General features: G+C 65.3%; 40 protein-coding genes and 1 riboswitch (2 of these 41 cut by a window edge). Of the genes, 21 read left to right on the top strand and 19 right to left on the bottom strand.

Annotation, left to right across the window (positions count from 1 at the left end; genetic code table 11):
• Nucleotides 1–545: the 3' portion of an ABC transporter ATP-binding protein gene (locus AC1VVM_RS24885; RefSeq protein WP_482956875.1), read on the top strand. It extends 235 nt beyond the left edge of the window; only the last 545 of its 780 coding nucleotides appear in the window; its start codon lies off the left edge, out of view; it ends in the stop codon at nucleotides 543–545.
• Nucleotide 546: 1 nt separating this feature from the next.
• Here AC1VVM_RS24885 and AC1VVM_RS24880 read toward each other — a convergent pair whose 3' ends face one another.
• A complete protein-coding gene (locus AC1VVM_RS24880; protein ID WP_165912309.1) occupies nucleotides 547–708 on the bottom strand; it encodes a hypothetical protein in 162 nt (53 codons plus the stop codon).
• Nucleotides 709–842: 134 nt separating this feature from the next.
• Entirely contained in the window at nucleotides 843–1,736 is an 894-nt protein-coding gene (locus tag AC1VVM_RS24875; protein WP_482956874.1) for a LysR family transcriptional regulator, read from the bottom strand.
• A gap of 112 nt (nucleotides 1,737–1,848) precedes the next feature.
• Between AC1VVM_RS24875 and AC1VVM_RS24870 the strand changes: the two genes are divergently transcribed.
• The 4 genes from AC1VVM_RS24870 (at nucleotide 1,849) to AC1VVM_RS24855 (ending at nucleotide 9,601) form a co-directional block, all read left to right on the top strand.
• Complete coding sequence (locus tag AC1VVM_RS24870) at nucleotides 1,849–2,646, top strand: SDR family NAD(P)-dependent oxidoreductase (protein ID WP_482906343.1); 798 nt, start codon at nucleotides 1,849–1,851, stop codon at nucleotides 2,644–2,646.
• A 144-nt stretch (nucleotides 2,647–2,790) separates the two neighbouring features.
• Entirely contained in the window at nucleotides 2,791–4,020 is a 1,230-nt protein-coding gene (locus AC1VVM_RS24865) for a phospholipase A (protein WP_482956873.1), read from the top strand.
• Between the two features lie 185 nt (nucleotides 4,021–4,205).
• Nucleotides 4,206–6,485, top strand: coding sequence for a S9 family peptidase (locus tag AC1VVM_RS24860; protein ID WP_482956872.1), 2,280 nt, complete (start codon nucleotides 4,206–4,208; stop codon nucleotides 6,483–6,485).
• A 2-nt stretch (nucleotides 6,486–6,487) separates the two neighbouring features.
• On the top strand, nucleotides 6,488–9,601 hold the full coding sequence (locus AC1VVM_RS24855; RefSeq protein ID WP_482956871.1) for a glycoside hydrolase family 2 TIM barrel-domain containing protein: 3,114 nt from the start codon (nucleotides 6,488–6,490) through the stop codon (nucleotides 9,599–9,601).
• 39 nt (nucleotides 9,602–9,640) lie between these two features.
• On the opposite strand, the gene AC1VVM_RS24850 is transcribed toward AC1VVM_RS24855, so the two are convergent.
• Complete coding sequence (locus AC1VVM_RS24850) at nucleotides 9,641–10,870, bottom strand: NAD(P)/FAD-dependent oxidoreductase (RefSeq protein WP_482956870.1); 1,230 nt, start codon at nucleotides 10,868–10,870, stop codon at nucleotides 9,641–9,643.
• A 254-nt stretch (nucleotides 10,871–11,124) separates the two neighbouring features.
• Here AC1VVM_RS24850 and AC1VVM_RS24845 point away from each other — a divergent pair, with 254 nt between their 5' ends.
• The 5 genes from AC1VVM_RS24845 (at nucleotide 11,125) to AC1VVM_RS24825 (ending at nucleotide 20,199) form a co-directional block, all read left to right on the top strand.
• Nucleotides 11,125–11,781, top strand: a complete 657-nt coding sequence (locus AC1VVM_RS24845; RefSeq protein ID WP_132391356.1) for a GntR family transcriptional regulator — start codon at nucleotides 11,125–11,127, stop codon at nucleotides 11,779–11,781.
• A gap of 22 nt (nucleotides 11,782–11,803) precedes the next feature.
• Nucleotides 11,804–13,222 (top strand): amino acid permease, encoded by a 1,419-nt coding sequence (locus AC1VVM_RS24840; RefSeq protein ID WP_482956869.1) that lies wholly within the window; start codon nucleotides 11,804–11,806, stop codon nucleotides 13,220–13,222.
• An 82-nt stretch (nucleotides 13,223–13,304) separates the two neighbouring features.
• Complete coding sequence (locus tag AC1VVM_RS24835) at nucleotides 13,305–14,831, top strand: glycoside hydrolase family 27 protein (RefSeq protein ID WP_482956868.1); 1,527 nt, start codon at nucleotides 13,305–13,307, stop codon at nucleotides 14,829–14,831.
• An 88-nt stretch (nucleotides 14,832–14,919) separates the two neighbouring features.
• Nucleotides 14,920–17,064: a molybdopterin-containing oxidoreductase family protein gene (locus tag AC1VVM_RS24830; protein ID WP_482956867.1), complete on the top strand. Its 2,145-nt coding sequence runs from the start codon at nucleotides 14,920–14,922 to the stop codon at nucleotides 17,062–17,064.
• Nucleotides 17,065–17,313: 249 nt separating this feature from the next.
• Nucleotides 17,314–20,199: a TonB-dependent receptor domain-containing protein gene (locus tag AC1VVM_RS24825; RefSeq protein WP_482906333.1), complete on the top strand. Its 2,886-nt coding sequence runs from the start codon at nucleotides 17,314–17,316 to the stop codon at nucleotides 20,197–20,199.
• Nucleotides 20,200–20,291: 92 nt separating this feature from the next.
• Here AC1VVM_RS24825 and AC1VVM_RS24820 read toward each other — a convergent pair whose 3' ends face one another.
• From AC1VVM_RS24820 to AC1VVM_RS24780, 9 genes are all read right to left on the bottom strand, one after another.
• Nucleotides 20,292–21,356, bottom strand: a complete 1,065-nt coding sequence (locus tag AC1VVM_RS24820) for a threonine aldolase family protein (RefSeq protein WP_482956866.1) — start codon at nucleotides 21,354–21,356, stop codon at nucleotides 20,292–20,294.
• Nucleotides 21,357–21,411: 55 nt separating this feature from the next.
• A riboswitch (SAM-I-IV-variant riboswitch) is annotated at nucleotides 21,412–21,518 on the bottom strand.
• Between the two features lie 242 nt (nucleotides 21,519–21,760).
• Nucleotides 21,761–22,759 carry a 4-hydroxyproline epimerase gene (locus AC1VVM_RS24815; protein ID WP_482956865.1) on the bottom strand — a complete coding sequence of 333 codons (999 nt, stop codon included), beginning with the start codon at nucleotides 22,757–22,759 and terminating at the stop codon, nucleotides 21,761–21,763.
• 10 nt (nucleotides 22,760–22,769) lie between these two features.
• Nucleotides 22,770–23,684 (bottom strand): dihydrodipicolinate synthase family protein, encoded by a 915-nt coding sequence (locus AC1VVM_RS24810; RefSeq protein WP_482956864.1) that lies wholly within the window; start codon nucleotides 23,682–23,684, stop codon nucleotides 22,770–22,772.
• Between the two features lie 217 nt (nucleotides 23,685–23,901).
• Nucleotides 23,902–26,610: a TonB-dependent receptor gene (locus AC1VVM_RS24805; protein WP_482956863.1), complete on the bottom strand. Its 2,709-nt coding sequence runs from the start codon at nucleotides 26,608–26,610 to the stop codon at nucleotides 23,902–23,904.
• Between the two features lie 227 nt (nucleotides 26,611–26,837).
• Complete coding sequence (locus tag AC1VVM_RS24800; RefSeq protein ID WP_482956862.1) at nucleotides 26,838–28,433, bottom strand: family 43 glycosylhydrolase; 1,596 nt, start codon at nucleotides 28,431–28,433, stop codon at nucleotides 26,838–26,840.
• Nucleotides 28,423–30,210 (bottom strand): DUF885 domain-containing protein, encoded by a 1,788-nt coding sequence (locus AC1VVM_RS24795; RefSeq protein ID WP_482956861.1) that lies wholly within the window; start codon nucleotides 30,208–30,210, stop codon nucleotides 28,423–28,425. Before AC1VVM_RS24795 ends, AC1VVM_RS24800 begins: the two co-directional genes overlap by 11 nt.
• A gap of 1 nt (nucleotide 30,211) precedes the next feature.
• Complete coding sequence (locus AC1VVM_RS24790) at nucleotides 30,212–31,240, bottom strand: Ldh family oxidoreductase (protein ID WP_482956860.1); 1,029 nt, start codon at nucleotides 31,238–31,240, stop codon at nucleotides 30,212–30,214.
• Between the two features lie 11 nt (nucleotides 31,241–31,251).
• A complete protein-coding gene (locus AC1VVM_RS24785; RefSeq protein ID WP_482956859.1) occupies nucleotides 31,252–33,621 on the bottom strand; it encodes a beta-L-arabinofuranosidase domain-containing protein in 2,370 nt (789 codons plus the stop codon).
• Nucleotides 33,622–33,704: 83 nt separating this feature from the next.
• Nucleotides 33,705–34,436, bottom strand: coding sequence for a FadR/GntR family transcriptional regulator (locus tag AC1VVM_RS24780; protein WP_482956858.1), 732 nt, complete (start codon nucleotides 34,434–34,436; stop codon nucleotides 33,705–33,707).
• Between the two features lie 137 nt (nucleotides 34,437–34,573).
• Between AC1VVM_RS24780 and AC1VVM_RS24775 the strand changes: the two genes are divergently transcribed.
• Both AC1VVM_RS24775 and AC1VVM_RS24770 read left to right on the top strand, forming a co-directional pair.
• Entirely contained in the window at nucleotides 34,574–36,982 is a 2,409-nt protein-coding gene (locus AC1VVM_RS24775; protein ID WP_482956857.1) for a S9 family peptidase, read from the top strand.
• A 21-nt stretch (nucleotides 36,983–37,003) separates the two neighbouring features.
• Entirely contained in the window at nucleotides 37,004–39,757 is a 2,754-nt protein-coding gene (locus AC1VVM_RS24770; RefSeq protein WP_482956856.1) for a DUF5695 domain-containing protein, read from the top strand.
• A 136-nt stretch (nucleotides 39,758–39,893) separates the two neighbouring features.
• Here the strand turns inward: AC1VVM_RS24770 and AC1VVM_RS24765 are convergent, their stop codons facing one another.
• Nucleotides 39,894–40,781 carry a LysR substrate-binding domain-containing protein gene (locus tag AC1VVM_RS24765; RefSeq protein ID WP_482956855.1) on the bottom strand — a complete coding sequence of 296 codons (888 nt, stop codon included), beginning with the start codon at nucleotides 40,779–40,781 and terminating at the stop codon, nucleotides 39,894–39,896.
• A 150-nt stretch (nucleotides 40,782–40,931) separates the two neighbouring features.
• Between AC1VVM_RS24765 and AC1VVM_RS24760 the strand changes: the two genes are divergently transcribed.
• Nucleotides 40,932–42,203, top strand: coding sequence for an MFS transporter (locus tag AC1VVM_RS24760; RefSeq protein ID WP_482956854.1), 1,272 nt, complete (start codon nucleotides 40,932–40,934; stop codon nucleotides 42,201–42,203).
• Between the two features lie 13 nt (nucleotides 42,204–42,216).
• On the opposite strand, the gene AC1VVM_RS24755 is transcribed toward AC1VVM_RS24760, so the two are convergent.
• The 3 genes from AC1VVM_RS24755 to AC1VVM_RS24745 are packed head-to-tail and all read right to left on the bottom strand — an operon-like array spanning nucleotide 42,217 to nucleotide 46,396.
• Nucleotides 42,217–43,659, bottom strand: coding sequence for an efflux transporter outer membrane subunit (locus tag AC1VVM_RS24755; RefSeq protein WP_482956853.1), 1,443 nt, complete (start codon nucleotides 43,657–43,659; stop codon nucleotides 42,217–42,219).
• An 8-nt stretch (nucleotides 43,660–43,667) separates the two neighbouring features.
• Entirely contained in the window at nucleotides 43,668–45,227 is a 1,560-nt protein-coding gene (locus AC1VVM_RS24750) for an MDR family MFS transporter (RefSeq protein WP_482956852.1), read from the bottom strand.
• Nucleotides 45,224–46,396, bottom strand: a complete 1,173-nt coding sequence (locus AC1VVM_RS24745) for an HlyD family secretion protein (RefSeq protein ID WP_482906317.1) — start codon at nucleotides 46,394–46,396, stop codon at nucleotides 45,224–45,226. The genes AC1VVM_RS24750 and AC1VVM_RS24745 overlap by 4 nt, the downstream gene beginning before the upstream one ends.
• A gap of 143 nt (nucleotides 46,397–46,539) precedes the next feature.
• On the opposite strand from AC1VVM_RS24745, the gene AC1VVM_RS24740 reads away from it, so the two are divergent.
• Nucleotides 46,540–47,004: a MarR family winged helix-turn-helix transcriptional regulator gene (locus tag AC1VVM_RS24740; protein ID WP_132391392.1), complete on the top strand. Its 465-nt coding sequence runs from the start codon at nucleotides 46,540–46,542 to the stop codon at nucleotides 47,002–47,004.
• Between the two features lie 480 nt (nucleotides 47,005–47,484).
• Here the strand turns inward: AC1VVM_RS24740 and AC1VVM_RS24735 are convergent, their stop codons facing one another.
• Complete coding sequence (locus AC1VVM_RS24735; protein ID WP_482956851.1) at nucleotides 47,485–48,246, bottom strand: FadR/GntR family transcriptional regulator; 762 nt, start codon at nucleotides 48,244–48,246, stop codon at nucleotides 47,485–47,487.
• A 163-nt stretch (nucleotides 48,247–48,409) separates the two neighbouring features.
• Entirely contained in the window at nucleotides 48,410–51,226 is a 2,817-nt protein-coding gene (locus AC1VVM_RS24730) for a TonB-dependent receptor (protein ID WP_482956850.1), read from the bottom strand.
• 202 nt (nucleotides 51,227–51,428) lie between these two features.
• Here AC1VVM_RS24730 and AC1VVM_RS24725 point away from each other — a divergent pair, with 202 nt between their 5' ends.
• Complete coding sequence (locus AC1VVM_RS24725) at nucleotides 51,429–52,127, top strand: response regulator transcription factor (protein WP_482906314.1); 699 nt, start codon at nucleotides 51,429–51,431, stop codon at nucleotides 52,125–52,127.
• A complete protein-coding gene (locus AC1VVM_RS24720; protein ID WP_482956849.1) occupies nucleotides 52,124–53,488 on the top strand; it encodes a HAMP domain-containing sensor histidine kinase in 1,365 nt (454 codons plus the stop codon). The genes AC1VVM_RS24725 and AC1VVM_RS24720 overlap by 4 nt, the downstream gene beginning before the upstream one ends.
• Here the strand turns inward: AC1VVM_RS24720 and AC1VVM_RS24715 are convergent.
• Complete coding sequence (locus AC1VVM_RS24715) at nucleotides 53,451–54,521, bottom strand: YeiH family protein (RefSeq protein ID WP_482956848.1); 1,071 nt, start codon at nucleotides 54,519–54,521, stop codon at nucleotides 53,451–53,453. The genes AC1VVM_RS24720 and AC1VVM_RS24715 overlap by 38 nt on opposite strands.
• Nucleotides 54,522–54,631: 110 nt before the next feature.
• Here AC1VVM_RS24715 and AC1VVM_RS24710 point away from each other — a divergent pair, with 110 nt between their 5' ends.
• From AC1VVM_RS24710 to AC1VVM_RS24690, 5 genes are all read left to right on the top strand, one after another.
• Nucleotides 54,632–55,507: a LysR substrate-binding domain-containing protein gene (locus AC1VVM_RS24710; RefSeq protein ID WP_482956847.1), complete on the top strand. Its 876-nt coding sequence runs from the start codon at nucleotides 54,632–54,634 to the stop codon at nucleotides 55,505–55,507.
• A gap of 43 nt (nucleotides 55,508–55,550) precedes the next feature.
• A complete protein-coding gene (locus AC1VVM_RS24705; RefSeq protein ID WP_482956846.1) occupies nucleotides 55,551–56,066 on the top strand; it encodes a GNAT family N-acetyltransferase in 516 nt (171 codons plus the stop codon).
• Nucleotides 56,067–56,251: 185 nt separating this feature from the next.
• Nucleotides 56,252–56,950: a CDP-alcohol phosphatidyltransferase family protein gene (locus tag AC1VVM_RS24700; RefSeq protein WP_132391408.1), complete on the top strand. Its 699-nt coding sequence runs from the start codon at nucleotides 56,252–56,254 to the stop codon at nucleotides 56,948–56,950.
• An 89-nt stretch (nucleotides 56,951–57,039) separates the two neighbouring features.
• Nucleotides 57,040–57,492: a carboxymuconolactone decarboxylase family protein gene (locus AC1VVM_RS24695; protein WP_132391410.1), complete on the top strand. Its 453-nt coding sequence runs from the start codon at nucleotides 57,040–57,042 to the stop codon at nucleotides 57,490–57,492.
• Nucleotides 57,489–57,671, top strand: partial view of a sigma-70 family RNA polymerase sigma factor gene (locus AC1VVM_RS24690; protein WP_482956845.1) — the 5' end (the start) only. Its footprint extends 699 nt past the window's final position; the window shows 183 of its 882 coding nt (coding positions 1–183); it begins with the start codon at nucleotides 57,489–57,491; the stop codon falls past the right edge of the window. The genes AC1VVM_RS24695 and AC1VVM_RS24690 overlap by 4 nt, the downstream gene beginning before the upstream one ends.

Here is a 57,671-nt window from a genome sequence, read left to right as displayed (position 1 = left end):
TGGCCTATCTGCCGCAGGGCCAGACGCTCCATTGGCCGCTGACGGTGGAGCGGCTGGTCGCGCTGGGCCGCCTGCCGCATCTGGGGCCGATCTCGCGCATCGCGCAGGAGGATCAGGCCGCCATCGAAGAGGCCATGGCCCGCGCGGACGTTACCCATCTGGCCGAACGGGTCGCCACCGAACTTTCGGGCGGCGAGCGGGCGCGGGCACTGCTCGCCCGCGCGCTGGCAGTGGGGGCAAAGGCGCTGGTGGTGGACGAACCGCTGGCCTCGCTGGACCCCGGCCATCAGATCGACGTGATGGAAATGCTGGTGCGCGAAGCGCAAGGCGGGGCGATGGTGCTGGCCGTGCTGCACGACCTCAATCTCGCCGCGCGGCACTGCGACCGGCTCTTGGTAATCGATAACGGCCGGCTGGTTGCCGATGGGCCGCCTGCCGAAGTCCTCACCGAGGAAACCTTGCGGACCGTCTACGGCGTGACCGGTTACAGCCGCATGCTGGACGATGTACCGCTGGTCGTGCCGCTCACGCGCTGGCGCGGATAGGTCAGGAGGCCCTGTGGCGGCGCAGGGCGCGATCCGCGATCAGGCCGATCGCCGCCATGGTGCCGCCGGTCAGTCCGGCGGTGCCGATCGCGACGATAACAGGCTGCGCCATGTTGGCGAAGGGCTGCGCGCGCTGGTTCAAGGTTTCGATCATCCGGGTCACGCCGCTGCTCCTGCAAGGATTGCCGGTCACTTCGGAAAAGCCGCGGACCGGCGGTGTGAGAGCGTGAATGCGCCTTTTCCGATCTTCGGAAAACCACAATAATCTTGCGCCAAACGTTCGATATTTCCGAACAGTCAGGGCAGGCGCAAATCCGCTTCCAGAAAATCGAGGAAAGCCCGGATGCGCGATGCCAGCCGTTGATGGCCGACATAGAGGGCATGGATATCCTCGTGATCGCCGGGGTTGTAGTCTTCAAGAACCTCCACCAGTCGCCCGGCGGCAAGATCGGCGGCGACATGGAAGCGGCCAAGCCGGGCGATGCCGCCGCCCGCCACCGCCATCAGCCGCACGACTTCGCCCGAGTTGCCGAGAAAAGCCCCCTCGACCGGACGCTGGACCAGCGCGCCGTCGATCCGGAACGGCCAGGTGTCCATCGCCCGGCGAAAGCTGAATTGCAGGCAGGTATGACGGATGAGATCGCGCGGATGCGCGGGCGTGCCGCGCTCGGAAAGGTACGCCGGGCTCGCCACGAGCGCCATCCCGCTGCGCCCCAGCTTCTTGGCCTTGAGCCCGGTATCGCGCAGCGGACCAATGCGGATGGCGATGTCCGCGCGCGCTTCCACAAGGTCCACGAGTTCGTCGGCGAGCGCCAGATTCACGCGCACGGCGGGATGCCGCATGAGGAACCGGGGAAGGATCGGCAGCAGACACTGGGTGCCGAACGGCACCGAACTGTTCACCCGCAAGGGCCCGCGCGGCACGTCTGACTCACCGCCGAACCCCCGCTCCACCTCGTCCACTTCGGCAATGAGCCCGGCGACGCGGGCACGGTAGATCTCTCCTTCCGCCGTCAGCGACAGCGCGCGGGTGGTGCGGGCGATCAACTGAACGCCAAGCCGCGCCTCCAGCCGGGCAAGTGCGCGGCTCACTGCGGAGGGTGTCAGCCGCAGCGCTCTGGCCGCTCCGGCAAGGCTGCCGCTCTGCGATACCGCAAGGAAGATCTGCATTTCACCGAAGCGGTTGTCCATCGATCCGTGAATCCAATGCAATTCTGAGATGCCAAGTCTCTATCTAATCAATAAACGCCGGCCCGCCTATCTTCGAGTTTCCTAACCCCTCTCCCCCCAAAGGAAATTTCGCATGGATCTGAAACTCGCCGGAAAGAGCGCTCTCGTCACCGGTTCCACCGCCGGGATCGGCCTTGCCATTGCCGAGCGACTGGCCGCCGAAGGCGTCGATGTCGTCATCTCGGGCCGTAACCAGCAGAAGCTGGACGCCGCCGCCGCGCAAGTCGCCGCAAGCAGCGCGAATGGCGGCAAGGTCCGCTCGGTGCTGGCCGATCCGGCTACCGCAGAAGGTGCCGAAGCACTGATCGCCGCCGCGCCCGAAGTCGACATCCTCGTCAACAATCTCGGCATTTACGAGGCCAAGCCCTTCACCGAGATTACCGATGCCGACTGGCACCACTTCTTCGAAGTCAATGTCGTCAGCGGCGCGCGCCTCGCCCGTCACTACTTCCCCAAGATGCTCGCCAAGAACTGGGGCCGGGTGATCTTCATCGCCAGCGAAAGCGCGCTCGTGATCCCGGGCGAGATGATCCACTACGGCATGACCAAGACCGCCCAGCTCGCCATCGCGCGCGGCCTCGCCGAGCAGACGCGCGGGACCGGCGTCACCGTCAACTCGGTCATGCCCGGACCCACGCGCTCGGAAGGGATCGTCGAGTTCATCCGCTCGGTGGTCGATAACAAGGACGCGCCCGAGGCCGAGCGCGAGGCCGAATTCTTCACCAAGATGCGCCCGCTCTCGCTGATCCGCCGCCTGATCGAAGCCGACGAGATCGCTGCGCAAGTGGCCCTGCTGGCCAGCCCGCTCGGCGCGATCACTAATGGCGCGGCCATTCGCGTCGAAGGTGGTATCGTCCCCACCATCGCCTGACCCGACGCCCGCCCGGCGCGCCCAGTCGCGCGCCGGGCACACGTTGCCGAAAGCGCAAACATCCATAACTTCAAGGCGTTTGTGTTTGGTCGCGGCGGCCGATATCCTCCTGCCCGTATGAAATGGCGCGACAGGGGATTGCCAATGACCGATCGTCTTGCCACGCGCCGGATACTTGCCAGGTGCCTTCCCGGCGCGGTCCTGTTGATGCCGCTCTCGGCCCATGCCGAGGAGCCCGTGGAAACGCTGATCGGCAGCGTGTCGAGCGCAGAGGCCGACGGCACGGTGCCTGTCGAACTACGCTTCCTCAATCCCGGCGCTGCTCCGGCCACCGTGGCACTTCCCGACCGGGTCGCCGCGAATATCGAAAGCGCCGGGCGGCAGGATACTGTCTGGCTGGAACGCGCGCGCGGCACTCCGGCATCGCTGAGCCTTGTCCCCGGCGGCTTCGCGAAAGCGCGCTATCGGCTGGCGGCAGGCACCCTTGCCGATGGTGCCCTGCTATCGATCCCGCAGTGGCGCACGGCCGAAGTCGCCTTGCACAGCCCTTCCGCTGTCCGGGTGGCCGAGGCATCGCCGCCACCCTCCCCGCATACCGCCTCCCTTCCGCCTGCTCCGACACCCACGGCGCCCGCCGATCGCAGTTACGGAAACGCCTTCATCGACAACCTTGGCCCTTACGAGCCGATCTACGCGGTTTTCGGCCCCGGCACCGATACCGAGGCGCGCCTTCAGATCAGTTTCGATTACCACCTGTTCGGCTCGCACGAGCGCAAGGACCTGCCCACCTCGTGGCGCGGCGGGCTTCACTTCACGTACACCCAGCGCATGTTCTGGGATTTGCGCGCGCAATCGATGCCGTTCCACAATATCGATTACCAACCTGAACTCATCTACGTCTCCCCCGCCAAGGTGCTGGACAATGGCATGTCGCTGGCGTTGCAGGGCGGGCTTCGACACGAATCCAACGGCCGCGACGGCGAGGATTCGCGCAGCGTGAATACCTTCTACGTGGCCCCCATGGCCGCCATCCCGCTGGGCGGCGACTGGCGGCTGCTGGTGGCACCGAAGCTCGCCTTCTATCTGGGCGACACGTCCGACAATCCCGACATCATCCGTTATCGCGGCCATACCGGGCTGTTCCTGCAAATCGGCGATCCGGACGGACTGCGGATCGCGACGAACACGCGCTTCAATTTCGGGTCCGGCAAGGGGGCGATCAATACCGAGGTCTCCTACCCGCTTCCCCGGTTGCTGGGCGGCGGGCCGGACTTCTACCTCTTCGCACAGGCTTTCGCGGGCTATGGCGAGAACCTGCTCGATTACAACAAGTCGATCACGCGCCTGCGCGTAGGCTTCGCGTTGGTCCGATAGTGCCGGGGAGCGAGGCACTTGCCTGTTGCTGCTTCCGAAATATAGTATACGATACTAGCCGTAACATACCCCAAGGCCATCCCGCCAGCCTCCATTGATTCCCCTCGGCCGCCGCTCCCACGCGGGCGGCCGCGCGGCCTCGGCACGAACGGGATGGGCCCCGTAGAAGCCGAGGATCGCGCCCGATGAACTCCCCCGCCCGTCGCCCCCGTCTCGCGGCCCTGCTGCTGGCGTGCACCGCCACGCTGCTTCCGGCAATGGCCATGGCCGCACCCAGCGAGGCGGAAATCGCGCGCTCGGTCGCGCTGCGGGAAGACTGGCAATATCTGACGCGCGAGATCGCCTGGCCCGCGACATGGACGCCGGATGGCAGCGCCTTCTCCTATCGCAAGACCGTCGAAGGCGGTTTCGCATTCGAAACGTTCGACGTTCATACGCAGGCCAAGTCCGCCGCGTTCGACCAGCAGCGGCTCGCCAAGGCGCTCGGCGAGGCGATGGGCAAGCCCGTCCAGCCGCTGCGCCTGCCGTTCGAGCAGTTCTCCTATGCGGGCAACCGCGAGACCATCGCGTTCGAAATCGACTACGCGGGCTGGCACTGCACGCTCACCGACTATCGCTGCGAGGCCGAGAAAGACCCGCGCCGCCCGCGCGGTTTCGGCGTGGTGCGCGATCTGTCGGTGCCCGCCGACAACCACCCGCGCCTCTCGCCCGACGGCAAGTGGGAAGCCGTAGTGGAGGACAACAACCTTGTCGTGCGTCCTGCTGGTTCGAAAGATCTGACGCGCCTCAGCAGCGACGGCACCGAAGGCAATTTCTACGATCCCGAAACCATCGAATGGTCGCCCGACAGCCGCCATGTGATGATCTACCGCGTGCGCCCGGGCTTTGCCCGCCACGTCCTGCGCGTGGAAGCCGCCCCCGATGGCCAGCTTCAGCCCGCGCTGCGCAGCCAGCTCTACCCCAAGCCGGGCGATGCGGTCGATCAGGAGCAGCCGGTGCTGTTCGACGTCGCAACGCGGCGGCAGACGGTGGTCGATCCCAGCTTGTTCCCCAATCCCTACCAGCTTTCCGAGGCTCGCTGGCGCGCCGATAGCAAGAGCGTGGAATTCGACTACGACAAGCGCGGTTTCGGGCAGGCTCTGATTATCGCCGTCGATGCCGAGACCGGCACCGCCCATGCCGCCGTTACCGAAGATGCCAAGACCTTCTTCTACGCCGACCGCCGCTTCGCGCATGACGTGAACGGGCTTGGGGGCGAAATCGTCTGGGCATCCGAACGCGATGGCTGGAATCATCTCTACCTGATGGACGGCAAGACCGGGAAGGTGAAGAACCGCATCACCACCGGCGCGTGGGTCGTGCGCGAAGTGGTCAAGGTGGACGACAAGAAGCGCCAGATCTGGTTCGCCGCCAGCGGCATGAACGCGGGTGAGGATCCCTATTTCCGCCACTACTACCGCATCGATTTCGACGGCCGCAACCTGACGCCGCTCACCCCCGAGCGCGCCGATCACACCGCCCGCTTCTCGCCCGATATGCAATTCTACGTCGATACGTATTCGCGCGTGGACATGCCCACCGCCAGCGAACTCCACCGCGCCAGCGACGGCACCGTGGTGGCAACGATCACCAAGGGCGATATCAGCCGGCTTACTGCTGCCGGTTTCCACGCCCCCGAAGTGTTCACGGCGAAGGCCCGCGACGGCAAGAGCGATATCTGGGGCCTTGTCGTGCGCCCGCACGACTACGATCCGGCCAAGAAGTACCCGGTGATCGAGAACATCTACGCCGGTCCGCATGACAGTTTCGTGCCCAAGACCTTCTGGCCCTTCGGCTACCATTCGGGCGGCGACAAGGTGATCGGCATGCAGGCGCTGGCCGACCTTGGCTTCATCGTCGTGCAGATCGACGGCATGGGCACGGCCAACCGTTCGAAGGCATTTCAGGACGTTGCCTGGAAGAACCTGCAGGATTCCGGCTTCCCGGATCGCATCCTGTGGCACAAGGCTATGGCCGCAAAGGATCCGTCCTACGACATCAGCCGCGTCGGCATCTATGGCGCCTCGGCGGGCGGGCAATCGACGCTCAACGCGCTGCTGTTTCATGGCGATTTCTACAAAGCCGGCGTCGCCATGGCGGGCTGCTACGACAACCGCATGGACAAGATCAGCTGGAACGAACAGTGGCTCGGCTGGCCGGTCGACAAGAGCTATGCCGATGCCTCGGGCGTGGACAATGCCGCGAAGCTGCAGGGCAAGCTGTTCCTGATCGTGGGCGAGCAGGACAGCAACGTCGACCCCGCCTCCACCATGCAGGTGGTGAATGCGCTGGTGAATGCGGATAAGGATTTCGACCTCCTTGTCGTGCCCGGCGGCGAGCACACCGTGGGCCGCTCTACCGGCCCGATCGACTACGTGACGCGCCGCCTCTCCACGTTCTTCGTCCGCAGCCTTCAGGGTCAGTGATCATGCGATATCTTCTTCAGGGCTGCGCCATCGGCAGCCTCGCGCTTGGCCTTTCGCTGGCTCCGGCTTATGCCGAAACCACCCCGCCTGAATGGGAACAGCCCGAAGTCATCCGTCAGGGCGCGGAGCCCATGCACACGACTTTCGACGGCTTCGAAACCCGCGCCGGCGCACTTTCACGCGATGTGACAAAATCGCGCTATCACCTCTCGCTCGATGGCGACTGGAAGTTCCACCTCTCGCCCAATCCCGAGGCGCGCCCGGCCGACTTCTACAAGCCCGGCTTCGACGTGAGCGGGTGGGAGACGATGAAAGTCCCCGGCATCCTTCAAGCCGAAGGGCACGGCCGCCCGGTCTTCGTCGGCAGCGGCTATCCGTTCCCGCGCAACCAGCCGTGGATCGAACACGACCTCAACGAAGTCGGCTCCTACCGCCGCGAGTTCACGGTTCCGGCCAATTGGTCAGGGCGCAAGCTGCTGCTGACGGTCGGCGCGGCGGGCGCGGCCTATTACATCTGGGTCAATGGCCAGCGCGTCGGCTATTCGGAGGATTCCAAGCTTCCCGCCGAGTTCGATGTGACGCGCTATGCCCATGCCGGCACGAACACCGTCGCCATCGAACTCTACCGCTTTGCGGATGGCAGCTATCTGGAAGATCAGGACTTCTGGCGCGTCAATGGGATCGAGCGCAGCGTCACGCTCTACGCGGCGCCTGCCACGCATATCCGCGACCTCAACGTCGATGCCGGGCTGGAGAACGACTACCGCGACGGCAAGCTGGACCTGAAGGTCGACCTATCCGGACAGCCCGCCGCCATGCGCGTGCGGGCGACCGTGCTCGACGGCAAGCGCGAGATCCTGACGCGTGAGGGCGCTGCGAACGGCGGCACGGTTTCACTGAACGGCACCCTTCCCGCCGTGCACACATGGTCGGCCGAAGATCCGCAGCTCTACACACTGCTGGTCGAACTGCTGGACGCCAACGGCAAACTGGTGGAAGCGACCAGCCGCCGCATCGGCTTCCGCACCGTAGAGATCGCCGGCGGCGAAGTGCGCGTGAACGGCAAGCGGGTGATGATCCGCGGCGTCAACCGCCACGAGCACGATCCCAAGACCTTCCACGTCGTGTCCGAAGCGACGATGCGCCGCGATATCGAGCTGATGAAGGCGGCTAACGTCAACGCCGTGCGCACATCGCACTATCCCAACGATCCGCGCTGGTACGATCTGGCCGACGAATACGGCCTCTACGTCATGGACGAGGCCAATATCGAGAGCCACGGCTACCTCAGCCTCTCGCAGGAACACGGCAACGATCCCAAGTACCTGCTGGCCAACGATCCCAAGTGGCAGGCCGCGCATCTCGACCGCGTGGAGCGCATGGTGCAGCGCGACCGCAACCATCCGTCGATCATCTTCTGGTCGCTCGGCAACGAGAGCGGCGTGGGCGCGAATTTCGAGGCCGCGGGCAAGTGGGTCCGCGCGAACGATCCCACGCGCCTCATAAACTTCCTCGGCTGGAGCATGAGCAACTGGCGCCACCCGACCAACAGCTACGTCGATATCTTCGCGCCGATGTATGACGACGAGCCAAAGCTGATCGACTACGCCAAGGACCCGAACTTCACGCAGCCGCTGATCCTGTGCGAATATGCGCATTCTATGGGTAACAGCCTCGGCGATCTTCAGGGCTATTGGGATACCATGCGCGCCTATCCCAAGTTGCAGGGCGGTTTCATCTGGGACTGGGTGGACCAGACCATGGAGCTGAAGGACAAGGACGGCCGAACCTACTGGGGACAGGGCCTCGACTACGATCCCGATCCCAAAGCGCCCGGCGTCCACGGCGACGACAGCCCGGTGGGCGACGGCGTGATCCAGTCGGACCGCACGCCCGATCCCGAATACTACGAACTGGCCAAAGTGCAGGCGCCGATTGCCTTCACGCATGACGCCAGCGGCTACCGCGTGGTCAACCGCCACGACCATATCGACCTCTCGCGCTTCACGCTCGACTGGACGGTGATGGAGAACGGCAAGGATGTCGCCAGCGGTACATTGGCGACACCTAACGTGACACCGGGCGCCTCCGCCCCGCTCACCGTGCCGATCCCGGCGGCGAAGACCCCCTCGGCCGAACGCATCCTGGTCCTGCGCGCTCGCGCCAAGGCCGGAGCGGTGCCGACGCAGCCGGCTGGCCATGTCGTCGGCTGGGAGCAGTTCGAGCTTTCCGCCCCCGCCGTACTGCCGGTTGCGGCCGGTGCCATCGCGCCCAGCGAGACCGCCTCGCCCCTGCGCCTCGCCTCAGGCGATGCGGTGTTGGAGATCGACAAGGCGACCGGCCTCGTCACCCGTTACGAACGCGGCGGCAAGTTGCTGCTGACCGGCGGCGCGCCGAACTTCTGGCGCTCGCCCACCGACAACGACGTCGGCTCCGGCGTGCCGAAGAGCCATGCCATGTGGCAGTATTTCTCCGAGCATCGCCGCGTCGAGAGCATCGAGCGGGACGGCAATGCCATCGTCGTCCACCACGACATGGGCGTCGGCTCGGTGAAGACCGAGACGCGCTGGACGATGGCCGCCGATGGATCGGTGGGCGTCACCGTCCATTTCGAGCCGCTACGCGATACCCTGCCCGATCCGCTGCGCGTGGGGCTGGCGTTCGAGACGCCTTCCATGCTCGACCACGTCCGCTGGTTCGGGCGCGGGCCGCAGGAGACTTATGCCGATCGCAAGACCGGCGGCCTGATCGCCCAGTGGCAGGGCACCGTGGCCGAGCAGTTCCACGACTACGCCCGCCCGCAGGAATCGGGCAACAAGACCGATGTGCGCTGGATCGAACTGACCGGCGCGAAAACCGGCCTGCGCGTCACCGGCGCGCAGCCGCTTTCGGTCAATGCGCTGGCTTTCCCTTATGCCGATCTGGCGATGAAGCCGCCCTCGCAGGCACATAGCTCGGACATTCGCCCGCACGGCAATGGCACGCTGCTGATCGATGCGGCGCAGGCGGGCGTCGGCGGCGATACCGGCTGGAATCTCGATGGCCGCGCGCACATGCCCTACCGCATCGCGCTGAAGCCGCTGACCTATTCGTTCACCATCGGCGCTTCGCAATAAGGTTCGGGGGGCGGCGGATCCCGCCGCCCCCCGAAAACCTCAGCCGAACCGGCGAATGTCGAACGGTTCGAGCGGCACCGCAGGCTTTTCGCCCGCCATCATCGCCGTGACAAGCTTGCCGGTGATCGGCGCCAGTGTCAGCCCCAGGTGCTGGTGCCCGAACGCATAGTAGAGATTGTCCGCCTTAGCCGAGCGCCCGATGGCCGGCAGATAGTCCGGCAGCGTCGGGCGGCAGCCCATCCAGCGGCGGAACGGCCCGCTGACCGGCAAACCCAGCTCAGCGACATGGCGCTCCAGCCGCTCCCATTTGCGCGGATCGGCAGGCGCATCGACCGTGCCCAGTTCGACGAAACTTGCCGCCTGCAAGCAATCGCGATAGCGCGTGACGATCATCGAGCGCTCCTCGAAGACCACCGGCGGCATGTCCTCCGGCCAACCGGCCGCATCGGCGCGGATGTGATAACCGCGCTCGGCAATCATCGGTGCCTTGTGGTCCAGCGCTTCCATGATCCCGCGCGAACGCACGCCCGCGCAGACCACCACCCGGTCCGCCTCGACGCCCTCGACCGCCACTTTGCCCCCGGCCTGCCGAACCACCGCGCGTCCATCGACGATCGTGCCGCCGCGCGCCGCAAAGGCCGCGCGCAAGGCATCCCGCAAGGCGGTGAGATCGGCGATCTGTCCGCTTCCCGAGAAGCGCACCGCGCCCGCCACCGGAAAGGCGCCAAGCTTGCCCAGTGCCTCGCGCTCGGCCGGAGAGGCAGCTTCCACGCGCGCCGGACCGGTGTCGGCCGATTCCCATGCCGCCTTGCCCGCCTGCGCCCTATGCGGATCGCTCCAGAGCACGAAGTGCCCGTCCTGCCGCAGCAAGTCCGGGGCGCCGATCCGCTCGGCCAGCGCAACCCATGCGGGCATCGCCCCGTCCATCAGCGGCCGCAGCGCCGCGCAGCCCTTCCGGAAACGAGAGGGGGCCGACGCCGCCAGCAGTCGCAGCCCGAACGGCATCCATGCCGCCATCGCTGTGGGCGGGAAGGCCAGCGGCCCGCCGCGCAGGAACAGGCGGCCCGGCAAGGCCCGCACCATCTCCATCGAGGCGAGCGGTTCGACCTGTTCGACCGCGATATGCCCGGCATTGCCCCAGCTTGCCGCCTGCGCCGAATTGCCCGCCGCACCGTCATCGTCGATCAGCGTAACCGCCTCGCCCGCATCGAGTAATTCGATGCCTACCGACAGGCCGACCACGCCTCCACCGACGACTGCTGTGCGCACCACAAAAACTCCATTGCAAAGCTCGAATACAATCGTATACGATATAAGAGTATCGAGAGTTCCACGCAAGGCGGCGTATCACGAATGGGTTCGATTTTCCCCGGTTTGAGCAGGCGAACGGCCACGCCGTCGCCGCGATTCTTCCCAACGTCCGTGTTGGGAATATTGCGGGTCTCCGGGACATCATCTACCGTATACGTCCGCTCCGCGACGGCACCGCGCCGCCCGCGGGCGCCCCATATGGAGACCCTCAGGTGACAATCGTCGTCCGCACGCTTGCCGAACGTATTTTCGACGTGATCCGCGAAAGGATCGTCGAAGGAAAGTTGCCTGTCATGGAGCCGGTCCGGCAGGATGCGCTCGCCGCCGAACTCGGCGTCAGCAAGATCCCGCTGCGCGAGGCCCTTGCCCGGCTCGAACACGAAGGGCTGCTGACCAGCCAGGCCAATCGCGGCTGGTTCGTCCGCCCGATGTCGACCGATCAGGCCGAAGAAATCTATCTGCTGCGCCTTGCAGTGGAACCGGCAGCCGCCGCCTATGCCTGCACCCGCGCCGAAGAGGCCGACAAGCAGGCCGCTATCGCGGCCTTCGAACGGCTCGACGCCGCTGCCAAGGACAACCTCAACGACGTGGCGGTGCGCAACCGCGAATTCCACGTCGCGCTGGTGCGTCCGGCCAAGCGGCTGCTGACCACGCAGCTTGTCGAGCGCCTGGAAGTGCTCGCCGAGCGCTACGTGCTTCGGCACCTCGAACCGGCCGGTCGCGGAGACCGCGCGCATACCGAACACCGTGACCTGCTTGACGCCTGGCTTGCCGCGGATGCGGACCGGGTGAAGGAACTGCTCACCCAGCACATCGCCAGCACGCTGGACGATCTGCGCGCCCATTTCACTGCCGAATTGACCGGCTGAACACGATAAAACAGGGGATTCCATGCTCGGACCGCGTAAATCCATAGAAAAACTGTCGCAGCGCGATTCCGGACACTCCCTGGCCAAGACGCTGAGCTGGCCGCATCTGATCGCCCTGGGTGTCGGCGCCATCGTCGGCACCGGCATCTATACCCTGACCGGGGTCGGCGCCGAGCGCGCTGGGCCCGCCGTGATCCTGGCCTTTGCCGTGGCAGGCGCGGTCTGCGCCTGCGCAGCGCTCGCCTATGCCGAAATGGCCACGATGATCCCGGCCGCAGGCAGCGCCTATACCTTCTCCTATGCGGCGATGGGTGAAACCGTTGCCTGGGTGGTGGGCTGGAGCCTGATCCTCGAATACTCGCTGGCCTGTTCGACCGTGGCGGTCGGCTGGTCCGGCTATCTGGTCGGCTGGATCGAATCTGCGGGCGTTCACTTGCCGCACGCCCTGCTGGTCGGTCCCCATGGCGGCGGCATCGTCAACCTGCCCGCCGTGATGGTGGCACTGGCAGTGATGGGCATGCTGATCGCCGGCACGCGCGAAAGCGCGACGCTGAACATCGTGCTGGTCATCATCAAGCTGGTTGCGCTGTCGATCTTCGTCTTCATGGCAGCGCCCGCCTTCAATGCCGACAACATGCACCCCTTCATGCCCTATGGCTTTGCCAGCACCGAGGTGGGCGGCATGCAGCGCGGCGTGATGGCGGCGGCGGCCATCGTGTTCTTCGCCTTCTATGGCTTCGACGCGGTCGCCACTTCGGCAGAGGAAGCCAAGAACCCCGGTCGCGACCTCACCATCGGCATCGTCGGTTCGATGCTGGTCTGCACCGTGATCTACATGGCCGTTGCCATCACCGCGATCGGCGCGCTGCCCTTCCAGCAGCTTGCCAACTCGCCCGAGCCGCTCGCGCTCGTGCTGCGCCAGCTTGGCCAGCCGGTAGCCGCACACCTGATCGCGCTCGCCGCCGTGCTCGCGCTGCCCTCGGTCATCCTTGTCATGATGTACGGCCAGAGCCGCGTTTTCTTCGTGATGGCGCGTGACGGCCTGCTGCCGCGCAGCCTTGCCAAGATCAGCCCGCGCACCGGCGCGCCCACCCGCATCACCCTGATCACCGGCATTTCGATTGCCCTTGTCGCCGGTATCTTCCGCCTCGACGAGATTGCCGAGCTGGCCAACGCCGGCACGCTGATCGCCTTCATCTCGGTGGGCGCGTGCCTGATGATCCTGCGCCGCCGCGCGCCGCAGCTTCCGCGCCTGTTCAAGTGCCCGCAGCCTTACGTGGTCGGCACGCTGACGATCCTGGGCTGCGCCTACCTGCTGTTCAGCCTGCCTTCGACGACGCTGATCCGCTTCGGCATGTGGAACGTCATCGGCCTCGTTGCCTACAGCCTTTACGGCCGTACCCGCAGCGAAGCCGCCCGCGAAGCCAAGCTCGCGGCCTAAGCCTTTCGGGGAATGCCCGGCCGGGCATTCCCCCCACTCGCTCCCCCCTTTCCCGAATGCGACACGGTCCAAGGAGATCGCGATGAAACACGCCCTGATGACGGCAGCCGCCCTTGCCGGCGCCCTGCTTGCCTCCGCCTCCCCCGCCCTTGCCAAAACGGCCTACGACGGCGTCTGGCTCTTCGACGACACCCCGCCCACGCCGGGCGTGACGATGATGGAAGTCACCTCGAAAGGCGGCAAGATCGCCGGCTCGGTCACCACCCAGTGGTACGGCCCGGTCGAGATGATCAACCCGCATCTCGAAGGCGGCGTGCTGAAGTTCGAGGCGCGCAACCTCAATGACCGCGATCACCTCACCCGCCAGTGGAGCGTCGCGATCGAGGGCGGCCAAGCGCACCTGAAGGGCCAGATCTGGGAATCGGAGATCGACAGCACCGGCCGCCCCGGCACGGCGAAGGACGCCAAAGCCCGCGCTTTCCAGTTCGCATCGCTGCCCGCGCTCGGTGCGCCGATCCCCAGCAAGCTTGCCGCCACGCCGCCGATGGGCTGGAGCAGCTGGAACAAGTTCGCCGACCATATCGACGACAAGACCGTGCGCGCCATGGCCGATGCCATGGTCTCCTCGGGCTTGCGCGATGCGGGCTACATCTACATCAACATCGACGACGGCTGGCAGGGAACGCGTGATGCCAGCGGCGTGCTCCAACCCAATGCCAAGTTCCCCGACATGAAGGCGCTGACCGACTACGTCCATTCCAAGGGGCTGAAGATCGGCATCTACTCCTCGCAGGGCCCCAAGACTTGCGCGGGCTACATCGGCAGCTACGGCCATGTGAAGCAGGACGCCAAGAGCTTCGCGGACTGGGGCTTCGACTACCTGAAGTACGACCTCTGCTCGGGCGAGTGGTTCTACGCCGATGCCGATACCGTGAAGCGCAGCTACTATGAGATGGGCAAGGCGCTTCAGGAAACGGGACGCGATATCGTGTTCTCGCTCTGCGAATATGGCCGCTTCGACGTGGGCGGCTGGGGCCGCGATGTCGGCGGGGTGCTGTGGCGCACGACAGGCGACATTACCGACGACTATCCGACCATGGCCAAGATCGGCTTCGACAAGAACGGCAGCGCCGCATTCGCGGGTCCGCACGGCTGGAACGATCCCGACATGCTGGAAATCGGCAATGGCGGCATGAGCGCGGACGAATACCGCACCCACATGTCGCTCTGGGCAATGTCCGCCGCGCCGCTGATGATGGGTCATGATCTCAGCCAAATGAGCCCGGAAACGCTCGCCATGCTCACCAACCGCCGCGTCATCGCGGTCGATCAGGATGCGCTGGGGGTTCAGGGCAAGGCCCTGCGCAAGGCGGGCGCGCTGGAAGTCTGGAGCAAGCCGCTCGCCGACGGGCGCGTGGCGCTGGCGCTGTTCAACCGGGGCGGCAGCGCCGCCTCGCTTGCCTTGACCGCCGCCGATGCCGGGCTGCGCACTGTCGACGGTGTCGAGGATCTCTGGAGCGGCGCGCGTTCGGGCGCCCTGCCCCCCGCTTACACCGTGCCTGCGCACGGCGTGGTCCTGGTCGCGGTGCACGGTCCCAAGGCGGACTAGCGCCGGGGGCGGCGGACCGGCTTGCCCCTGACGGCAAGACAGCCCGCACGCCCTTTCCTCCCTCGCCGGGCGGTTCCATCGCGGAACGATGGAGACCGCCCGGACCTTCTGCCGCAATTGCAGCGCCGCCTGCTCGATGGAGATCGAGATCGAGCAAGGCTGCCTGATCCGCGCGCGGCCCGATGGCGAGGCTTCCCCTTACGGCGCCTATCTGTGCCCCAAGGGGCTCGCCTCGGTCGAGTTTCACAACGGGGCGGAGAACCGCCTGCTGCATTGCCTCGCGCGCGGGGCAGGCGGCGCATTCGAGCCGATCGCGGCGGAAGCGGCACTCGATGCCATCGGCGCCAAATTGGCCGCGCTGGTGGCAGAACACGGGCCGCGCTCGGTCGCGGTCTATCACGGCACCGGCGCCTATCGGAGCACCTTGGGCGCGCTGATGGAGCGGGCGTGGGTCGCCGCGCTCGGCACGCCCAACTTCTTCTCGACAATGACCATCGACCAGTCCGCCAAGTGGGTGACGATGGCGCGGATGGGCACGTTCGCGAGCGGCCGTCATTCGTTGCGCGACCTCGACGTGGCGCTGCTGGCGGGCGGCAATCCGCTGGTCACCCATCAGGGCGCGCCGTTCGCGCTGGTCGAAAGCGGTGCGCCCGGCCGGGCGCTGGAGGCGGCGCGGGCGCGCGGCATGAAGCTGATCCTCGTCGATCCGCGCAGGACCGAGACCGCCCGCTATGCCGACCTGCTGATTCAGCCGCTGCCGGGCCACGATGCCGCCATCTTCGCGGCCATCGCCAATGTCCTTTTGCGCGACGGCGGGTACGATGCCGCGTTCGTGGAGCGCTGGTGCGCCGGGCTTGGCGAGGTCCGCGCAATAGTGGCGGCCGCGACGCCCGAGTGGGCCGCCGCCCGCGCCGATGTTCCGGCCGAGCAGATCGAACAGGCCGCGCGCTGGCTGGGCGAGGCACGGAACGTGGGTGTCGGCAGCGGCACCGGTCCCTCGTTCTCCGCCCATTCCAACCTTGCCGATCACATGATCGAACTGGTGAATGTGCTGTGCGGCGGCTATCGCCGCGCGGGCGACCGGGTGCGCAATCCGGGCACGCTTCGCCCGCGCGCCTTCTACGAGATGGCCGTCCCGCCCACGCGCGGCTTCGAGCAGGCGCCGCAGTGCGTGAGCGCGCCGACCGGACAGCTTCTGGGCGAATTTCCCAGCGCCCTGCTTCCGGGCGAGATCACGGCGGATTCGCCCGACCGGATCCGCGCGCTGATCGTCTTCGGCGGCGATCCGCTGAAGGCGGTGGGCGATCCGGCGGTCGCCAGCGCCGCTTTCGCGCAGCTCGACCTGCTGGTCTCGCTCGATTCCCGGATGAACGAGACCGGCAAGCGCGCGCACTATGTCGTGGCCGCCAGCCAGCCTTTCGAGCGGCACGACCTGACTATCGCCGCCGATGCGCTGTACCCCGAGCCTTTCGCGCAATATGCGCCGCCCATCGCCGCAAAACCCGAGGGCTGCGTGCACGACTGGGAGTTCTTCTGGGCCCTTTCCGCCCGGATGAACCTGCCGCTCACCTTCAAGTACTGGAGCTACGGCCAGCGTTTCGAGGATATCGCGCGCGGCCTGCCGCTGAGCGTGACCGAAAAGCCCGATCCCGAAGCCCTCTGCCGCTTCCTTTGCGGGGAAAGCGCGGTGGAGTTCGACCAGCTTGTGGCCCATCCCGAGGGGCTGCGGCCAGATACCCCGGCCTCCTTCGTACAGCCCGCCCCGAACGCTGGCGGCAAACTCCAGCTCATGCCCGATGACGTCGCCGCCGAGTTCCGCGCCTATGCAGACGAGCGTGCCGACGAGAGCTATCCGCTCCAGCTCGTCTGCCGCCGCACGCTGCACACGCTCAATGGCGCGTTCCGGGAATCGCGAGGGGCGCGCAAGCGCTATCCGGTCAATCCGGCGTGGATGAACCCGCTCGACATGGCCGCGCTGGGCCTTGCAGAGGACACGCTTGTCGAGATCGCCTCGCCCTACGGCACGATCCGCTCGCTCGCGCGCGGCGAGGACCGGCTGCGGCGCGGGGTCGTCTCGATGTCGCACATGTTCGGCCCGCTGGTCGGTACCGGCGACCCACTGGCCGATGGCGGCGCCAATACCGGCGAACTGACCTCACTTGTCGATGGGCTCGCCTCGGTGAACTACATGCCGCGCTTTTCGGGCATTCCGGTCCGCGTCACGCCCGTCTGAAGGAAGCCCCTTCCGCCCCGGCGACTCGCCCCCGTCGCCTCCCGGCGAGCGGAGAGGCGTGCCATCCTGCCCGAAAACCGTCCGCCGCCCGTACCGCAAACAAGGCGTCATTGCGGCATTTTTACGACAGATAACTTATTTCGTATACTATATTTGACATGCGCCGAAATGTGTCGCAACCTCCCGACATTGAACAAGGGAGTGAAACCCATGAGGGGTCGTAACAGAACACTTTATTGCGCGGCCGCCATGTCCGCGATCATTGCAGGCACGGCCTTCGGCCAGGCCGCGTTCGCTCAGGACGGCGCTTCGGACGCCACGCCGGCCGCCGACATCGTCGTCACCGGCACGCGCATCAAGCGCGCGGATCTCGCCAGCAACAGCCCGCAGACGGTCGTCGGTTCCGACGAATTCAAGTTCCAGGGCGCGACCACCGTGGATCAGGTGCTGAACCGCCTGCCGCAGTTCACCGCCGACGCCAACGAAAACGTGTCGAACGGTTCGGACGGCACCGCCAAGATCAACTTGCGCAACCTCGGCTCGAACCGCGTGCTGGTGCTGATCGACGGCCAGCGCCTGATGCCCTCGCAGGCGATCAACACCAATTTCATTCCCAGCAGCCTGATCGAGCGCGTGGACGTGATGTCCGGCGGCGCCTCGGCGGTCTACGGTTCGGACGCGCTTTCGGGCGTCGTCAACTTCGTGATGAAGAAGGATCTGGACGGTGTCCGCATCGACGCCCAGACCGGCTTCGCGCAGCACACCAACGACGACAGCTCGATCCGCAGCCTCGTCCGCTCGCAGGGCTACGACACCGCGCCCCGGTCGGTGGCCGACGGCGGCAAGCAGGACATCACGATCTCGGCGGGCAAGAACTTTGCCGACGGTCGCGGCAATATCACGGTCTTCGCTGGCTATCGCCATGTCGATCCGGTCAAGCAGTCCAGCCGCGACTATTCGTCCTGCGCGCTGAACGATGACGGCGCCGGTCTCTATTGCGGTGGTTCGAGCAACACGCCCTACGGCTCGTTCGTGCCGCTGGACGATGCCAGCCCCTATCAGGGCCAGACGCTGATCAACAATCGCAACGGCACGCAGACCCTGGTGCCGTACGACAACAGCTACGCCTACAACTACGCGCCCGACAGCTACATCCAACGTTCGGACGAGCGCATCAACGCGGGCGGCTTCGCGCACTTCGACATCAGCCCGGCGGCGCAAGTCTACGGCAGCTTCATGTTCATGCGCGATCACACCTTCTCGCAGGTGGCGCCTTCCGCGATCTTCCTGGGGCAGGCTTTCGCGATCTCGTGCGACAACCCGCTGGCAAGTGCCAGCCAGCTTCAGGCGATCTGCGGCGCCAAGGCCGGAACCGCGACGACGGCGGACTCGCTGGTCGGCTACCGCATGTCGATCGCACCGCGACGCGACGATCTGAACTACAACGACTACCGCTACAGCGCCGGGGTCAAGGGCGACCTTGGCAGCGGTTTCAGCTATGACGTGAACTACAATTACTCGCTGGTCCGCTACAAGGAGACCTACCTCAACAACGTTGACGCCGTGAAGGCCGCCCGCGCGCTCAACGTCGTGGACGTGAACGGCGTGCCGACCTGCCAGTCGGTCATCGACGGAAGCGATCCGAGCTGCATCCCGGCCAATGTGTTCCAGGCCGGCGGCGTCACCGCCGAACAGGGCGCATACCTGTTCACGCCGAGCCACACCTCCTCGCGCAATTCGCTGCGGGTGTTCTCGGGCAACATCAGCGGCGACCTTGGCGAAATGGGCGTGACCCTGCCTTGGGCCAGCCACGGCGTCGGCGTCGCGTTCGGTGCCGAGCAGCGCCGCGAATCGCTGAACTACTTCGCGGACGAGATCGCCCAGCAGGGCGGCGCCACCAATTCGGACGGCGTGATCAGCGTTGTCGAAGGCTACGGCGAAGTCGAAGTGCCGCTGATCGAGGACAAGCCGTTCTTCCGCTCGCTGACCGTCAACGGCGGCTTGCGCTATTCGTCCTACGACAACAAGCAGGACTCGACCGGCATCAAGTCCGGCTACAACGTCTGGACCTACAAGGGCGAGCTGAGCTGGCAGCCGATCGACGATATCCGCATTCGCGCCAGCTACAACCACGCCATCCGCGCGCCTAACGTGGGCGAACTGTTCGCCTCGCAGTCGGTGGGCAACGTGGCGGCACAGGATCCTTGCTCGGGCGCCAGCCCCTCCGCGTCGCTGGAAGCCTGCGAGCTCACCGGCGTAACCGCCGCGCAGTACGGCAAGATCCCCACCTGCCCGGCCGACACCTGCTCCGCACTTGGCGGCGGCAATATCGACCTGAAGCCGGAGACGGCCGACACCTACACGCTGGGCTTCGTGCTGACGCCCAAGGCGCTGCGCCGCTTCTCGCTCTCGGTCGATTACTACACGATCAAGGTGAAGGACTACATCTCCTCGATCGCGCCTTCGCTGAGCATCAGCCAGTGCGCGACCACGGGCGATCCGTACTTCTGCGGCCTGTTCCACCGCGATCCGCGCTCGGGCGCGCTGTTCGGCACGAACGCGGGCTATGTCGTCTCGACCATGCTGAACACCGGCTACCTGAAGACCTCGGGCATCGACGTGAACGCGGACTACACGTTCAACATCGGCAATGCCGGTCAGGTGAATGTCAACATGCTGGGCACCTGGCTGGCCTCGCAGAAGTCCGAGCCGATCTCGGGCCTCGGTTCCTATGACTGCAAGGGCCTGTTCGGCTATACTTGCGGCCAGCCCAACCCGGAATGGCGCCATGTTGCGCGCATGACCTGGATGGCGCCGAGCGATACCACCGTCTCTCTGTCGTGGCGCTATATCGGCGGCACCAAGCTTTCGAGCCTGTCGGACAATCCGTTCCTGGCCGGCACGCCCAGCGTGGTGAATCGCAAGATCGATGCCTACAACTACTTCGATCTCTCGGTCTCGCAGGCCATCGACAAGCAGTTCACCCTTCGCGCAGGCGTGAACAACATGTTCGACAAGAATCCGCCGGCTATCGCTGCGGGCATCCTGTCGGCCTTCGGCAACGGCAATACCTATCCGGGCGTCTACGACGCGCTGGGCCGCACGATCTTCGTGGGCTTCACCGCCAACTTCTGATCCCGCACAGCGGCTCCCCGTCCCCACTCGGAGCCGATGTGAAATCCAAGGCCCGTCCGGTCGCAAGACCGGGCGGGCCTTTTGCGTTTGGGTCAGGCTGCAGGAACGTGCTCGCCAGCGACTTCAGCCGTAATCTCGCGCAAATCGCGGCTCAGTTCCTCGACGCGGGCGAGATCGGTGTCCCACGCGAACATGAAACGGGCGCTGCCGCCGATGAAAGTATAGAACCGCCATCCGCGCCCGCGCAGACGCTCCAGCACTTCGGCCGGAGCCTCCAGGAACACCGAATTGGCCTGCACCGGGAACTTGAAGGAAAGCCCGGGCAAATCGCCCACCAGTTCGGCAAGCCGCCGCGCGCAGGCATTGCCGTGCTCGGCATTGCGTAGCCATGCTCCGGTCTCGATCAACCCGATCCACGGCGCCGAGAGGAAGCGCATTTTCGACGCGAGCTGGCCGGATTGCTTGCAGCGATATTCGAAGTCCGCCGCCAGAGCGCGATCGAAGTAGATGATCGCCTCGCCCACGGCCATGCCGTTCTTGGTGCCGCCGAAGCAGAGCACGTCCACGCCCGCCTCCCACGTGATCGCGGCAGGGGTGCAGCCGAGCGCCGCGCAGGCATGGGCGAAGCGCGCGCCGTCCATATGCAGCTTGAGGCCAAGCTCACGGCAGACCGCCGAGATCGCCTTGATCTCGTCGATGGAATAGACCTGCCCGGTCTCGGTCGGCTGGGTGATCGTCACCACGCGCGGCTTGGGGAAATGGATGTCGGAGCGGCTCGCCGCCAGGGCTCGGATCGCGGCCGGGGTCAGCTTGCCGTCGGCCGAGGGCGCAACCAGCAGTTTCGAACCGTTGGAGAAGAATTCCGGCGCGCCGCATTCGTCGGTCTCGACGTGGGCGGAGGAAGAGCAGATCACGCTGTGGTAGGACTGGCAGAGCGAGGCCAGCGCCAGCGAGTTCGCCGCCGTGCCGTTGAAGACGAAGAACACTTCGCCGTCCGCCTCGAACAGGCTGCGGAACGTGTTGGCGGCGCGCAAGGTCCATTCGTCGTCGCCATAGGCAACGGCCGACCCCTCGTTCGCAGCCAGCATCGCGGCAAGCGCCTCAGGACAGATGCCGGCGTAATTGTCGCTCGCGAACTGCTGAGGTTGGTCTGTCATTGATCGATTCCTTCATGCTTCGATAGACAAGCATCGGATCGACGTAACTGCGGCTGAAGGTCCCGTTTATTGCCGGTCCGGCCACATCCCTCCTTTCTGGAGGCACCACCTTGCTCGGGAGCAGGTTGGTGTCGAACGTCGGTCCGACTCTTGATGCTGTGGCGGCCAATAAACCCCGCAACGCCGCAACGCAAGAGTGTTACGGCTCTGCGCACAAACATTACCGATTTCTGTTACATGCCATTGACGCGAAGCCCCTGACTTACCCGGCCTTTTGGCATCCTCCGAAGTGCCGAAGGCAGCTATTGCGGCCGCACAAAAAAGCCCCCGCCGGATTACGGCGAGGGCCAAAGAGAGATCGGCGGCGAGGGAATGCAGACCCGCCGATCGGGTGGGTACTCTAATCAGGTTACCTGGAAACCGGCCCAGAACGAGTCTTCGCGGTCGATCCAAATGGTGTTGAAACCGGTGGCGATGGCCGAACCTTCGATCGAGGGAATGATCGCCGGCTTGTCGCCCAGCGTGACTTCCTGTTCGACGCGGCCGATGAACCGGCTGCAGATGTAGCTCTCGTGCACAAAGCGCTCGCCCACCTTCAGGCGGCCGGTCGCGTGCAGGTGCGCGATGCGTGCCGAGGTGCCGGTGCCGCAAGGGCTACGGTCGATCGCCTTGTCGCCATAGAACACGGCGTTGCGGCCATCGGCGCCCTCGTGCTTGGGCTTGTCGGCCCAGAGGATGTGGCTGACGCCGCGGATCGTGGAATCGAGCGGGTGGACCGGCTCGTACTTCGCGCGCACGGCTTCGCGGATCCGGCCCGAAAGCTCGATGATGCGCGAGGCACCCAGATCGTCGAGGCCGGTGTAGTTCCCCTGCGGCTCGACGATGGCGTAGTAGTTGCCGCCATAGGACACGTCGATCGAGAGCGGACCGATGCCTTCCACGTCCACCTCGATGCCGCGCTCGGCGACATAGGCGGGGACATTGGTGATGCGGACCGAAGTGACCTTGGAGCCATTGGTCTCGTAGGCGATCTCGATCACGCCCGCCGGAACCTCAACACGCAGCTTGCCCGGCGTCGCCGGCTGGATCAGCCCGTGCTCAAGCCCGAAAGTGACCATGCCGATGGTGCCGTGGCCGCACATGGGCAGGCAGCCGCTGGTCTCGATGAACAGGATGCCGATGTCGTTCGCCGGATCGCAAGGCGGATAGAGGAAGCCGCCTGACATCATGTCATGCCCGCGCGGCTCGAAGCAGAGCCCCGTGCGCATCCAGTCGAACCGCGACAGGAAGTCCTGCCGGCGCTCGGACATCGAGGCGCCCTTCAACAGCGGAGCCCCGCCCGCCACAAGGCGAACGGGGTTACCGGCTGTGTGGCCGTCGATGCAGAAGAAAGTGTGCCGCATCGACGCTCCCTTATGCTGCTGCCGCGACCGTCAGGTCGGGACGGGTGGCGGCGGCCTTTTCGACCATCGCGATCACTTCCGCGCGGCGCTCGCCCTCAAGGACGTAGCGCGGAGGCAGAACGCGCTCCGAACCGCGACCCATGACCTGCTCAGCCAGCTTGATCGACTGGACAAGGTCATGCTCGGCATCGAGGTGGAGGAGCGGCATGAACCAGCGGTAGATTTCCATCGCCTTGGCATGGTCGCCGCGCTCGAACGCCTTGACCAGCTCGACCGATTCCTTCGGGAAGGCGTTGGTGAGGCCCGAAACCCAGCCCTGCGCGCCGAGGTAGAGACCTTCCAGAGCCACGTCGTCGAGGCCCGCGAACAGCGTGTAGCGATCGCCGAACGTGTTGCGGAAATCGGTGAAGCGGCGGGTGTCCGGCGCGGATTCCTTGACGGCGACGATGTTCTTCACATCGATCAGCGCGGTCAGCACGTCCTTGTCGATCACCGTGCGGTAGGCCGGCGGGTTGTTGTAGAGCATGATCGGCAGAACGGTCTGGTCGGCCACGCCCTTGAAGTGCGCGACGAGTTCCTTGGCCTTGGGCACATAGACCATCGGCGGCAGCAGCATGAGGCCATCGGCGCCGGCCTTTTCAGCGGCCTGTGCATAGCGCACCGCGCGGCGGGTATCGAATTCCGAAACGCCGGTGACAACCGGAACGCGGCCGTTCACGGCTTCGACGATCGCGGTGAGAACCTGGACCTTCTCGTCGTATTCGAGCGAGTTGTTCTCGCCCACGGTGCCAAGCGCGATCACGCCGGTCACGCCGTCGTTGATCAGATCGTCGACGACGCGCTGCGTGTCAGCGAGATCAAGCGACAGATCCTCGCGGATCTGCGTGGTGACGGCCGGGAACACACCCTTCCAAGCAATTGCCATAACTATCTCGTTCCTGCGCTTCTTGTTAATGCAGATATCGTATACGATATTACAAATGAGTGTGCAATTGCATTCTTTGCACCACTGCATGCACCGCAAGTCAAACAAATCCCGGCGAAAATGGGCAATTGCACGCTCCGAAAACTGCCGCTGCCCAAAAAAAGGGGGCGCGGACATCAATGCCCACGCCCCCTTTCAACCGTTCCGGAACGCCGGTTCAGAAGCGGAAGCGCACGCCCGCCTGAATGGTGCGCGCCTGCAGGCGCACGCCATAGGGAAGCAGGCGATCCTTGCCCCACCACATCTGGGCATTGTTCTTCAGCAGGTTCGTCGCCTCTACGCTGAACGTAATATGCTCCCACGGCGTGAAGTTGAGCGCCGCGTCCAGACGCGACGTCGCGTCCATGTAGGGCGAGTAGTCGGGGAAGTCCGACATCACCGACGTGCGATAGCGCGAGCGATAGTTCCAGGCGACACGGCCGCTGAACTCCGGCGTGTCGTAGTAGAGCGCCGCATTGTAGGTCAGCTTCGACATGCCGATGGCATTGTTGTCCGAACCGTCGGGGTAATTGATGTTGCCCTTGCGCAGCCAGGTCAGGTTGCCCTGAACACCGAAGTTCTTCCAGAAGCCGGGCAGGAAGTCGAAGAATGTCTGCCCGGCGATCTCGAAGCCTTGGAACGTGCCGCCGCCTGCATTGCGGTTCGTCCAGACCTGGCCGATCCCGCCGAATTCCGGAACGTACTCGTCCGCGACCGAATAGTAGATATAGCCCTTTGGCTTCTTGAGGTATGACGCGAACGACACCGACCCTGCGCGTCCGAAGTAATATTCGAGCGAAGCGTCGAAGCTGTTTTCGCTATAGGCCTTGAGATCCGGATTGCCGGACGTGACCGTATTGTTCTGGAAGTTCACGATCCGGAACGGGCTGAGCGCATCGAAACCAACCCGCTGGACATTCTTCGTCCAGGCCAGGCGCAATTGCAGCTTCGAGGTGAAGTGGGCAATCGCATTGAAGCTTGGCAGGACATCGAGGAAATTGCCCTTGCCGGCGGCGTCGGTGATGACCTGGTTATTCTGCTTGTCGATATTGTAGGAGGCGCTGTCCGATGTTCCCCACGTGTTGACCACGCGGGCGCCGAACACGCCCTCCACCGGCACACCTGCGTCGAAGGCATAATTGAACTGCCCGTAGACCGCGAAAGTCTTCTCACGCGAGGCATAGCCGCTGCCGAGATTGAGGCTCGGATTCTCGGTCGACCAGTCCTGACCGGTCGTGCTCACGCCCTGCAACCACTGACGGACGCTATCCATGTTGTTCATGAGATACTTGCCGTCGAGATGATACCAGGTCGGCGCGTCGAAGCCCGAAACATCGGTCGTCGATGTCTCGTAGGGATAGCCGACGTCGTCGAGCGCAATGGTCGCTCCGTTATTGCGCGGGAAGCTGTCGCGATAACCGTAACGGAAGCTGATTTTCCGATCGGTGAAGCGCGCGCCCATCTGGAACGAGCGCAGCAGGCCGGTATCGGAAAGATCCTGCGTCAAATCGACTTGCGATGCGAAATTGCGGCTGCGCTCGACGCCGCGTTCGTCATGCAGATTGTCGAGATAATACTCGCCGGGGTTGGACATATCGACGCCGTTGAACGAGACGAAGGGACCACGGCCGGCGCCGACGTCTTCATTGAAGTTCACCGTCGCGCTGTCGATCGTCGAGAAGCGGTAGGTGCTCAGGACACCGTAGTAGACGCGCTTCGACTCATTGTACTGGGCGCTGAAATTGATCTTGGTGTGATCGTTGTGCCAGTGGGTCTCGAAGTTGCCGCCGTAGTTGTTCGAGGTCTGGCGCTCGTAATAGGATTCCGGTCCACCGGCGATGATGCCGGAGGCGGGCGCCACCGTCATGCCGTCGATGGTCTGGAAATCGGTATTGCCGTTATCCGCATACGAGATGTTCGACAGGTTGTAGTTGCCATTGCGCAGCACGAGATGCAGGCGATCGCGTGAACGCAGCTCACGGCTGCCGAAGTAATTGCCCTCAACCACGAAATCGAGCTGGTCGCTGGCCTGCCATTGCCACACGGCGTTGAGCGCAGGGCGCGAGATCCGGCCGTTTTCCGTGCCGTAATTCACCGCATAGGGCGTGATCGTCGTCTGCTGCTGATCGGCGGGAAGCGAGTTCAGATCGGTGCCGAAGAAAGTGCCCGGCGTCTCGCTTTCAAGGAACGTCTCGTTGTAGTTGTTGCGCGTGTAGGATGCGTTGATCAGGAAGCCCATCTCGCCGATCCCGGTGTCGAACCTGTCGCCGACCAGGAGGCTGCCATAGGGGCTTTTGGTGTTGCCGATGCTGGAGAACACCTCGCGGAAGCTGCCCGCCAGAGTCAGGCCCTTGTTGAGGTCGAGCGGGCGGCGCAGCTCGACGTTCACGGTGCCGGCGATGCCGCCTTCCACCTGATCGGGCGTGCGGGTCTTGTAGACGTCGACGGCCTTGAGCAGTTCGGCCGGAACGTCCGACAGGCTCATCGAGCGACCGACGCCGCTGGTAGCCTCGAAGCCGTTGATGGTCGTCGAGATGTCGGTCATGCCGCGGATCGAGATCGACGAGCCCTCGCCATGGACGCGGTCGATCTGGACGCCGGTGACGCGGGCAATCGCTTCGGGGACGTTATTGTCCGGCAATTTGCCGACGTCCTCGGCCACCACAGAGTCGACGATCTGCTTCGCCTTGCGCTTCTTCTGGGCGGCCTTTTCGACGCTGCCCCTGACGCCGGTGACCATGATCGTCGCGCCCGGCTGGGCGGTGTCGCCAGCGGCGTTTTCCTCGGCGCGGGCGGCGCCCGGCGCGGCTGTCAGCGCCATGACCATAACCGCCGTCATGGCCGACGAAAGCGCCAAACCTCGCCGCGAAACTCTACGTGACATCATGCGAACTTCCCCTTGTTTGTTCGGCCCTCGGCCCCGGATCGCACCCGAATATATCGTATACCTCCTACTTTATTTGTCGGAGTCAACGGAGTTGTCACGGACCGGCAACAAAACGGGCGTTCCGTGACAAAAATGCATCGAATCTTGCATTTATAACGAGAAAGGGGAGTGCAGACGGACCGCACTCCCCTTTCAATTAGTCGGAGAATTAAATTCGATTCGGCTCCCTACCCGCAGGGGGGCGGGGGAGCCTTGTCCGAATCGCGCACCCTCGGGGCTGCTGATTGGCGCGCCAGCACTTCCCATTCCTGCACGGCAAGCGCGGCATGCGTCTTGCCGTCCGTGGATGCCTCCATCACCGCGCGCAGGCAGCGGGTGGTGATCGGGCGGAATGAGACGTTCTGGAAAGCGTCGGTTGCGGTGCCGTAGGCGCTGGGACGCGGGACGGGTTTCCAGCCCTTTTCCCAGTATTCGAGATGCCACTTGGCCGGAGGCGCGACGCCGACGCCCGAACCGGCGGGCTGGTCGTTCCAGAAGCGGATGCGCGATCCGTTTACGGTGACCGGCACATCCCAGCGGTATTCGATCCACTGACTGGGCGGGTTGTTCGGTGACCAGCTGCCCCACATGTCGGGCGGCAGCGGGGCTTCCTTCACGATCCCGTCGTTCAGCGACTTGATCCAGAACTGCACCGGCACCGGCTTGTTGGAAGCGGTCGCCCACGCCGAACGGGCGATGTTGCGCGTGGCGGCCAGCGGAGGCTGCGGGCGCAGGGTCGGGGTGACCGGCAGGATCCGCGCGGGCGAGACGCTGTCGTCCCACTCCATCTTGTCGAGCGCGACGCTGCGGCGGAAGTGGCCGCCGCCCTTGGCGTCCGCCGTGTGGTAGGCGAGGTACCACTGCCCCTTGAACTCCACCGCGCCGGAGTGCGAGGTGGTGGAGGATACCGGCTTCAGCACCACGCCGCGATAAGTCCACGGCCCCATCGGCGAGGGCGCGGTGCCGTAGGCGATGCAGGCGTGGTAGACGGCGGGCGTGCAGTCTGACGTCGGGCCGGCCTTGTTGCCGGCGTAGAGCATGTAATACGTGCCCTTGCGCTTCATGATCCACGGCGCCTCGAAGAAGCCAGTGAGGCCCTTCATCTCCAGCTCAGACCCCTTCGGCGTGATCATGTCGCGATCCAGCTCCATGCCGCGAAGCTGGCCGAATGTGCCCCAGTAGATGAAGACCCGGCCATCGTCGTCGATCATCATGGTCGGATCGATATTCTGGATATCGTTGGCGACCGGCACCTTCTGCGAGATGATCGGGCCTGTGGGATGCGCATCGCGCCATGGGCCGAGCGGGCTGTCCGCCACGGCCACGCCGATGGCGAAGCGGTCCTTGGCCTCGCTGTTCTTCTCCAGCACCGGGGCGTAAAGGTAGTAGCGCTTGACCCCATTCGGATCCTCGGGGCCCTGAATGATCTGCCCGGCATAGGCACGCGCGGGTTCGGCCCATGCGAAGACGTTTTCCGGCTTCAGGATCGCCGGATAATGCGTCCACTTGTGAGAGGCCGGATCGGCGGTCTTCAGCAATTGCCATTCGGGCATAATGAAGTCGTTGACGTCGCTCGCCGCCTCGTCACGCCCGGTGAGGATCCAGAGCTGGCCGTCCGCCACGAACGGCGCGGGATCGGTGGAGTAGTAATCCCCGTCGGCGAGGATCGGATTGCCCGGAATGGTCAGTTCGCGGGCGACTGGCGCCTGCTGCGCGAAAACGGGTGTCGGGGCGGCGGGCGCAAACGCGCACGCCGCCAGCATCAGTGCGAGGCTATTCCTCATCGGGATAGGGCCCCTTGCCGCCGTCCTTGATCAGCTGGTCGACGCGCTGGTCGATCACCGGCAGCGGCACGCCGCCAAGCTGCAGGACCGCGTCATGGAAAGCGCGAATGTTGAACTTCGGCCCAAGCGCAGTTTCCGCCTTCTTGCGCGCGTCCATGAAGGCGAGCTGGCCCATGTAGTAGGACAGCGCCTGGCCCGGCCAGGAGATGTAGCGGTCCACTTCGGTCTCGATCTCGTGATCGGAAAGCGCGGTGTTGTCGCGCAGGTACTGCTGTGCCTGTTCGCGGGTCCATCCCTTGGCGTGAATGCCGGTATCGACGACAAGGCGCGAGGCGCGCCAGGCCTGATAGCTGAGCATGCCGAAGCGGTCATAGGGCGTTTCGTACATGCCCATGTCCTCGCCCAGCGCCTCGCAATAGAGCGCCCAGCCTTCGCCGTAAGCCGAGAGATAGGTGTCACGGCGGAAGGCCGGCAGGTCCTTGTTCTCCATTGCCAGCGGCATCTGCATCGCGTGGCCCGGCGCGCTTTCGTGCAGGGTCAGCGCGATCTGCGAGTAGAACGGGCGGCTCGGCAGGTCGTAGGTGTTGACGAGGTAGATGCCCGGGCCGCCGCGACCGCCGGTGTAGAACGGCGCGATGTCATCGGGCACCGGCTTGATGGCGAAGCGGCTGCGCGGCAGGTGGCCGAAGAACTGCGAGGCCTTGCCGTCGAAGGTCTTGGCGATCCACGCGGCGCGATAAAGCAGCTCGTTCGGCGTCTTGGGATAGAACTGCGGATCGGTGCGCAGGAAGTGCAGGAACGCCTTGAGGTCCCCCTTGAAGCCGACCTGCTGCATCACCTCGTTCATCTGCGAGCGGATGCGGGCCATTTCGCTGAGGCCGATCTGGTGGATCTCCTCCGGCGACTTGTCGAGCGTGACGAACTCGGAAATCTTCGACTGGTAGTAGGCCTTGCCGTCGGGCAGCGCATAAGCAGCGAGCGATTTGCGGGCCTGCTTTTCGTACTCGCTGCGCATGAACGTCAGCAGCTTGGCGTGCGCGGGCACGACGCTGCCGGTGATCGCGGCGCGGGCTGCCGCGCGCAGCTTTTCCTGTTCGGCGGCCGGGATCGTCGAGGGCAGCTTCTTGAACGGCTCGTAGAACGGCGAGTCCTCGGGCGTCTTGGCGTCGACGACGAGTTCGATGCTCTTGTCGCGCCCGATCAGGGTGACTTGCGGAGCCGAGAAACCGCGCTTCAGGCCCGCGCGCATATTGTCGATCTGCTGATCGTAGAAATGCGGGATCTCGCGCAGCATTTCGAGGTAGTTCTCGGCGCCCTTCTGGTCGCGCAGCGGCTCCCGCGCCCAGCCGGCCAGATCGCCCCAGAAGCTGGTATCGGCGTTGAACGGCTTTTCGTAATCGCGGTAACGCTGCTCGGCAACGAGGGCGTCAATCTGGCCCTTGTAGACTGCGAAGTTGATGCGGTTTTCCGGCGAAAGCTTGGCCTGATCGATGGCGGCGAGCTGCTTTTCCACCTGAGTCCAGCGGGCCAGACGCTCGGCCTGCGCCTTGGCGCCGACATCGGGCAGCATCAGGGTCTGGCTCTTCGGGCCATCCTCGCTGGGGCCCGACTGTGCCACGCGCCAGGCATATTCGGACGTGTAGATCGCCTCAAACGCCTCGTCGGCGGTCTGGACTTTTGCAGTCTGAGCGGCGGGGGCGGCCACTGCGGCGTGGGCGATGCCCACGGCAAGCGCCGCGCCTGCCAGCAGCAGCGCACGGCCAAGCGTATTCTTCACGTCAATTTCCCCTTTCGAGAATTTCGAGAATGTCGGCGTGGAGCTGCGCGGGGATGCGCACGCCTTCCACTTGCGAGCGAGCGCGGGCGAGCAGGCGGCGCGCACCGGGGAGGCGAGCGCCCTGTCCTTCGATGGTTTCAAACATGGTCTCAGCGCGCTTCAGGTATTCGTCCACGCTGTCGCCCAGGAAGCCCGCCGGATCGATGACGACGATCAGTTCGCCGCCGATGGGCGAACCGCCGCGCCCCTCGTCTGCCGCCAGCGATTCCGCGCTGGTCATGTCGCCGATCAGCGGCCCGGCGAGCAGTTCGACCATCGCCGCCAGCGCCGATCCCTTGTGCGCTCCGAACGTGCGCATCGCGCCATCGAGCACGGCCTTGGCATCGGTGGAGGGACGGCCATCGGCGTCATAACCCCAGTCCGGCGGGATCGCCTTGCCCGCGCGGCGGTGCAGTTCGATTTCCCCGCGCGCGACTGCGCTGGTGGCGAAGTCGAACACGAAGGGCGCGCGATCGGGGCGCGGCCAGCCGAAAGCGATCGGGTTGGTGCCGAACACCGGCTTGGTGCCACCCTCCGGCGCGACCCAGGCGTGGCTGGGCGTGAAAGCGAGTGCAACAAGGCCCTGCTCGGCCAGCGCCTCGACTTCCGGCCAGAGCGCGGCGAAGTGGACCACGTTGTTGAGCGCCATGGCGGCGATGCCGTAAGTCTTGGCCTTCTCCACCAGCAGCGGCATCCCGCGCTCGAAGGGAAGCTGGGCGAAGCCGCCCTTGCCGTCCACTTTGACCAGCGCCTTGGCCGGCTCGCTCACTTCGGGCACAGCATCGGGCACTACCACGCCGCGCGCCACCGAATTGGCGGCGACGAGCAGGCGGTAGAGCCCGTGCGAGGTGCAGCCGTCCCGCTCGCCCGAGACCATGGTCTGGGCCACGGCAGCGGCGTGATCGGGGGCAAGACCGCAGGCCACCAGAACCTTGCGGGCCAGCGCATCTGCTTCGTCGAGCGACAGCGCGACTTCATTGAGAGCAGTCATGTCTTTGAAACTCACTTGGTCGCCGGCTTGGCCGTGAACAGACGCATGCCGAAGATCGGCCCGGCCGAGCTGCGGTCATGCGGCACGATGCGCACCTTGACCTGGCTCTTGCCCTTGGTCAGCGCTTCCGGCAGCGGATAGTCGACATCCATGAACTTGCCCGGCGTATCGTTGTCGAGCGTCTGGGTCACGACCTTCGTACCATCGACGAAGATGTCGAACACGCGCGAACGTTCGCTGCCCCAATAGGTCGCCTGCAGCAGCAGCGGGCCCGGCTTTACCTTCATCGTGAACTCGATGTAGCCGCCCGAGCGGGCATCGCGCCCGTTCCGCCCACGGTACGAGACCGGGTAGGAGATTTCCGAGGTCAGGTTGTGGTCGCGCTCGGGCTGCATTTCGCCCAGGTGCATGACGTCGATCGAGCGGGCGGCGATGTCCTTCTGGCGCGCCTGCTCGGCGAGGAACGAGGCTTCCTCGCTCTTCCAGCCGGCTTCGGTGAAGCGCTTGAAGTAGACGGCGCTGCGACGGTCGTACTGGCTGTAGAACGGCACGAACGTCAGGTCCGCCGGACGCATCACGCCGGTGGTCTGGAAGCGCGGACGGTCCGACACGATCGGCGCGAAGGCGGACAGCGGATTGTCACCCACCATCGCCGGCTCGACGCCGGTGAACTCCATTTCGGCCGGGCCAAGGTCCGCCGCCATGACCAGCGGACCGCGCAGCACGGCCACCACGTCCTGCGAACCGGCAGCCGCCTCGAACCGCAGATCGAGCGGCAGGGTGAGCGCAATCGTGTCGCCCTTCTTCCAGCGGCGGTCGATCACGGCATAGCCGTTGACGGCGTTTGCCGGAACCGGGGCGCCGTTGACGGCGACCAGCGCGCGGCCGTTGGCCCAGCCCGGAATGCGCAGCGCGATGGTGAACTTGCCGTTCTTCACCGCATCCAGCGTCACGCCCACTTCGGGCTTGAAGGGATATTCGGTGGCCAGCGTCAGCGCCACGCCCTTGGCCTTCCACTCCGCCTTCGACGGGATGAAGAGGTTCACGAACAGGGTGTCGTCACCCTGCCAGTAGATGGAATCGCCATGCTTCGAATGGCTTTCCATGCCGGAGCCGACGCAGCACCAGAAGGCTTCCTCGCCCGGCTGCGAATAGCCGCGCGGGGCGCCGCTCATCATTGGCGTCATGTAGGTGAAGCCGCCGGTGTGCGGGTTGTGCGCCGACATCACGTGGTTGAGGTGGGCGCGCTCGTAATAGTCGAACAGCGCGCCATCCGGCTGCCACGAGTAGAGCTGACGGGTCAGCTTCAGCATGTTGTAGGTGTTGCAGTGCTCACAGGTCGATTCCGTGAGGTGCAGCGCGATATTGTCGGGCTCGAAGAAGTATTCGCGGTCCGCATTGCCGCCGATCACATAGCTGTGATGCTGGGTCACGCGCTCCCAGAAGAAGCGGGCGGCGCGGCCCGGTTCGTCCTTGCCGGTCAGCTCGTGAATGCGCGCCAGGCCGATCAGCTTGGGGACTTGCGTATTGGCGTGGAAGTTGGAGAGCTTGTCCTCCTGCGCCACCAGCGGATCAAGCACCTTCTTGTCGTAGATGCGCTCGGCCACCTTCAGCCAGCGCAGATCGCCGGTCTGGGCGTAGAGTTCGGCATAGCTTTCATTGAGGCCGCCATATTCGCAGCCCAGCAGTTCCTGCATCTGCTTGTCGTCAAGCGCGGCGAAGACCTTCTCGAAGTATCCGCCAAGGCCGATGACCACTTCCAACGCCTTGGCATTGCCCCAGGCCGCATGGATATCGAGCAGACCCGCGAAGTACTTGTGCACGGTGTAGAGCGGCGACCACGATCCGTTGAGGTCAAACCCGCCCGACTTGATCTCTCCGCGCATGACTTCGGGGAAGATTTCCTGCCCGTCGACGACCTTGCCGTCCTTGGTCTTGCGGCCAAGCGCGCCGATGTAGCCATCGCTGCGCTGCGCCTGACAGAGCGCCAGTTCGTCGACGATGTAGTCCGCGCGGCGGCGGCATTCGGGATTGCCGGTCTGCTGCCACGCCAGCACGAGCGCGGTCATGTAGTGGCCGATGGTATGTCCGGCGATGGTGTCCGATTCCCAGCCGCCATAGATCGGCGCCTTGGGCTCAAGCCCCGCATACTTGCGGAAATTGTGCAGGAAACGGTCGGGGCTGAGCGACATCAGGTAGTCGATGTTGACGTCCACTGCCGTCGCATAGTCCGACGGCGCAAGGCGCACATCGGTCAGCGGCAGCGGCTTCGCCTTGATCGGAAGCTTGGGGGCGATGACAGCCGCGAAGCCCTTGAGAGGGACAGAGCTGACAGCCAGCGCCGCAACGCCCGCCATCCATTCGCGCCGATTGGCCTTCATCACCAGAAACTCCTATCGAATATCGTATACGGTTACTGATAAGGTTCGGAGGGCGCGAGTCAACCCTGTTGAACCGTGTGCCGTCAGCGCCGAAGCGCGACGCGGGTATCCGCATGGGCGAGATCGATCAGTGCAATCATCGCCTTGCGCGCCTGCTTGGCATTGCCTTCGGCGATGCAGCGGTAGAGCGCGTGGTGCTCGGGCATCGGATCGCGCGGGCAATCCTGCACACGGCTCTTGATCGCGGTCGTCGAGGCGATTGCCGTGGAGATCGAGGTGGAGAGCGCCTGCATCAGTTCGTTGCGCGTCGCTTCCAGCACCAGTTCGTGAAAGCGAATATCGGCGGCGCGGCCCTTGTCAGTGGTGAGCGTGCAGCGTTCCATCGTTTCCAGCGCATTGGCCATGTCGGTCAATTGCCGCTCATCGCGGCGCTGCGCGGCCATCTCGGCGGCCTGCGGCTCGACCACCATGCGCAGTTCGAACAGGTCGCGCAGGAATTCGTCGCTCGCCCCGCACTGGATCTGCCAGGCCAGCACGTCAGGATCGAGCAGGTTCCAGTTCTTGCGCTCGTTCACGCGCGTCCCCGCTTTCGGGCGGCTGCTGACCATGCCTTTGGCGGTCAATATCCGAAACGCCTCGCGCAGGACCGAGCGCGAAACGCCCAGCCGGTCGGCATGCTCGACTTCGGCGGGAAAGACGTGCCCCGGCGGCAGTTCGCCACTGACAATCGCGGTCGCCAACCGGCGCGCCACCGCGTGATGAAGGCGGCCGCTGACAAGTGGAAGCGCGGTTTCGGCGGGCAGTCGTGCGGTCATCTTTCTCATCCCCAGCCCAATGGAAGCGAAGTCCATTCCCAATGCTCAGATCATATATCGTATAATTTTCTTGACCCTTTCCGGGATGGGCGTCAAGAACCCATGCATCTTCCGGCGCCAGCCAATGGGTACATGACATGAGCAGCCCTTTGATTTCCCGTCCTTTCGTTCGTGTCCTGAAAAAACCTGCGGTCGGGCTGCTGACGCTTGCCGTCGCCGTGGCACTGCAACCCGGTGCCGCACTGGCGCGTCAGACCCAAACTGCCGCCGCTCATACTCCGCCGCCCAGCATCGCGGAGCGATATGCTACCGCCGACACGTTCCTGGGCAGCGGCATCGCCGACCTCATCGACAATGCCAATATCGCGCCCAGCTTCGTCGGCGAAGGCAAGGATGCGGGCTTGTTCTACCGCACCGGCAACCGCAGCCGTCAGCACTACCTCTTCCTCGACCTCGCCACCCGGCAGGTGCGCGAAGTGGCGACAACGGCCAGCCTGCTGGCGGCGCTGACGCAGGCAAGCGGCAAGACGGTAACGCTGGACGACGCACGGCTTGCCGATGTCGATTACGATCCCGCCAAGGGCGCGCTGGCATTCGAGGCGCTGGATGGGCACTGGCGGATCGGCGCCGACGGCAAGGCGGAAAAGCTCCCGCCAGAGACACCGCGCCTCGATCTGACCTCACCCGATGGCAAGACGAAGATCGTCGCGCGCGGATACAATCTCTATGCGGTCGATGTCGCCTCGGGCCGCGAAGTGGCGCTCACCACCGATGGCACGCGCGAGCAGCCCTATGGCCGTTCGATCCCCGAACTCTCGCAGATCCTGCGTGAAGGCACTGAAGAACCGGCGATGCCCGTCTCCGGCGCATGGTCGCCCGATGGGCGCTATCTGCTGACATGGCGGCTCGACACACGCGAGGTGAAGAAGCTTTCGATCACCCAGCAGAACCCGCCGGGCAGCTTCTATCCGCGCAGCTTCTCCTACGTTTACCCGCTCGCAGGGGCCGAGAAGCTGCCGCAGGCGACGCGTTTCGTGGTCGATGTGCAGGCGGCGCTGAAGACGGGCAAGGCGAAGGTCGTGCCGGTGCAGATGCCGGCGGAATCGATCCTCTACCCCTCCCCGCCCGACATGAACTGGGTGGACGGCAAACCGCGCATGCAGTGGACCGAGCGCGGCTATCGCCAGCAGGCCGTCTATGTCGCCGATCCGGCGACGGGGGCTGCCAAGATCGTGGCGCATGAGGCGGTGAAGCCGGTCATCACCGTCACGTCCTCGATGATCTTCCCCGCGCCCGAACTCGGCGGCGAACTCTCGATCTCGGAGCGCAGCGGCTGGGCGCAGCTTTATCTCGTCACCCCGGACAACCCGGATGGCGGCAAGGCGCTGACCACGGGCGACTGGGAAGTTCTCTCGGTGGACCATGTGGCGGAGGACAAGGCTTCGCTGATCGTCACGGGCGTCGGGCGCGAAGCTGCGCGCAATCCCTACTGGCGGGCGCTATACCGGGTCTCGCTGAACGGCGCCGAGGACAAGGGCGCTCTGACCGAACTGACACCCGAACCGCTCGACCATGAGGCCGAAGTCTCGCCGGACGGCAAGTGGATCGTCGACCAGATGTCGAGCCCGACCACCCCGACCCGCGCGGTACTGCGCGACGGCGCGACCGGCAAGATCGTGATGGAACTAGCCAAGGCCGACGACAGCCGCCTTCTGGCTGCCGGCTACACCCCGCCCGAACCCTTCAAGGGCGTGGCGGCGGACGGCAAGACGCCGATCTACGGCATGATCTATCGCCCGGTGCGCTTCGATCCGAAGCGCAGCTATCCGGTGATCGACAATGTCTACACCGGCCCGACCACGACCGACGTGCCCTCCACGTGGAGCATGGCGCTGCGCGTGCCGGGCAATAGCATCGCGCAGATCGGCGCGGTGGTTGTCATGATCGACGGCACCGGCACCTCGCGGCGCGGTCAGGCCTTCCGTCTGCCCGCCTTCCAGAACCTGGGCGAAGTGGGGCTGGACGATCACGTCGCGCTGATCAAGCAGATGGCCGCCAAGTACCCCTACATGGACGTGAACCGCGTCGGCGTGTTCGGCGGATCGGCGGGCGGCTATGACACCGCACGCTTCGTGCTGCGCCGGCCGGACTTCTTCAAGGTGGGTGTCTCCGCCTCGGGCAACCACGACCTCAGGCTCGACAAGACCTGGTGGCCCGAAGTCTCGATGGGCGATGCGGACGCGGCGACGTGGGAGCGCAATTCGAACATGGCGGTGGCCAGCCAGCTCAAGGGCCACCTGCTGCTCGTCCACGGCGATATCGACGATAACGTGCCGATCACCGAAAGCTTCCGCCTGGCCAAAGCGCTCATCGATGCCGGGCGCGATGTGGACATGGTGGTCGTGCCCAACGCCACGCACAACGTCTACCAGCCCTTCTTCTGGAAGAAGCTGCGCGACTACTTCACCCTTTACCTGCTCGGCGAAACACCGCCGCCGCTCGGCCCCGTGAAGCCTGCCGCTCCGGCAGTCGCGCTGGCCCACTGAACTCCCCCGCGAGGATTTGAAATGAAGCGCCTTCTGAAGCCCCTTCCCCTGATTGCGCTGGTACTCGCGCCGGTTCCAGCGATGCTGCCGATGGCGGCAGCGCAGGCACAGGAAGCGGAGAAACCGAAGCCGGTCTATCCGCCGATCCAGAAGACCGAGATGCAGACCCCTGCCTTCGATCTGGCGCTGCGGGCGGATACGCAGACGCTTGCTCACCTTTCGCCCAAGGGCAATGCCGCGTTCGACTTCGTGCCCGCCGGGCGTGAGGCCGAGCGTGCAGCGGACGGCTACGTCCACATCGGCGACATCCATATCCGCCTGAAGACCGCAGGGTCGGACTGGCAGGACTTCTCCTCCGCCCACGCCCGCAAGCAGATCGCCGCGCTGGCGGGCGGCAAGGGCGTGCTCGCCGCCGCCGACATCACCGCATCGATGGGAGCCGGCATCCCGCTGCGCGTCGAGCGCCGCTGGGTGAACGAGGACGGCGTGCTCGCCCTGCGCTTCACGCTGGTCAACACCAGCAGCGCTGCCGTGGAGATCGGCGGCCTCGGCATGCCGATGGTGTTCGACAACATCATCCTCGACCGCGATCTCGATTCCGCGCACGCGCAGGCGAGCTTCGTCGATCCCTATATCGGCCGCGATGCGGGCTATCTGCAGGTCACGCGCCTCAACGGCGAAGGCCCGGCGCTGCTGGTGCTGCCCGAGAAGGGCACCCCGCTCGAAGCCTATCGCCCGATTGCCGAGGCGCGCGCCGGTCGCCATGGCGACATCTTCACCGACAAGAGCCCGCGCACGCAGGTTTCCGAAGGCTTTTACGACTGGACCGTCGCCAGCAAGGGCTTTGCCGAGAAGGAATGGGCAAAGGCCGGCCAGCAGTGGAACGAGCCGACCAGCATCACCCTTGCTCCCGGCGAGAGCCGCACGATCGGCCTGCGCTTCGTGACCGCGCCCAGCGTCCGCGCGATCGAGGATACGCTGGTCGCCCAGAAGCGCCCGGTCGCGGTCGGCATTCCCGGCTATGTCGTGCCCACCGACCAGACCGCCAGCCTGTTCCTGAAGACGCCGAGCAAGGTGGCGAAGATCGAATCCTTCCCCGAAGGTTCGCTGACCGCCACCTCGGAGAAATCGGGAAGCGGCTGGGCCCGCTACCAGATCAAGGCCAGCGGCTGGGGTCAGGCCCGCCTGACGGTGACTTATGCGGACGGGCAGAAGCAGACCGTCAGCTACTACATCACCAAGCCGCTCGATCAGGTGATGGCCGACATCGGCCACTTCACCACCACCGACCAGTGGTTCGAAGGCAAGGACGACCCCTTCCACCGTTCGCCCGCAATCCTCTCCTATGACCGTGAGGACAACAAGATCCTGACGCAGGACGGCCGCGTCTGGGTTTCGGGCATGAGCGACGAAGGCGGCGCCGGTTCGTGGGTGGCCGCGATGATGAAGCAGCTCGACAATCCGAATCCGGAAGAAGTCGCCAAGCTGGAGCGCCTCGTCAACGAGACCGTGCTCGGCACGCTACAGGTCAAGGATGGCCCGCAGGCCGGTGCCGTCAAGAAGAGCATCTTCTATTACGATCCGGTCGCTTTCCCGAACTACTACGACCCCAAGATCAACTGGAAGAACTGGACCGCGTGGTCGAAGAAGGATGCCGGCGATCTCGGCCGGTCCTACAACTATCCGCACGTCGCCATCGGCCACTGGGTGCTCTACCGCCTGGCGCGCGACAATGCCGGGTTGGTCAAGCAGCACGACTGGAAGTTCTACCTGGACTGGGCCTACCGCACGACCGTCGCGATGATGCGCGATGCGCCCTATTATGCCGAGTTCGGCCAGATGGAGGGCGACGTCTTCGTCGACATCCTGAAGGACCTGAAGCGCGAGGGCATGACCGCCGAGGCCACCGAAATGGAAGGCCTGATGAAGCAGCGCGCCGATCACTGGCGTTCGATGAAGTATCCGTTCGGCAGCGAGATGGCGTGGGATTCCACCGGCCAGCCCGAAGTCTATGCCTGGATGCGTTACTTCGGCTTCCAGCCGCAGGCGGACGAGACCCGCGAAGTGATCCTGGGTTACGACCCCACGATCCCCAGCTGGGGCTATAACGGCAATGCGCGCCGTTATTGGGACTTCCTCTATGGCGGCAAAGTTTCGCGCATCGAGCGGCAAATCCATCACTACGGGTCGGCGCTCAACGCAGTGCCGCTGTTCGACGCCTATCGCCAGTACCCCGCCGACCTGCACCTGCTGCGCGTCGCTTACGGCGGCATGATGGGCGGCATCACCAATATCGATCAGAAGGGCTTCGGCTCGGCCGCGTTCCACTCCTGGCCGGACATGATGAAGTGGGATGCGATCACCGGCGACTACGGCATGGGCTTCTACGGCCATGCGATCACGGCGGCGAGCTACATGGTCAATGACCCGCAGTTCGGCTGGATCGGCTTCGGCGGCGACCTGACCACCAAGGGCAGCACCGTCCACCTCGCTCCGAAGGACGGCGCCCGCCGCCGCCTGTTTGTGGCGCCCGCCGGCCTGTGGATCACGCTGGAAGCCGGCCGCATCCAGAGCGCCGACTATGACAGCAAGACCGGCAAAGTTGCACTGACGCTCGATCCCGCCAGTGCCACGGATCCCGCCGCGCGCCTGCTGTTCCAGACCACCACGGCTGACGGCCGCACTTACGGCACCGACACCGGCACGGCGGACCGCGACGGCTACGCCATTACGCTGGGCGGCACTCCGACCGTGGTAACGCTGACGCCGCGCTGAAGTTCGGCCTTTCGGCAGAAAACCCCGTCGTCCCCGCGCCGGCGGGGACCCCGCTTTTCGTGGCGAGCGTAGCGAAAAGGCAGCGGGGCCCCGCCTCCGCGGGGGCGACGGAGAGTAGGCTGACAGCTTTAGCGGCTCAGGGAAACTCGGCCTTGAGCCGCGCCGAGAGCCACGCACCGAACGCGGCCACGGCATCGAGGCGCGGCTTGGGCGTGTGCGGGTCCCAGACGAAGTGATAGGCCCCTTCGAACTGTATCTCGATCTCTGAGAGACGCACCAGCCGCCCGGCCTGAAGCGCGTCATGCGCGATCACCCGGCGCGCAAGAGCGATGCCGTGACCGGCGATCGTCGCCTCCAGCATGAGCGCGGCATCGTCGTAAGGCTGGGAATCCGCAGGCTCGGGCAAGGACAGCCCGGCCCGCTGGAACCACGGCGTCCAAGTCTGCCAACTGTTGCGCAGGAACCGGCAGCGCGCGAAGTCATCCAACGTCCCGATCTTCATCCGCGCCCGATATTCGGGCGAGCAGGCGGGAAAGAGCATGTCGGTCAGCAAGCGCTCGGTCGCCAGACCCGGCCAGTTTCCGCTGCCATAGCGCACGGCCGCGTCCACCCCGTCTGCGCCGACCCGGCTGACATCGATCCGGGCATCGAGCGCGATGAAGATGCCGGGATGCGCCTCATGAAACTCCGCCAGACGCGGCACCAGCCACTGCGCCGCGAATGAGGGCAGCACTGCGATCCTGAGCACTTGCCGGGCGGCTTCCGGCGGCGCGGGGAAAATGCTGGAGATCAGTTCCAGCGACTGGCGCACCGTCGGCAGGATCTGCCGCAGGGCCATGCTGGGCTCCATCGAATTGCCCTGCCGCTCGAACATCGCCGCGCCGAGCCGCTGCTCCACCTCGCGCACACGGTGGCTGATCGCGCCATGGGTGACGCCCAGTTCCTCCGCAGCACGGCTGAAACTGCGAAGACGTGCGGCCGCCTCAAGCGCGCGCAGAGTGTTGAGCGAGGGCGGCCGGTACATGCGGGCGTTGTTACATGGGCGCCCGCGCGAACTCAATCCGGCCAAGCACTCCGGGATTTGCTCACATCCCCTGCCAAATTTTCTCATTCGGAACAGCGGGCGGAGGCGACTAGAAACGGTGCCCGTATCGATCAGGGGATTTCGCGCCAGATGCCGTCCACTTCCAACCGTTTCCATCCCGCCTGGGTCGTGGTGGCCGTGACGTTCCTTGCCCTGCTGGTTTCGGCCGGGCTGCGCTCGGCACCGGGCGTCATGATGGTCCCGCTGGAACTGCACTTCGGCTGGGACCGCGCGACCATTTCCGCAGGCGCGGCCATCGGCATCCTGCTCTACGGCCTTGTCGGCCCCTTCGCCGCCGCGCTGATGATGAGCGTGGGGATCAAGCGCACCATGCTCGGCGGGCTGGCGCTCATGGCCGTGGCCACATTCGCCAGCCGGTGGATGAGCGCGCCCTGGCAATATGTGCTGAGCTGGGGCGTGGTCTCCGGCATCGGTTCGGGCGCGGTCGCCTCGGTGCTGGGCGCGGCAGTGGTCAACCGCTGGTTCGCGACCCGGCAGGGGCTGGTAATGGGCCTGCTGAGTGCCAGCACGGCGACCGGATCGCTGATCTTCCTGCCGTTCCTTGCCTGGCTGTCGCAGGGCGGGGCATGGCGTCCGGTGGCGCTTGCGGTGAGCCTCGCATCCGCGGCGCTGATCCCGGTGGTGGCGCTGCTGGTGCCCGAGCGCCCGCAGCATCGCGGCGTGCGCCGTTATGGCGAGCACGAGGATACCCCCCCTCCCCCGCCGATGAAGCAGGCGGCAACGCCGTGGCTCGCCATCGAAGCCCTCGTGCGTGCATCGCGCCAGCCGATGTTCTGGCTGCTGGCGGGCAGCTTCCTCGTCTGCGGCCTCACCACCAACGGCCTTGTCGGCACGCACATGATCGCCTTTTGCGGCGATCACGGCATCGCGCCGGTCGCCGCCGCAGGCGTGCTCTCGATGATGGGCTTCTTCGACCTGTTCGGCACCACCGCGTCGGGCTGGCTGAGCGACCGCTACGATCCGCGCCGTCTGCTGGCGGTCTATTACGGGTTTCGCGGCCTATCGCTGGTGGCCTTGCCGTTCATCGACTTCGGGCCGTTCAGCCTGACCGTTTTCGCAGTGTTCTATGGCCTCGACTGGATCGCCACGGTGCCGCCCACGGTGAAGCTGGCCAACAGCACTTTCGGCGAGCGTGACGGGCCGATCGTGTTCGGCTGGGTTTTCGTGGCGCACCAGATCGGCGCCTCGATAGCGGCCTTCGGCGCCGGGGTGATCCGCGAGACCACCGGTACCTACACGCCGGCCTTCCTGATCGCCGGAGCCTTCGGTGTTCTTGCCGCTTTCGTCTTCATGGCCGGGTTCGGCCGGAACCGTACGGAGCCCCTCCCCAGCATGGGCTGAGGAAGGGGCCGTATTACTGCCACGCGAGGCCCAGCGACTTCTGGATCAGCACATAGTCCGAAGTCAGCGAAGCGCGCGCGGTGACGAGGTTCTGGTCGGCAGTGTTGAGATCGCCCCGGGCATTGAGCAGCGCAATGCGCGTTGCCGTGCCCGCCGCGAAGCGCTGCGCCGTCAGTTGCTCGGCCATTGCCGCCTTGTCCCGCACGCGGGCGAGTTCGGCCAGCTGGACGCGGCCTTCCCGGAAGCGGGCCAGCGAGTCCTCTGCATCGCGCAGGGCCGTGAGCACAGTGCCGCGATAGCGCGCCTCCGCCTCGTCCCGCACGGCTTCGGCCTGATGGACCTTGGCCTTGTTCCGCCCGAAATCGAGGAAGTTCCAGCTCAGCTGCGGTGCGGCCAGCGCGGTAAAATCGTCCAGCTTGCCGAGATCGCTGATCTTGCTTCCGCCGATGCCGATCAGGCCCATGAACGAGAGGCTGGGGAAGCGGGCCGCCTCGGACTGTCCGATCTTGGCGGTATCGGCCGCGAGGGTGCGTTCGGCGGAGCGGATGTCCGGACGGCGGGCGATAAGCTGGGCCGGATCGCCCACGGGGACCGAGGCGGGCGGCAGCGGAATGTCGCGCGCCTGCACAAGACCGGCATCGACCGCACCCGGTTCCTGCCCGGTCAGCACGGCCAGCGAATTGAGATAGGCGTCACGGTCCGCGATCAGGGGTGAAAGCTGGGCGCGGGTGCCGGCAAGCTGCCCCTCGATCTGCGTCACTTCCATCGCCGTTGCCGTGCCGCGCTCAAGGCGCTGGCGGGTCAGGCCAAGGACCTCTTCCTGCAAGGTGATCGCCTGCTGGCCCAGCGCGATGCGCTGCTGGCGGTCGCGCAAGTTGAGGTAGGTGTTGGCCACTTCGGCCGAGAGGCTGACCTGCACGTCGGCAAGGCTGGCCTCGGCGCCTTCGGCCGTGGCGCGCGCGGCCTCGACGGCGCGGCGCTGGCCGCCGAACAGGTCCACTTCCCAGCTGGCGTTAAAGCCGAGGTTGTAGAGGTTGAGATCGGAGCCGCTGGAACCGCTGCTGCCGCTGCCCGAACCGTCCGATGAGCTGTCGGTCGCGCCGAAAGCAACACCGGGGACATGGGCATGGGCATAGAGCGCCGAACCGCTGACCTTGGGCGCGAAGTTGGCGCGTTCCTCACCCAGCGCCGCACGCGACTGGCGCAGGCGCGCCTCGGCCACGGCGACATCGGTGTTGTTCGCGAGGGCATGCGTGATGAGATCGTCGAGCGCGGGATCGTCCAGCGTCTTCCACCATTGCGCGACGGGCGGCGCGGAAGTCACGAACTGCGCATCGGCGCGGACGAAGCCATTGCCGGCGCCGGACACCGCCTTGGGAGGCCCCGCATAGTTCGGGCCGACAGTGCAGCCAGCAAGAATTCCGGTCAGGAGAGGCAGCAGAAGATAGGAACGCATGGTTTTCCTCAATGTCCGGTCGCCAGCGGCGCATTCTTCGGAAGCGGGCGCAGGAACATCACCAGCGGGATCACGAACATGATACCCACCGACATGATCTGGAACATGTCCGCATAAGTCATCGCAAGGGCCTGAACCTGGATGGTCGCTTCAAGCGAGCGCAGCGCCGCCGTGCCCTGCCCCGCGACATAGTCCTGCACCGCGATCGAGTTCGCGTTCAGGCTCTCTTCCAGCCGGCGGGCGTGAAGCCAGAGGCGCTGGTCCTGAATGATCGCGACCCCCGCCAGTGCGAACGAGCCGCCGAGGTTACGCGCCGCATTGTAGAGGCCCGAGGCATCGCCCGCCTCCTCCTTCGGCACCGAGCGGATCGCCGCCTGATTCAGGAACATCATGCAGAACACCGTGCCCATGCCGCGCAGAAGCTGGGAATCGACGAAGTCCCTGCCGTCCGACAGCGGCGTGATGTCGGTTTCCAGCCAGGCACTGAGCGCAAGGACGGAGAGCCCGAAACAGACCGACAGGCGGATGTCGACATTGCGGATCAGCCACGGCGTGATCGGCATCATCAGCATGACCGGAATACCCGAAAGCATCACGATCTGGCCCGATTGCAGCGAGTTGTACCCGGCGATCTGGGAGAGAAACTGCGGGATCACATAGGACGTGCCGTAGATCACCATGCCCACCACCGTCACCATGGCGACGACGCTGCCGAATTGCCGGTCAAGCAGAAGCCGCAGCTTGATAACGGGCTTACGGGCAAGGAATTGACCCAGCCCCAACAGCACCAGCCCGAAAGCCGAAATCGCCGTGAGCGTGATGATCAGCGAGGAGGAGAACCACTGCTCGCGCTCGCCTTCCTCCAGCACCACGGTCAGCCCGCCAAGCCCCAGCGCGAGGCCGAGAATGCCCAGCCAGTCCGCCTCGCGAATCAGATGCAGCTTGGCCGCCTGATGCGGAATGGCCACCAGCAGCAGCGTCACCAGCGCAACGCCAACCGGCAGATTGATGAAGAATGCGTAGTGCCAGCTGACATTCTCGGTCAGCCAGCCGCCCAGCACCGGGCCGACGACCGGCCCCAGCAACGCGGTCGCGCCGAACAGGGCATTGCCGATCGGCTGCTGCGCGCGCGGCAGTCGGGTCGCGACGATGGTCATGGCCGTCGGGATCAATGCGCCGCCGGTCAGCCCCTGACCCACGCGGCCCGCGATCATCATCGGCAGCGTCGTCGAAAGCCCGCAGGCGACCGAGAACATCGTGAACAGTGTCGCCGCGATCAGCAGCAGGGTCCTGAGGCCCAGCAGGCGTTCGAGCCAGCCGGACAGCGGAATCACGATGATCTCGGCCACCAGATAGGCGGTCGCGATCCACGTACCCTCGGTGCCGCTGGCGCCGATTTCACCCTGGATCGTGGGCAGTGAGCTGTTAACGATCGAAACGTCGAGCGTGGCCATGAGCGCGCCCAGCGTACCGGCCGCCACGGCCAGCCACGCCGCCGCGTCGGCCGGTTTCTCCGCCGCCAGCTGCGGCGGCAGGGCAGAGGCGTCTGTTGTGGAGGTTGCGCTCACCGGCCGTCGTTCCGGCGGGCCTTCTCCTGCTTGGCGATGGCCTGCTGCGAACCCTTGGCGGCGATCGTGTCGACCGTCACGGTCACGGAAAGGCCGGGCACCAGCACGCGGCGCGCCTCGTCACCGGCATCGATGGCGATGCGCACCGGCACGCGCTGGACGATCTTGGTGAAGTTGCCGGTCGCGTTCTGCGGCGGCAGCAGCGAGAACTGCGATCCCGTGCCCGGCGAGATGCTCTCGACATGGCCGCGGATCTTGGTGCCGTCGAGGGCGTCGATCTCGATCGTCGCGGGCTGGCCGGGACGCATCAGGCCGATCTGCGTTTCCTTGAAGTTGGCCGTCACATAAAGCTTGGAAAGCGGAACGACCGACATCAGGCGCGTGCCTGCCTGCACGAACTGGCCGGCGCGCACGGTGCGGTCACCGATGCGGCCATCGACACTGGCGCGCAGCACAGTCGAGCCGACATTGACATGCGCGGAAGCAAGCTGCGCATGGGCGGCTTCGCCCTGCGCCTCGGCCTGCTGGACCTGTGCATTGAGTGAGGCGATCCGGCGCTGCGCCGAAACCAGCGCGGCGCGCTGCGCATCGGCAGCAGCGCGGGCCTTTGCGGCCTGATTGCGCAGCGTGGCGAGGTGTTCCTTGGTCTCGGCGCCACTGGCGGCGAGCGGCGCGTAGCGGGCGGCCTCGCGCTCGGCATAGCTGGCATCCGCCTCGGCCGAGGCAAGCTGGGCCTGCGCCTGCGTGATCGCCGACTGCTGTTCGCCGATGGTGGCGCGGACGTTGTCGGCATTGGCCTTCGCAACGTCGATCTGCGCCTGATACTGGCGCGCCTGCGCATCATAGTCGCGCGGATCGATGCGTACGAGCGGCTGGCCTGCCTTCACGTCCTGGTTGTCACCCACCAGCACGGCATCGACATAGCCCGAAATGCGCGGCGAAACGGTGACCGCGTCGGCCTGGATGAAAGCGTCGTTGGTGTCTTCCAGATACTTGCCGCGCGTCGCGTAGTAGAGCAGCCAGGCGCCCACAGCGACGACCACCACGAGCACGCCGGCCATCAGCGCACGGCGCACGGTGGGCCGCTTGAGCGCCGAGGGGCTTGGTGCCGGCGCGTGTTCCGGGGTGCCGTGCGATTGTCCGTCCGAATCGATTCCGTCGCTTGCCATCAATCGCTTCTCACGTCCTGGTTGCTCGATCGTTTGCTGCATCGCAGCAGTGATGGGCTGGCCCCTTGCCCTGCCGGGAGGCCTATGGCAATGGCATTTTATATGGTCCCACAATATTTCTTGCCGTGAGTATTCATCAGCAGATGATGGAGCAGCTGCGCGACTTGCATTTGCGCATGTACCGGCTGTTCAACGAACGAATGCGCGCGCAGGGTGCATCGCTGGCGCAGATCAAGCTGCTTCTGCTGATTGAGCGGGGTGGGTCGGTGCGCTCCACCGACATTTGCGACGCACTGGGACAGGCGCCGAGGACCGTCACCGAAGCCGTGGACGGGCTGGAACGGGAGGGTTTGGCGGTCCGCAACCCCGATCCGGACGATCGGAGAGCCAAGCGGATCAGTCTGACGGAGGCGGGGCGTGCGTTGATCCGGGAAGTGGAACCGCACAAGGATGCCTTCACGGCACAGTTCTTCGAAGTCCTGACCGATGCGGATCAGGCCAGCTTCTTGAGGATCCTGGAAACCCTGAACGACCGGCTGGTCGACATGGGTGCCCCACGCGCGTTGGGGGGGCCAACGGCGTCTACCGAAGGATCAACGCAGCAATAATATCGTCACGAGTGCAAAGGTGCCCGAACAGGCCACCGCAGCGCACAACGTGCGGAATTCGCAAACGCAAAAAACCGATTCCAAGCCTTCCATTCCGGCTCTCCTCTCAAGTCCACTCTTTGGTGGTTTTCGCGAGGATACCATGGATTGCGGGGCACTGGTAGCGATCCGATGCATTTCGCCCATCGCCGGGGCGAAGTAATACTTGCACCGTTAAGACGTCGGACTTGTCTGGAACGGAAGTTTTTCAGGTCCGCTAGAGCCGCCGAATGGCCCGGTCTTTGGTCTCCACACCACGCTCCACCGAGGTGATGAGCCGTCGGTCACAACCCCCGTCGCCCCCGCGAAGGCGGGGCGCCCGCTTCTTGGCGACCTCTCGCCTCGCACAACAGAAGCAGGATCCCCGCCTTCGCGGGCATGACGGGACTGTGGGTTCGTTTTTGGCTGTGTGACCGTTTGGCCGTTCGGTCACCCCGCGAGTTAGAACCGACGCAAGGCGAGCTGCGTGTCGGCCAGCGCAAGGTCGATCAACCGCGCCATCGCCCGCCGCGCCCGGGCCGGGTTGGCGTCGGCGATATGGCGGTGAAGTTCGCGGTGCTCGAGCATCGGGCAGCGTGGCGGGTTCTCAGGCGCGGCATTGCTCTCCTGCTTGATCGCTGTCGTCGAGGCGATCGCGGTGAGGATCGAATCGGCCAGTGCCAGCAACATCTCGTTGTGCGTGGCTTCCAGAACCAGCTCGTGAAAACGCAGATCGGCGGCGCGGCCCGGCTTGCTGGCAAGACCGTGATGCTCCATCGCCTCAAGCGCGTTGGCCATGTCGGCAAGCTGCCTGTCGTCGCGGCGGAGCGCGGCCAGTGCGGCGGCCTCCGGCTCTACCACCATGCGCAGTTCGAAGAGATTGCGCAGGAACGCCTCGTCCGCCCCGCATGCCACCTGCCAGGCCAGCACCTCGTGATCGAGCAGGTTCCAGTGCCTGCGGGCATTGACCCGCGTCCCTGACTTGGGACGGCTGCTGACCAGCCCCTTGGCGGTCAGCATGCGAAACGCCTCCCGCAAGACCGAGCGCGAGACGCCGAGCGCATCGGCATGCTGCACTTCGGCCACGAAGACATGGCCCACCGGATATTCGCCGGTAAGAATGCGCGCGGCCAGGCGCGAGGCCACGCTGTCGTGCAGGCGGCCAGAAGCACCGCAGGCATCGTTTGCGGCGGGCGGTGTTATCGCAAGCTGGGGTCTGGCCATGGGATCGGGTCCATCAGATAAGTGCCGCCCCCGCGTTTTCGATATGTGCGGCGCGCCCTCTCCCCCCGCCGGAAGGCACTCCGAAACGATCGCCACCGGCGGCCCGCGCGGAACCTTGGGGAGCATGCGCCCCAAAGGTCCGTCGCAGGCCGCGCGGCAAGGATCATTTGAACGTGAAGCGTGCGCCGATGGCGAAAGTCCGCGCCAGCAGCGTGGTGCCGAGGTTGTCGGTAGTCGCCCCGCCGGCATCACCGAACTTGTAGTAGCTCTGCTGTTTCGACTTGGTGAGATTGGTGGCGTCGAAAGTCAGGCCGATATCCTGCGTGACATTCCAGGTCAGCTGCATGTCGAGGCTGTCCTCGGACTTGTACCAGATACCGATCGGGTTCGCGAACAGACTGGCCTCGTTGTTATGCAGGAAGCCCTTGCGCCAGACGTAGGAGAGGCGCGCGTTGAACGGTCCGCGATCGTAAGCCAGCGTCGCGTTGTAGGACAGCTTCGAGACGTCGAAGAAGGCCGACTTGGTATAGCCGGTGACGGTGCCCGTCGAGTCCGTGACCGGGATGGTCTGGCTGGAATCGAGCACTGTCAGGCTGCCCTGGAAGCCGAGGCCGTTGAGCAGGCCGGGCAGATAGTGTGGGAAGTAAGTGAGGCCGACTTCCACGCCCTTCAGCACGCCGTCCGATGCGTTCACCGGCTTGGTGATGACGAAATTGTCCGTCGCACCGGCCACGATGCCGTTGTTCGGAATGTAGGTCATCGCCGGCAGGCTGACCACCAGCCCGTCGATCTCGCGGCGGAAGGCAGTGACAGTGATCGCGCTGTCGCGGTCGAAGTACCATTCCAGCGCCACGTCGAAGTTCTTCGAATGGGTGGGCTTGAGGTTCGGGTTGCCCGCCGAGCCGCTGCCGTAGCCGACGTTGGTGAGATCTCCGGTGAGCGAATAAGTCGGATTGACGTCCGTGAAGTTCGGACGGCGCAGCGTCTCGCCGTAGTTGAAGCGCGCGCGCAGTTTGTCGGTAATGGCATAGCGCGCGGTGAAACTGGGCAGGAACTTCGCCGAGCCCGAATTCGCGCGGCTCAGCGCATAGTCGTTGTAGCGGTCGAAGAAGTCGTAATCGGTCGCGACATTGACGTAGCGCACGCCGCCTTCGATATCGAGCGGGCGCCCGAAGATCGTCGCCTGCCCATCGGCCATGACATAGGCGGTCATGGTGATCTCATCGATGTCGAAAGTCTTGTTGAGGCTCAGCGAGTCCGACGTGGGCAAGCCGTAGAGGCTGCGCACGTAATCGGCATTCTGGGAGACCCAGCGGCCGTCGGCCGCCACCCAGCTGCGCGGCACATCAGCCTCGCCGCTCATGAAGCCGGAATTGGTGAAGTACGCCGCCTCGGGCAGCGTGGTCATGTTCACGCCGAGGCTGTCGGCATCCGCGGTGCGCGAATAGCTCGACGCCTTGCGGTCGTCATAACGCAGGCCCGCCTTGATGCGGCGCAGGAAGCCTTCGTCCCAGCCGTAGTAGGCATCCAGCGTGCCCGTGATCGCACTGCCCTTGTCCCGTTCGGCGTTGTCGTAAAGCTGCGCGACGTTCCAGGTCGAGGGCTGAGTCAGCAGCGTATCGTCGCTGAAGTGGTACGACGGGATGCCGCCGCCCGCGTTGAAGTCGGCGGTGATCTGGTCCGCCGTGCGGTCAGTGCGCATGGCGATGAACGAGATGTTGTAGGTGCTGTCCTGATAGGCGAGATCGGCGGTGATCTTGCCCCGGCCGTCGCCTACGTCCCACTGGCCGTTCAGGGCGTAGACGTAGCTGTCGGTGCTGGACTTCGTGTAATCGCCGCTGTTGAAGCCGTAGACATCGTCCACGGTGCGCGACTTGATGATGTTGGTGCCGTCATAGGTCTGGAACGCACCGGGATTGCCCCACCAGTCAACGTAGCTGAACATCATGTCGCTGTAGAGGCTGCTGCGATAGCCGGTGTAGAACATCTCGGCGGTGTAGACCGAGCTGCTGTTCGGGGCCCATTGCAGCGCGACGTTGAACGAGGGGCGTTTGCGTTCGCCGTACTGGTCGGTCGAGAAGACCGCGTCGCGCGAGAGGTAATAGGGTACATCGACGCCGTTGTAGTTGATCGTCGAGCCGGGCGTGGTGGGCAGGCCCGCGCTAAGGCCCGGCGTCCATCCCGAGAACATGCGCTCAAGCGGCGCAAGCCCGGAGCCCTCTGGCGGGTTCTCGGTCGCGAACGGCACCAATGCGCCCGCAGTCACGCTCTCGTTACGGTACTTGGTCTTGCTGTAGCTGCCGTTGACGAGGATGCCGATGTCGCCGATCCCGGTGTGCCAGCGGTCGGAAATCAGCAGCGCCATGTTCGGATTGAAGCTGTCCGACACCTCGTTGTAGGTCCCGCGCACAAGGCCGGAGACCGCGAAGCCGTCGAAATCGAACGGCCGGCGGGTCTTGACGTCGATCTGCCCGGCAAGGCCGGTTTCGAGCTGGTCGGCCGAGCGGGTCTTGTAGACGTCGACCTGCTTGACGAGGTTGGCCGAGATGTCCTGAAGCGAGAACGACTGGCCGGTCGAGGTAAAGATATTGCGACCATTCATCGTCGTTGCCGCGTCGGGAAGGCCGCGGATGGTAACGGTGCCGGCTTCGCCGCCGGCGCGGTCGGTGATCTGGATGCCGGTGACGCGCTGAAGCGCCTCGACCACGTTATTGTCCGGCAATTTACCGACGTCCTCGGCCACCACCGAGTCAACGATCTGCACCGAGTTCTTGCGCACGTTGAGTGCGCCGACGATCGAGGCGCGCACACCGGTGACAACGATATCGTTGGCATTGGCTGCGGAATCGGCGCTCGAATCTGCCGCAACAGTGCCGCTATCTTGCGGTGTGGCGCTCTGCGCGTCCTGTGCCTGAGCAGCACCGGCAATGCCGAGCGCGAGTACGGAAGCCGTGCAGAATGCAAGTGGCCTGAATGCCATGGATCAACCCTCCCTCAGGGGGCTGGCCCGTACCATGCCCCATTTCGATTAACTGGACTTCGTATTTGTCCGAGTAATTCGATATGGCGCGCAGCGGCGGATTTGTGGGTAAAGAGTTCGCAAGGGAAACGTAAAGTTTTCGCAAGGATCACTGCAAACGGCTGACAATCACGGCAGCCTGCGCCATCAGGAGCGTGTGGACGTGGATTCCAAACGCATTTTGCTGATCGACGACGATCTCGAACTGGGCGCCATGCTGGGCGAATATCTGGAGAGCGAGGGGTTCAGGGTCGAAGTCGCCACCGATGGCCATCAGGGCATCCGGCGCGCGCTGTCCGGCGAACACGACGCCGTGATCCTGGATATCATGCTCCCCCGATTGGGCGGCATCGAACTGCTGCGCCAGTTGCGGGCCGCCAACGACGTGCCGGTCATCATGCTCTCCGCGCGCGGGGACGAGGTGGACAAGGTGATCGGCCTTGAACTGGGTGCGGACGACTATATCGCCAAGCCCTGCTACCCCCGCGAACTGGTGGCGCGACTGCGCGCCAATATACGGCGTCACCAGCCGCGCGACGGGCGCCCGCCGCAAGCCGCACAGACGCTCTCGATCGGCGGGCTCGACGTCCAGATCGCCGCCCGCAAGGCCGCATGGCGCGGTGCACCCGTCGAACTGACCCCGTCCGAATTCAACATCCTGCTGGTACTCGTCCGCGCCGGAAACGCCGTCACCACCAAGGACGATCTGTCGCTGCGCGGTCTCGGCCGGGCGCGGCAAAGCTATGATCGCAGCGTCGACGTCCACGTCAGTAACTTGCGCATCAAGCTCGAAGGCGCCTCGCAAGGCGAGGCCGGAATCGAGACGGTGCGCGGCGTCGGCTACAGGATCCGCACCCAATGACACCGTCATTACAGGCCAGAAGCGGGCGCCGGCTGTTCTGGAAGATCCTGCTGTCGTTCCTGTTCACATTCGTGGTGATGACGCAGGCCGTCTGGCTGCTGTTCCAGTTGCGCACCGACCGCGAGCCGCCGGCCCCGTTGATGACCCATCAGGTCGGGCCCGCCGTGCTCGAAGCGGGCGCGCAGGCGATCCAGGCGGGCGGCGCGGCACGTTACGTCGCGATGCTCGACAATTTGCCGGAAGACCAGCGCAAGCGGCTTGAACTCGTCGCGCCCGGGCAAGTCGTGGCGCTGCCGGGCACGGGCGATGTCGAAAACGCGGTCATGGAGCGCAAGGTCCGCGATCCCGCCGGCACCGAGTACCAGTTGCGCTTCCGGTACCACCGCGACATGCGGAAGTGGCGGCTCGATATCCCGCCCGAACTGGCGATCATGGGGGTCGTCGCCGGGCTGGCGTTCAGCGCGCTGCTCGCCTGGTACCTGATGCGGCCGATCAATCACTTGCGCGACGGTTTCGCGCGATTGGCGCGCGGCGAGTTGAAAGCCCGTGTTTCCCCCGCAATCGGCTCCCGGCGCGACGAAGTGGCCGACCTTGGGCACGATTTCGACGCGATGGCGCGGCGGCTGGAGCAACTTGTCGAGAGCCGTGACCGCCTGCTCCACGATGTCTCGCACGAATTGCGTTCCCCGCTCGCGCGGCTGCATCTGGCGATTGCTCTGGCCCGCCAGTCACCCGGCCGCTTCGACAGTTCGATGGACCGCATGGAACACGAGGTCGACCGGCTCGATGGGCTCGTCAGCGAACTGCTCCTGCTTGCCCGGGCCGAGAACGAACCGGCGGGCAGCGATGAATACTTCGACCTTGTCGGCGTGGTCGCGGAGGTGGTCGCCGATACCCGTTACGAGGCCCAGCCTCAGCATGTGCGGATCGATTTCGCGGCCGTCGGCATCGACGAGGACCAGGCACCGCCGGTGCGCGGAAACGGCGAATTGCTGCGCCGCGCGATCGACAATGTGATGCGCAATGCCCTGCGCTTCTCGCCGCCGGATTCGCGGATCGAGGTGCGGGCCGAACTGCTCCTGCGCCCCCATCGCTACCGCGTGACCGTCAGCGACGAAGGGCCTGGCGTTCCCGCCGACATGGTGGACAGCATTTTCGAGCCTTTCGTCTGCACCCGGCCGGATATGCCCCGGCCCGATTACCGCAGTCTCGGGCTCGGGCTGGCCATCGCCTCGCGCGCGGTGGCGGCCTGCCATGGCCGGATTGGTGCTGCAAACTTGCCCGCTGGCGGCCTGCGCGTCGAAATCGAGATTCCCGCGCAGCTCACGCAAGATGCAGGGCGCGCAGCAGGCACAGACTGACCGCGCCCAGCCCGGCCAGCGAAAGCACGACAGCCGCCGTAACGCGCGCGCCCGCTCCGGCGACTGTCCGCACGTCGACGCCGAGCCCCAGCGCCGCCATCGACACCACGGTAAGCAGCGTCGCCGCCCGGTTGAGCGCGGGCAACGCCGCCTCGGGAACGAGCCCCAGCGAGCGGCACAGGACAAGCGCGATGAAGCCAAGGATGAACCATGGCACCAGATGGCCGATGCCGGGGCGGGCGCACGCAGATTGCCGCGTCAGGCGCGGCGCGATCAGCGAGAGGACAAGGCAGACCGGCCCCAGCATGAGCACGCGCACCAGCTTGACGAGCGTGCCCGTCTGCACCGCCACCGGGCCGAGCGGCGCGGCGGCGGCGATCACTTGCGGCACCGCATAGACCGTCAGCCCGGCAAAGGCGCCGAAAGCCTGCCCGCTCATCCCCAGCGCCAGCCCCAGCAGCGGAAGCCCCAGCACCACCGCCACGCCCAGTACGGCCGTGAACGCAATAGAGGCGGCCACATCGTCGCTGTCGGCGCCGATCACCGGGGCGACGGCGGCAATCGCCGAATTGCCGCAGATCGCGTTGCCGCAGGCCACGAGCAAGGCCATGCGCGTCGGCAATCCGAGCATGCGCCCAATCGCGAAACCAAGCAGCAAGGCGCAAGCCACCACTCCGCCAATTCCGAGCAGCAGCGCGGGGCCTGCCGCAAGAAGCGTTGCTCCGCTCACCGAAGCGCCCAGAAAGACCACCGCAATTTCAAGCATATATTTGGAACTAAAGGATATTCCATCGTCCCAGCGTTTGCCCGGCGTCCACAGGCTGCGCAGCGCCGTGCCCATGATGATCGCCAGGACCAGAGCCTCCAGCCACGCCCTGCCGGTCAGGATCCGCTCGGCCGCCTCAAGCCCATAGGCCCCCGCCGCAACTGCCGCGCTCAGCACGATCCCCGGAGAGACCCGGCGCAAGCGCGCCCCAAGGTTTTCCCGGGGAAACCATGGAAAGCCGAAGTGCGGGGAAACGCTTGAGACCATAGCGAAAAATCCTTTCGCAGGTCCATTTACGCCTCCAAAACCAATCCTTCCAACGCATCGATATTGTTATTTCAATCGTATTATCAGATCGATTGTGGCAGGCTGGCGCCATGACTCTGGAACAGCTTCGCATCTTCGTAGCCGTCGCCGAACGTGAGCATATGACCGCCGCCGCGCGGGCGCTGAACGTCACCCAGTCGGCGGCCTCGGCGGCCATCGCCGGGCTGGAAGAGCGCCATGCGGTCAAGCTGTTCGACCGTGTCGGACGGGGCATCGTCCTGACCGAAACCGGCCGCGAATTCCTGACCGAAGCGCGCGGCGTGCTGGCACGCGCCGCCGCTGCCGAAGTGGTGCTGGAGGAACTGAGCCAGCTTCGCCGCGGCCGGCTGCGCCTTGTCGCCAGCCAGACGATCGCCGCCTACTGGCTTCCGCCGATCCTGGCCGAATTCCACGCGCGCCACCCGGCGCTGCGGGTCGAGCTTGCCATTGCCAATACCGATCAGGCCGCCGCGCGCGTCCGCGATGGCGAGGCCGACCTCGGCATCGTCGAGGGCCGGATAGACGATCCCGTCCTGGCCCGCTGGCCGGTCGGCGCGGACCGGCTGGTGCTCGTCCGGTCCGTGCCGTTCGGAAGAGAGAAGATCGACGCCGCCTGGCTGCGAAACGCCCGCTGGATCCGGCGCGAGGCCGGTTCGGGCACGCGGTCGAGCCTAGACAGCCACTTGCGGCGCCTTGGCGTCGATCCCACCGCGCTCGATGTCGCCCTGGTCCTGCCCTCGAACGAGAGCGTACGCACGGCTGTGGAAGCCGGCGCAGGCGTTGCCGCGCTATCCTCTCTCGTCGTCGCGCCCGCCATTGCAGCGGGGACGCTTCACGCCGCGCCGGTGGAATTCGGACCGCGAACCTTCCACGGCCTGCGCCACAAGGAGCGCTATCGCAGCAAGGCGGCGGACGCTCTGCTGGAAGTCATCGCGGCACTGACATGAGCGGGGCCTTTCGCCCGGCCCATCGCGCCTCTACCGTCACGCAATGATCGAAACCGAACGACTGCTGCTGCGTCCGCCCCTTCCCGCCGACTTCGAGGAATCCGCCGCGATGTTCGGCGATCCGGACGTGACCGCGCATATCGGCGGCCAGCCGCTCGCGCGGGCGGAGGCATGGACCCGTTTCCTGCGCGACGCCGGCCACTGGAGCATCAAGAGGTTCGGGCTGTTCTCGATCATCGAGCAGGCCTCGGGCCGCTATGTCGGCAAGATCGGCCATGCCCACTTCGAACGCGATCTCGGCACGCGCGCGGCAGCAGAGATCGAAATGTCGTGGACGCTGGCATCGGGCTTTCACGGCCGGGGATATGCCACAGAGGCGGGCCTTGCCGCGCAAGCGTGGTTCGACAAGCACATCGGCCTGCGCACGGCCTGCAGCATCGCCTCCGCCAACCACGCTTCGCTGCGACTGGCGGCGCGTCTCGGCTACGCAGAGGTAGACCAGTACCCCCGCGAGAACGGCTCACTTATCATATTGGCCCGCGATCCCGTCCGGCCCTGAGCGGGGCCCGAACGGGGTGAAAGCGGGCGCTTCAACGATTGCCGATTGCCGCAAGGGGCAGAAGCGCCCACAGATGCAGGCAGGACGGGAACTCCGAGAGGGGAAATCCGACAAGCGCCGGCTCGTTTTTTGGCGAGGCGCCTCGTCCGCACCGACACTGGCGGCGATCTGGAACGGGGAATGCAATGGCAAGTCGAGACGAGAAAATCGAAACCAAAGCCATCCAGCGCATCCAGCAGAACCTGCTGGCCCGCTCCGAACGCAAAGTGCTCAACTGGCTCTGCGCGCGCATGCCGGACTGGGTCATGCCAGACCTGCTGACCGGGATCGGCATGATCGGCGCGCTGATGGTCTTCAGCGGTTACGTGGCCAGCAATCTGGGCGACGGCTGGCTCTGGCTCTCGATCTCCGGCTATTTCGTGCAGTGGTTCGGCGATTCCATGGACGGCAGCCTCGCCCGTTTCCGGCACATCGAGCGCCCGCGATACGGCTATTTCCTCGACCATAGCTGCGACGGTCTGGCGACGACGCTGGTCGTCGTCGGCATCGGCCTGAGCGGCTATGTCCTGCTGGAAGTCGCGCTTATCGCGCTGGCGGGCTACCTGCTGCTGTCGATCCACGCCTTCCTGGCCGTGCGCGTACTGGGCGAAATGAAGCTTTCCTACGCCTATGCCGGGCCGACCGAGCTGCGCATCCTGCTGATCGGCCTGACCCTGGCGATGATCCTTGCCGGATCGCAGCCGGTGTTCTTCGGCCTGTTTACATGGTTCGACCTGCTGGTCGGCTCGATCGGGCTGCTGCTGATCGTCTTCTTCATCATCCAGACCCTGCGCACCGCGCGCAGGCTGGCGCAGGACGAGCCGCCTATCCGCAACTGGCGCTGAGAGTCTTTTTTCGAAAAAACTTCGCGGGCCATGTCACACCGGCCAGCGCTGTCTCGTCATGGCGGCATCCACACTGAAAGGATCACGCCATGACTCCCCGTGCCGATGTCTACTCCGTCTCGCCCGCGATCTTCAAAGCCTGGTATGCCTTCTCCATGCAGGTCGGCGAATGCGGGCTGGAAAAGCCGCTGCTCGAACTGGTCAAGATCCGCGCCTCGCAGATCAACGGCTGCGCCAATTGCCTCAACATGCACACCGCCGAAGCGCGGGCCGCGGGCGAAACCGAGCAGCGCATCCACTTGCTGGCCGCCTGGCATGAAGCCCCGTGCTATACCGATCGCGAGCGCGCGGCGCTTGCCTGGACCGATCATCTGACCGAAGTGGCCACCAAGCGCGCGCCCGATGCCGTCTATGCGGCACTGGACGCCGCGTTCGACAAGGAGGAGCAGTTGAAACTGACCATGATGATCAATGTCATCAACGGCTGGAACCGGCTGGCGGTGGGCTTCAATCTCTACGCGCCGGAATTGGGCTGGAAGTGACCGAAACTCTCTCCGCGTCGGCCTCGCCCTTTGATGCCACCGGCACTTTCGACGCGCACAGGCCCGGCCTGCTGCGCGTCGCGTACCGGATGCTCGGCTCCATGGCGGACGCGGAGGACGTGTTGCAGGAAGCCTATATCCGCTGGGCGGAAACCGACCGGGCGGCGGTGAACATTCCC

The organism is Novosphingobium sp. BL-S-33 (assembly GCF_056857025.1).
Note: the sequence above shows the minus strand (reverse complement) of the source record. Positions and strands in the feature narration are given on the sequence as shown.

Coding starts and splice junctions, on each gene's coding strand:
- AC1VVM_RS24780 (WP_482956858.1), bottom strand. CDS start 34,436: ATGACCGCACGACTGCCCGCCGAAACCGCGCTTCCACTTGTCAGCGGC.
- AC1VVM_RS24840 (WP_482956869.1), top strand. CDS start 11,804: ATGCTCGGACCGCGTAAATCCATAGAAAAACTGTCGCAGCGCGATTCC.
- AC1VVM_RS24825 (WP_482906333.1), top strand. CDS start 17,314: ATGTCCGCGATCATTGCAGGCACGGCCTTCGGCCAGGCCGCGTTCGCT.
- AC1VVM_RS24710 (WP_482956847.1), top strand. CDS start 54,632: ATGACTCTGGAACAGCTTCGCATCTTCGTAGCCGTCGCCGAACGTGAG.
- AC1VVM_RS24785 (WP_482956859.1), bottom strand. CDS start 33,621: ATGAAGGCCAATCGGCGCGAATGGATGGCGGGCGTTGCGGCGCTGGCT.
- AC1VVM_RS24865 (WP_482956873.1), top strand. CDS start 2,791: ATGACCGATCGTCTTGCCACGCGCCGGATACTTGCCAGGTGCCTTCCC.
- AC1VVM_RS24820 (WP_482956866.1), bottom strand. CDS start 21,356: ATGACAGACCAACCTCAGCAGTTCGCGAGCGACAATTACGCCGGCATC.
- AC1VVM_RS24800 (WP_482956862.1), bottom strand. CDS start 28,433: ATGAGGAATAGCCTCGCACTGATGCTGGCGGCGTGCGCGTTTGCGCCC.
- AC1VVM_RS24715 (WP_482956848.1), bottom strand. CDS start 54,521: ATGGTCTCAAGCGTTTCCCCGCACTTCGGCTTTCCATGGTTTCCCCGG.
- AC1VVM_RS24765 (WP_482956855.1), bottom strand. CDS start 40,781: ATGTACCGGCCGCCCTCGCTCAACACTCTGCGCGCGCTTGAGGCGGCC.
- AC1VVM_RS24775 (WP_482956857.1), top strand. CDS start 34,574: ATGAGCAGCCCTTTGATTTCCCGTCCTTTCGTTCGTGTCCTGAAAAAA.
- AC1VVM_RS24770 (WP_482956856.1), top strand. CDS start 37,004: ATGAAGCGCCTTCTGAAGCCCCTTCCCCTGATTGCGCTGGTACTCGCG.
- AC1VVM_RS24815 (WP_482956865.1), bottom strand. CDS start 22,759: ATGCGGCACACTTTCTTCTGCATCGACGGCCACACAGCCGGTAACCCC.
- AC1VVM_RS24855 (WP_482956871.1), top strand. CDS start 6,488: ATGCGATATCTTCTTCAGGGCTGCGCCATCGGCAGCCTCGCGCTTGGC.
- AC1VVM_RS24760 (WP_482956854.1), top strand. CDS start 40,932: ATGCCGTCCACTTCCAACCGTTTCCATCCCGCCTGGGTCGTGGTGGCC.
- AC1VVM_RS24745 (WP_482906317.1), bottom strand. CDS start 46,396: ATGGCAAGCGACGGAATCGATTCGGACGGACAATCGCACGGCACCCCG.
- AC1VVM_RS24720 (WP_482956849.1), top strand. CDS start 52,124: ATGACACCGTCATTACAGGCCAGAAGCGGGCGCCGGCTGTTCTGGAAG.
- AC1VVM_RS24810 (WP_482956864.1), bottom strand. CDS start 23,684: ATGGCAATTGCTTGGAAGGGTGTGTTCCCGGCCGTCACCACGCAGATC.
- AC1VVM_RS24740 (WP_132391392.1), top strand. CDS start 46,540: ATGATGGAGCAGCTGCGCGACTTGCATTTGCGCATGTACCGGCTGTTC.
- AC1VVM_RS24870 (WP_482906343.1), top strand. CDS start 1,849: ATGGATCTGAAACTCGCCGGAAAGAGCGCTCTCGTCACCGGTTCCACC.
- AC1VVM_RS24830 (WP_482956867.1), top strand. CDS start 14,920: ATGGAGACCGCCCGGACCTTCTGCCGCAATTGCAGCGCCGCCTGCTCG.
- AC1VVM_RS24805 (WP_482956863.1), bottom strand. CDS start 26,610: ATGATGTCACGTAGAGTTTCGCGGCGAGGTTTGGCGCTTTCGTCGGCC.
- AC1VVM_RS24700 (WP_132391408.1), top strand. CDS start 56,252: ATGGCAAGTCGAGACGAGAAAATCGAAACCAAAGCCATCCAGCGCATC.
- AC1VVM_RS24835 (WP_482956868.1), top strand. CDS start 13,305: ATGAAACACGCCCTGATGACGGCAGCCGCCCTTGCCGGCGCCCTGCTT.
- AC1VVM_RS24695 (WP_132391410.1), top strand. CDS start 57,040: ATGACTCCCCGTGCCGATGTCTACTCCGTCTCGCCCGCGATCTTCAAA.
- AC1VVM_RS24860 (WP_482956872.1), top strand. CDS start 4,206: ATGAACTCCCCCGCCCGTCGCCCCCGTCTCGCGGCCCTGCTGCTGGCG.
- AC1VVM_RS24705 (WP_482956846.1), top strand. CDS start 55,551: ATGATCGAAACCGAACGACTGCTGCTGCGTCCGCCCCTTCCCGCCGAC.
- AC1VVM_RS24755 (WP_482956853.1), bottom strand. CDS start 43,659: ATGCGTTCCTATCTTCTGCTGCCTCTCCTGACCGGAATTCTTGCTGGC.
- AC1VVM_RS24875 (WP_482956874.1), bottom strand. CDS start 1,736: ATGGACAACCGCTTCGGTGAAATGCAGATCTTCCTTGCGGTATCGCAG.
- AC1VVM_RS24735 (WP_482956851.1), bottom strand. CDS start 48,246: ATGGCCAGACCCCAGCTTGCGATAACACCGCCCGCCGCAAACGATGCC.
- AC1VVM_RS24790 (WP_482956860.1), bottom strand. CDS start 31,240: ATGACTGCTCTCAATGAAGTCGCGCTGTCGCTCGACGAAGCAGATGCG.
- AC1VVM_RS24730 (WP_482956850.1), bottom strand. CDS start 51,226: ATGGCATTCAGGCCACTTGCATTCTGCACGGCTTCCGTACTCGCGCTC.